The sequence below is a fragment of the Actinomadura fulvescens genome, from assembly GCF_039533225.1.
Classification (GTDB): Bacteria; Actinomycetota; Actinomycetes; order Streptosporangiales; family Streptosporangiaceae; genus Spirillospora; species Spirillospora fulvescens.
The window spans coordinates 1-54,678 of the sequence record NZ_BAAATD010000024.1 but is presented as its reverse complement, the minus strand read 5'-3'; the positions used below and the strand labels follow the sequence as shown (position 1 = coordinate 54,678).

Below are 54,678 nucleotides of genomic sequence, written 5' to 3'. Positions count from 1 at the left end.
GGGCGTGTTGTCCGTGAAGTCCTTCAGCACGAAGATCGCCGCCGGCAGCAGCCCGCCCGTCAGCACGAGGATCACACCGAGATGCGAGTCGATCAGGTTGAGGTTGAACGCCAGCAGGAAGATCGGCACCATCGCCGCCGTGCCGGTGATGATCGACGACAGCAGGAGCAGCACGTACAGCAGCACGTCGCGTCCAGGGACGCGCACCCGGCTGAGCGCGTACGCGGCGAGCGCGGCGCAGGTCACCACCAGCGCCGCCACCCCGGCCGCGAGCAGGACGGAGTTGCGCAGCGAGGCGAGCGCGTACGGGTTGTCCATCAGCACCCGGAAGTTGTGCAGGGTGAAGTCGGGCAGCGACGCCGAGATCTGCGGCTCGGCGTCGAACGGCGCGAACGCCAGCCAGAGCAGCGGCAGCGAGAAGAAGCCCAGCACCGCCGACACGAACGTGGCGAGCCCGATCCTCCCCAGTACTTCGCGTACGGTCACGCCGCCACCTCGCTTCCGGGCTTGCGCCGCTCGCGGAGCGCGCGCAGGTAGAGCAGCGCGATCACGAGGTTGATGAGGATCATCACGAGCGAGATCGCGGCCCCGAAGCCGAGCCGCCCGTCGCCCAGCGCGGTCCGGTAGACGTACACCGACATGATCTCCGACTTCCCGTCCGGCCCGCCCGCGGTGATGAGGAACGGCGTGAAGTCGTTGAACGTCCAGAGACTGACCAGCAGCAGGCTCGTCAGGATGTGGCCGCGGATGCGCGGCAGGACGACGTCGCGCAATGTCTGCAGCGTGGACGCGCCCGCCAGGCGCGCGGTCTCCAGATGCGAGGGTGGAACGTTCCCCAGTGCGGCGCTGTAGAGCATCATCGAGAACGCGGTGCCGCGCCAGATGTTGAACACGATGATGCAGGCCATGGGGTGGTCGAGCAGCCAGGCGGTGCCGGGCGTGCCGAGCAGCGCGTTCAGCGTGCCCGAGTCGCGGTCGAGCAGGGCGATCCAGAGGAATGCGATCACCGAGCCCGGCAGGATCCAGGCGAGCAGGATCACCCCCTCCACCAGCCGCCGCACCGGCCCGGACCGGTCGCGCATCACCCACGCCACAGCGAAGCCGAGCAACGTCTGCCCGACGACGGCCGAGCCCACGACGAACTGCAGCGTCAGCCACAGCGAACGGTGGAACTCCTCGTCGCCCAGCACGTCCGTGTAGTTGCCGGTCCCGACGAACTGCGGATCGCTGGCCGCGATCCCGGTGAGCCGGTAGTCGGTGACGCCCAGGTAGAGCGTCCAGAGGGCCGGGAAGACCAGGAACACCGCGACCAGGACGAGTGCGGGCGCGACGAACGCGGCGCCGCGGCGGGTGCCGAGCCCCGCCGCGTCGTCGCTCATCCTGCGGGACGGGGCCGTCCCCGGCGCGGCGGCCGTGGCGGTCGGCTCAGCCGGTGGAGACGTTGGCGGCGCCACCGACGATTCCCTCCAGCTTCTTGGTGTATTGCGCAGCCGCCTGGTCGGGGGGTGTGCCGGAGACGACGCTCGCCGTGGCCTCCTGCAGCGCGGTCGAGACCTGCGGATAGGCGGCGAGCCCCGGGCGGTACGTAGTGATCGGCAAGACCTTCTCGGCGAGGTAGGACAGGAAGGCGTCGCCCTTGAGGATCTCGGCGTTCACGTCCGTACGCGAGGTAATCTCCGGCGTGCCGGCCGTCCGGGCCTTGTGCATCTCCGGGGAGTTCATGAACGTCAGCAGCTCGAAGGCCTGCTGCGGGTACTTGGTGTTGGGGTTGACCACGGTGACGGCGCCGCCCGACATGCTGACGAACGACTGGCCGCGGATGCCCTTGCCAGGACTGATCGCGGGGAACGTCGCGTACCCCACGGCCTGGTCACGGTCTGCCATCTTGGCGATCCCGGTCTTCGGGTTGATCACATCACGCCAGAAGTAGTCGCCCTCGGCCAGGATACCGATCTTGCCTGCGGCGAACGCGGCGAACGACTTGTCGCGGCCCTTGGCCTCCTGCTGGAGCTTGGGATCGCCCAGCCCCTGCCTGTAGATCTTGGAGTAGAGGCCGAGGGCCTCCTTGACCGCCGTTCCGCCGCCCGCCCACTTGCCATTGGCGTAGACCTCGGCGCCCGCCCCGGCGAGCAGCGGCAGGACGCCCTGCATCGCGGTGGCCTCGCCCATCGCGGTGCCCGCGTTCAGCTGGACGGGCGTGACGCCGGGCAGCCTCTTCAGCGCCTGGCCGGCCGCGAGGATCTCGTCCCAGCTCCTGGGCTGCCAGTTGGCCGGCAGCCCGGCCCGCTCGAACAGGCGCTTGTTGAAGAACAGCACCCGCCCGTCCGTGCTGGCCGGGATGCCGTACCGCTTGCCCTCGAACGTGGCCAGTCCCTGGACCGACCTCGGAATCTGTGCCCAGCCGTCCCAGGTGTCGGCTCGCGGGCCTGCCACCTTCGTGAGCGGCGCGATGTAGCCGGCCTGCGCGAACTCGCCGACCCAGATGCCGTCCATGTCGAAGACGTCGGCGCCCGACCGGGACTTCAGATCGAGCGCGATCTTGGTCTTGTACGGCTCGTCGTCGACGCCGTAGCCGCGGAAGGTCACCTTCGCGTTGACGCCCTTGGCCTTCTGCGCGGCGACGAACCGCGGGATCACCGTCTTGCTGATCCACTCGGCCTCCTCGGTGTTCTTGCCGCCCTCGATGGCGTTGCGGCTGATCACCAGGGTGAAGCTCTTGGCCTTGGCGTTGCGGTCGGGATCGGTCGAGGACGAGCCCCCGCCGCCGCATCCGGCGACGGCCGCGCCCGCCAAGAGGAGCGCGGCCGTCACGCCGATGCGCCGCCGGTAAGGACTCGGGAAGTCCCCGGAAGGGTCGCGGGAATTCGGGGAGAAGAGCCGTCGGGAGCCGGGGAACGCGGGTCGCGAACCGGAGAAGCGTCGTCGGGAGTCGGAGGGGGACCGTCGGGAGCCGGCAGGGTCGAAGACCACGGTGACCTCCTTTTGCGCGTCACCGTTAACGTGAACGAAGAAAGCGATCACGTAAAGACCCGGCCGGGTCACGGCTTGCTCTAGATCACGGATCCATGAGCTCGCCGCTGCGGGCGGCGAAGACCTCCATGGCCTTGCTCGTGACGGGGCCGGGCGCGGCGGGCAGCGCGGTGCCGTCGACGGCGTGGATCGGCTGGACGTCGCGGGTCGTGGACACCAGGAACGCCTCTTCGGCCTGGTAGAGCTCCTCCAGCGGGAGGTCCTCCTCGTCGCCGCCGAACCACTCCAGGACCAGCGCGCGGGTCACCCCGGCCAGGCAGCCCGCCGTCAGCGGCGGCGTGATGAGACGGCCGCCCCTGACCACGAAGATGTTGCTGCCGGTGCCCTCGGACAGGTTGCCCGCGAGGTTGCCGAAGATCGCCTCGCCGCCGCCACGCTCCTTGGCGTAGGCGAGCGCGAGCGCGTTGTCGGCGTACGACGTCGTCTTGAGGCCGTTCAGCGCGCCCCGTTCGTTGCGCGGCCACGGCACCACGGTGACGGCCGTGGTCGCCGGGAACGGCTTCTGCTCGGCGGCGATGATCGAGATCGTGGTGCCCTCGGTGCCCCGGTCGGAGCCGAGCGGGCCCGGGCCGCTGGTGTAGGTGATGCGGATCCGGGCCAGCGGCCACTTGGGCGCCGCGGCGAGGACCTCCAGGGTGCCCTGGGCAAGGGCGTCCTGGTCCGGCTCGGGGAGCCCCAGGCCCGCGGCGGAGCGGGCCAGGCGCTTCAGGTGCCGGGTGAGGGCGAACGGCTCACCGTTCGTCGCCTTGACGGTCTCGAAGATCCCGTCGCCGACGAGCATGCCGTGGTCGAACACCGACACCTTCGCCTGCTCGGGGGCGAGCAGTTCACCGTTGAGCCAGATCTTGCCCTGCCCGGTCGTCACCGGAAGCCACCTCCAATAGCCGAGCCGCCTTGAGCTCGGTCTCCTGCCATTCGCGGAGCGGGTCGGACCCCCAGGTGATGCCGGCGCCGGCGCCGAAGCGCAGCAGGCCGTCCTCAGCCCAGAACGTCCGGATGCCGACGGCGAGCGCGGCGCGCCGGGAGTCCGCGTCCACCCAGCCGATGGCTCCACAGTACGGGCCCCGCGGAACCGGTTCGAGCTCATCCAGCAAGGTCAGCGCGCTGGACTTGGGCGCCCCCGTGACAGAACCCGGCGGAAACGTCGCCGCCAGCAGCTCCGGCCAGCCGTTCGGCTGCGCCAGGCGGGCCCGGACGGTCGAGACGAGATGCACCAGGCCGGGGATCTCCTCGGGCACGCACAACCCCGGCACCGTCACCGATCCGATCTCCGCGACGCGGCCGAGGTCGTTGCGCACGAGGTCCACGATCATCACGTTCTCGGCGCGGTCCTTGGGCAGCAGTTCCGCCGCCGTGCGCGCCGTTCCCTTGATCGGCCCCGACTCGACCACGTCACCGGAGCGCGCGAGATACAGCTCCGGCGAGGCGCTGGCGATCTCCAGCCCGGGCAGCCGCAGGGTCATCGCGTACTCCGCCGGATGCCGCTCGGCCAGGCGCAGCCCGAGGCCCGCGATGTCGGCGCCCTCGGGCATCGTCGCCGACAGGATCCGGCACAGGTTGGCCTGGTAGACGACCCCGTCGGCGATGGCCGCCCGTATCCGTTCCACGCCCCGTACGTACTCGGACCGGCTCAGTGAGCTGCGCCACTCCCCCGGCGGGCCCCACACGCCCGCCGGATGCGGCGCCCGCCGGACCCGATCGAACCGCGCACAAGTGATCTTGCCCTCGTACGTGGCCACGACGGCCCACCAGCCCCGCGAGTCGAGCGCCGCCGGGTCCGTCGTCACGTCGGCCGGCCCGGTGGCCAGCAGCCCCCCGACGTGAGCGAACGAATCCTTCATGCCGACCAGTGTGACGCGAGCGATCCGCCGTCACGCACCCCGGGGCAGGATGCAGCCGAACGAGTCCGCCAGACCGCGCATCCCGGCCTCGGTGGCCGTCAGTGCCCGCCGCGTACTCCCCCGCTCGAACCACCCCAGCTCGATCAGCCTCTCGGTGAGCGCGGCGCCCAGCGCCCCGCTCAGGTGCGGCCTGCGTTCGGTCCAGTCCAGGCACGGCGCCGCGAACCGCCGCCGCCCCTTCCGGAGCGCGGCCAGGTCGATCCCGAGCTCGCCGAGCCGGTCCTCGCCCTTCTCCGTGACCTCGCTCCCATCCGGCTCGATCAGCCCCGTGTCCACCAGGGCCGCGAACAGGGCCACTCCCGCCTCCCCCGCCAGATGGTCGTAGCAGGTACGGGCCGTGTGCAGCCGCCGGGCGTCCCGCGACTGCCTCAGGTTCCGCACCGTCACCGGCGGGCTGACCCGGCTCAGCGCCTCGATGACGTGGGCGATCTCCGGACCGGTCAGGCTGTAGTAGCGGTGCCGCCCCTGCTTGATCACCGTGACCAGCCCGCCGTCCAGCAGCCGCGCCAGATGCGAGCTCGCCGTCTGCGCGCTGATCCCCGCGACCCGGGCCAACTCCCCCGCCGCCAGCGGCCGTCCGTCCAGCAACGCCGTGAGCATCGCGGCCCGTGCCCGGTCGGCCAGCAGCGTCGCCACCACCGAGATGTCGGAGTCATACGCCAGGTCACCCATGTCCCGGAGCATATGCGGCCCAAGCTTCGACGCCCATCGAAGCGACCCCCGCAAACCGGTTTGGGGAAGCCGCGACTTCACGCTAAGGTTTTCCTCGTCGCCGCAAGGGATCCGGATCCCGAGCAGCACAAGCGGAAGTGGCTCAGTTGGTAGAGCATCACCTTGCCAAGGTGAGGGTCGCGGGTTCGAATCCCGTCTTCCGCTCTGAGGGGCCTTGCGGAAGGCCTCCCTCTGGTGGAGTGGCCGAGAGGCGAGGCAACGGCCTGCAAAGCCGTGTACACGGGTTCAAATCCCGTCTCCACCTCAGCCCGTACTTCCTCGGAAGCACGGACCCGGGCGATTAGCTCAGTGGGAGAGCGCTACCTTGACACGGTAGAGGCCACTGGTTCAATCCCAGTATCGCCCACCACAAACCCACAGGTCACAGCCCCATCCCACACCAGGGACCGGGGCTTTGATCGTCTTTGGGAGATATCCGGGAGATCATCGTCTCCCGACCGCTACCGCGTCGGCCATGCCTGGCTGCTTATGCCCCGGGCGAGCCGCGGGGTCGCCATCCCAGGCAGGTCGCCAGAAGCGGCGGGCGAAGTTGCGTAGTACGCCTCCACGTTCCCCGGTGAAGACCCGCTCATACGGGCAGTCGATCACCAGCGGCTCGTACACCTGGGCCAGGAACGGCGGCAACTGAATCCACCGCCGCCCGGTCGGCGTCTTGGGCCGCGGGGCTTCCTCGATCTTGCCCCTGGCCTCGCGGATCGGCCTTCTGACAGGAAACCGTTTGAGATCTTTGTCGTACTGGTTGGGCTTCTGTGAGATCAACTCGGACCAACGAGCGCCGGTGTAGCCGTCCAACAACGTCAGCACAAAGCCCGAGTACCCCATCAGACCCTCCATCCGCAACGCCACCCGCAAGAACTGCAGCGGCGTGGCCACCAACCGCTCAACCACCTGCTCACCCGAGGTCACCTTGATCCCCTGACACGGGCTGAAGGGAACCTTGCGCGCCCGAACCGCGGCATTGAGGATGGTCGAGAACAAAGCGAAGACCGAAGCCACAGTCGACTCCTTGAGCTCCTCGTGCAACTCATTCACCCAACCCTGAATCTCCATGTAGGCATCCAGCAGCGCGACCAAAGGCCAGTCCTCCCACTGTGGAAGAACGTGATTATCCAGCTGAGACCGGTACTTCGCCCGGGTGTTGATCGCCAGCCGGCTGACGCTCATCCATTGCTCGGCGAACTCTCCGAACGGCACTTCCGACACCTGCGGGTCGATCCAGGTGCCTTTTCGGATGAGCGCTTCCTGCTCCTCCCCATACCGCTCAGCAGCCGTCTTGTTCTCAAAGCCCGGAGCCGACGCCAGCAAGATCACGTGGAGGAGCGTCGAGAAGTGACCGGGGCCGCTACAACAGGCCCACGGGCACCAGCTCGGACAATGGCCGCCAGATCGTCCTCACTGAAACGCAGATGCTTGCCAAAGAACGTGCACGGGATCACCCGAGCCGCAGCCTTCTTCCTCAGCCACGACTCCGATACCTTCAGCAAGCGAGCAGCCTCAGCAGGCGTGTAGACGCGCACCGCATCATGCACTGCAGCACACCCTGAACACCTCACCGCCAGACAACACATCCGCTTCCAGCCAGCCGCCTAGGGCGACGTCTGCGGCGTCGGCAGGCATGCCGCATCATCAAGGTCAGCGACCGCGTCCTCACTCAACCGGAGGACCAGTACGAGGCCGAGATCCAGGGCAAGAACTACCTGGGCATACACGAACACGGCGTGCACGCCATCGCCAACGAACGCCCCGAACACGGCACCGGCCTCCACCTCCGACGAGAACCCCTTCGAGATCATCCGTTAGCGAATCGTTAGTGGCTTCGCAACCGCCCGATGTTGTGGTGAGCGTTGGGGCTGATGACGACTGCTGGGAGCGGGCCATTAGCGCCGATCAGGTCGGCTTGGCACTCCGGTCAGGTCTCGCGGTACGCGGCGCGACCGCTCGGCCGCCCAGTTCACGGCGCGCAGTCGTGACCACGCACAAGCAACAGCAGCCGGAACCGGCGGAGACCGTCAGCAGCGAAGCCAATGCCTCAACCGGCCCCACGGCTATTCGTGGGCCCCGCTTCGGGCAGGCAGCTTAAACGGCAGGCTAACCTTCTGTTTACAAGCCGCGACAGACCCGTGCCAGCAGGTCACCTGCTCTCCCATCTCATCCCGGTTCGTACCGGTATCCGCGAGCCAGCGTCCCGGCTCATCCCGCCCAATCCCGCGGGGTACCGGGACGCTCGGGCACACCTCGGGCACACGCGCGACTGACCATCTGACGGCCATCAGACGGCGGACGCCTCCCTTGCCCGCGTTCCTCCTCGCGCTCCCGGTCGGCGGCGAGTATGCCGGCTCCGGTTTCGACGAAGAGCGGATCAGCCTGGACGATCTGGCCGTGCATCTCAACGCCGCGGCAACCTGGCTGCGTCATCTGGCGATCGCCGCCGAACGACCGCATCTGACCGCCACCGGCTCGCGGCAATCACGCCCACGCCGACTTCCCGATAACAGCGGACCCGCCTGCCGGAGACCTACTTCCGCTCATCACCTGGCCGTCATAGCGCGGACGTACCTGTCCGGAGCGCTGACGATCTGTCCCGTGCCCTAAGCCCCTGTCTGAAACGTGGCTTGACCTCGGCGGCGCGGGTCATTCTCTCGCTGACGAAGTGGACCGGACCCTGTCCAAGAGCCCTGTAGGGACGAGGGGTTCATGTGGCTGCCGTGCGGCGTGCATGTCCCAGAGGATGTCGGCCAACTCGGCGGGTTGGCGGCGGCCAGGTCGGGCACGGGTTGGCCCTGGGCCCGGCGTCGTTGGTAATCCGCCTCGAAGGGAGTGCCCAAGATGCGAGCGCCGATATAGAGCATGCCGACGTAGACGCCCTTGTCAGCGACCTCGGCCGCGAGCGACTGAAGATGGTCGCGCTGTGCGGCCAGGACCGTGGGCCAGCCGCTCATGTGCGGCCGCCCCTGGACGGCGGCGGCTCCCTGAGCGCTGAGGATGGCGCCGTCATCGCGTTCCAGCATGGCGGGCAGGAACTGCCGCACCAGAGCCAACAGCGTGCACAGCGTGATCGGCATGCGGTCCTGGAGCAGCTCCGCGGTGAGATCGGCGGCGGGCACAAAGACCAGGTCGGTGGGCGCCGGACTGTAGTAGAGGACGGTGGGGACCCCGACGTGCGCGCGAATCCGCTCGGCGAGCGACGGTACGCCGTCGGCCCGGTCGAGATCGGCGGTGATCACGTGTGCGGTGACGCCCGCGGCGGACAAGTCCCGGGTGAGCAGGTCGAGGGGGCCTTGGCTGCGGGAGCCCAGGACCACCTCGTATCCCTCCCTGCCGTATCGGCGGGCGATGGTCCGCCCAGTACTGGACCGGCTCCGAACACCACGATGGATTTCGTCATGCCGCCCAGCCAACTGCATCGATGATTGGACGATCCATGAGCGAACATCCGAAATGCCTTTGTGGTCGTCTACGGTGACGGTGTGGACGTGCTGACGGACCTGCTGCATCGAGCCCGCGCCCACAATGCCTTGGTCAGACAGCCGATCAAGCGGCCACCGTGGGGAGTGGCGTATGCCACCGCTCACGGTCGCGGCCACGCTCGGCGGACATGGCTGGTTCACACTCGGGGAGCCGGCTCCCGTGCGTCTCGCCGCAGGCGATATCGCCCTGATCACGGCCTCCGGCGGGTACACGATCGCCGACGACCGCACCCCAGTTCGTGATCCGCGACGGACGCAAGCACCATCTCACCGGCCCCCGGCCGATCCCCTAGGCCCCCGCACCTACGGCGACGGGCTGCCGGGGCCACCGTCATGCTCCGTGGCATATGCGAACTGCACGGCGACGCGGCCTCTCGCCTGCTGGACCTGTCCCGCCGCTGGCGATCGTGCCCGCCGGGCCGCGTACCCGGACGGCCCTCGATCTGCTCTCCGCCGAGGCGGCCAGCGACGAGCCGGGCCAGGACGCGGTCCTGGCCCGGGCTGCTGGACCTGGTCCTGGTGATCGGATTGCGGACCTGGTGGCAGACCGGAGGCGACGGCGCCCGCCTGGTACCGGGCGCTGACCGACCCGGCGATCGGTGCGGCGCGCAGCCTGAACCTGCTCTACCGCTACATCACCCAGGGCCGCGTCGAGGCCGACCGGCTGCCGGTCTCATCGAAGAAGCTGACCCGCCTGCTGCTCACCCGGCCCGACGATCTCCATCGCGAGCAACGTGACCTGCTGAACGAACTCATCGCCGCATGTCCCGAGATGATCACGCTGGCCGATCTGATTCGAGCCTTCGCCGGCCTGCTCCAGCCACACCCAGACAACGCCGCGCTCCTGGACGAGTGGCTCGAGACCGCGCGTGCCTGCGACCTGCCCCACCTGCACAGCTTCACCCGAGGCCTGGACCAGGACACCGACGCCGTCCACGCCGCACTCACCCTGCCCTTCCACAACGGCGGCACCGAAGGAGTCAACAACACCCTCACCGGCGGTCACCGCAATGACGTCACCCAGCTGATCCCATTGATCGAGGCGATCCCGCCAGTGCGTGGCAAGGTCGGCCGTCCTCGCCGGCGCCCAGATGTGCTGCTGGCCGACCGCGGCTACGACCACGACAAATACCGGCGCCTGGTGCGGGCCAAGGGCATCACCCCGGTGATCGGCCGCCGCCAGACCCCGCACGGCTCCGGGCTCGGACGGCACCGCTGGGTGGTCGAGCAGACCCTGGCCCCACTGCACTGGTTCTGCCGGCTACGCATCCGCTGGGAGATCCGCGCCGACATCCACCAAGGCTTCCTCGCCCTGGCCGCCGCGCTGATCTGCTGGCGCCGCCTCCAACCCACATTGCGTTAGGAGCTCTTAGTCCAGGACCTCGATGAACCGGTTTGATTCACTGTCGTCGGTCGCGGCGTAGACCTGCTTGGGCAGCAGGGAGCGGTCCTCGGCCAGGACGCGTCCCAGAACGCGGCCGTCCTGGCTGATGCGGGACACGCCGGTCTCAAGCGTGGCGTTGCGGCGGCGTTCCGCGTCGACCTGCGTCATCTGCCAGCGGGACCGAGCCGTCTGGTCAGGTTTGACCAGTGCCGAGGCGGGACGCGCGCCGGTGCCCGGAGCGGTGATCGCCCGGTTGGTGCCCTGCCGGGTGAACCGGAAGCCGTCGCCGTCAGAGGTCACCACCCAGTTCGCCGCCCGCCAGTTCCTGCGAGCTGCGGCTGCCTCACCGACCGGCGAGGCCCATACCGGTGCCCACCGGAACTCCAAGACTCGCAAGGCGCACCGCACGGCGGCCCGGGGTTCGGCAGTCCTAACACACCGGTTGTCGCACGGACACTCAGGCGAACTGTGAGACCAGCAGGATGATGGGCAGCGAGATGACCGAGGCCAGGGTCATCGGGATGGTGTGGGTCTTGACGGTGCCGCGGGTGGACAGGCCGAGAAGCGACTGGAACATCCAGAAGAAGTTGCTGCTCACATGTGGGAGGAACAGAGCGCCCGATCCCGCGGCCAGTGCGACGAGCACCGTCGGGGCGTCGAGGCTTCCGGCGATGGGAGCCAGGATGCCCGCTGCGGTGATGCCGGCGACGGAAATGGAGCCGAGCGCGATGTGGAGAACGGCTGCCACGAGCCAGACCAGCAGCAGTGGTGGAAGAAGCCCGGCGGAGAAGGCGTCGCCCAGGACGTCGGCCATGCCGGATCCCTCGATGACGAAGCCGAGAGAGCCGCTGATGCCGCTGAGTACGAGAATGGGTCCGCACTGGGTCAGCGCGGAGCCGATGGCGTCGCTGACCTCCTGCCGGGTGCGGATCTGGCTGGCCAGGGCGTAGGCCAGGCCGGCGCCGAGGAAGATGGCGACGATCGGATCGGAGAGGAATTTCAGGGCGGCGATGTCCACGGACATGGTCTTGGCCAGGGCGCCGCCCGCGATGAGGAACAGTGCGAGCAGGACCGGCGTGACCGAGAGGAACAACGGAAGCTCACGCGCGCTCGCCAGTACCGAGCCCTTTGCGGGCTGGCCGGTCTCCACCGCCGTGGGCGTGATGGTGACGCCGCCGGTGCCTTTGGGTGCCTTCAGGGGCGGCGGCTCACCGTCGGAGGTGGCGTCGGCTGCTGCAACCGGCTCTTCGTCGGCTTCGAGCTCGTCCAGCTCGGGGTCCCATGGTGTGAATCGCAGGATGGCCGCGAAGGTCAGCATGGTGAGCAGGGCGGTGGGTAGGCCGACGGCGAGGCCGAGGAGGAACATCTGCCCCAGCGGAACGTCCAGGATGCCGGCGATGGCGACCGCGGCGACGCCGGGTGCCACGAAGACCAGGCCCACCTCGATGCCGGCGGTGAGGGCGCCGCCCATCAGGGCGCGGCCCTTGGGTCCCAGCTTCGGCCCGAGTTGCCGGGCCAGTGGCGCGGAGAGAACGAGCAGGACGTCGGAGTAGATCGAGGTGAACAGGGAGCTGAGGGTGGCCGCGAACACGTAGGGGATGCTGCGGTCCCCGAAGATCCGCAACATCGCTTCGACCAGACGCTGCATCGTGTTGGTGACGGTCAGCAGGGCGCCGAGGATGACGCCGAACGTGACCAGGATGCCGATGTCGCCCATGACGTCGGCGAAGCCGTCGGTGACGGCCTCCGTTGTGCCGCCGGCTCCCAGGCGCGTCGTGAGACCGAGGTACAGGGTGCCGAAGAGCAACGCGAAGACCGGTGGGAACTTCAGCCAGGTGATGGCCAGGACGATGCCCACGATGGCGACACCGGTGTTGATGAACAGGAAGGCTTGGTCTGGCATCCGTGGCTCCCTTTGGTGAGTTGCTCACGCCCACCAGCTCAGGCCGATGAGACGCAGACCACATGGTGACGACAGCCACCCGGGCCATGTCCAAGACTCATTTGCAGGCCGATCGATAGCGTTCGCCTATCGAGCAGTCGAAAAGGCTATGGACGATCCGTCGCCGACTGCTCAGAGGTGGTGTGGAGATGGACGTTCGACAGCTGCGCTATTTTCTGGCTGTGGTGGACCACGGCGGCGTGCACCGCGCGGCCGAGCACCTGTTCGTGGCGCAGCCCTCGATCACCCAGTCGATTCGCCGCCTTGAGGCCGAACTCGGCACCAAGCTGTTCGTGAGGCAGTCCCGCGGCCTGATCCTGAGCCCATCGGGTGCCGCCCTGGTCGAACCCGCCCGCGAGGTCGTCCGGTCCCTGGATGTCGCCCAGGAGACGGTCGCCGCCGTCGATGGACTGCGTGGAGGGCGACTGCGGATCGCCTCGATGCCCTCGCAGGTCGTCCGCCCGCTGACCGGCCTGATCGCCGAGTTCTCTCGCCGCTACCCCGAGGTGAACGTCGCCGTCGCGGCGGCTGACCGGCCCGACGACGTCCGCGACACACTGCGGCGAGGCGTCGCCGAGATCGGGGTGGTCGCGACCGCCGGCCACAACGAGGCCTTGGCCGACCTGGACCGGCTGCCTATGCGGTCCCAGTCGTTCGTCTTGGTCGCCCGCGACGACGCCACCCTCCCACCCGGCGACGGCGCACTGACCATCGACGAACTCGCCGGTCTGCGACTGGTGGCCGGTCAGCCGGGCACCGGCATGCGGCGGGTCGCCGACGCCATCACCGCCGCGACCGACTGCCGCATCGTCGTCGAGATCGAGCACCGGGAGGGCCTGCTCCCGCTTGTGCTCAGCGGCGTGGGCGTCGCGGTCGTCGCCGACGCCTGGAGCGGGCTTGCGAACGCCGTGGGGTTGCGGGCCCGCCGCCTGGACATCAAGGAACGGCTCGACGTCGCGCTGGTCTGGCAGCGGCACCGCCTCAGTCCCGCGGCGGCCGCGTTCGTGGCCCTCGTCGAAGAGCCGCCCGCAGCCTGCGACAGAGATCGATAGTCTCCGGCTATCGATCGGGCTGTTAACGAGTCTTGGACATGAAGGCCGACGCGACGCTCCACTGGTCCCATGACCACACGCCACCGCATCGCGCTCATTCCCGGAGACGGCATCGGCACCGAAGTGCTGCCTCCCGCCTGTGCCGTCCTGGACGCCGTCGGCCGCCGCCACGGGCTCGACTTCACCTACGACACCTTCGACTGGTCCTGCCAGCGCTACGTCACCGAAGGCGCGATGATGCCCGAGGGCGGCCTCGACCGCATCCGCCATCACGATGCCGTGCTCCTGGGTGCCGTCGGATGGCCGACCGTTCCCGACCACGTGTCGCTGTGGGGTCTGCTGATTCCGATCCGTCGGCAGTTCCAGCAGTACGTGAACCTGCGTCCGATCAAAGTCCTCGACGGCGTGCCGAGTCCCGTCGCCAGGGCGACCCCGGACGTCGACTTCGTCGTGGTGCGAGAGAACGTCGAGGGCGAGTACTCCGAGATCGGCGGCCGTCTGAACCGCGGGTTCCCCACCGAAATGGCCGTCCAGGAAGCGATCTTCACCCGGCAGGGCACCGAACGGATCCTGGACTACGCGTTCGCAATCGCCCGCACCAGGCGGGGCGAGCTGGTCTCCGCGACCAAGTCCAACGGCATCGTGCACACCATGCCGTTCTGGGACGAGCTGGTGAGGGAGGCCGGTGCCCGATTCCCCGAGGTGTCCTGGCGCCAGGAGCACATCGACGCCCTCGTCGCCAAGGTCGTACTGGACCCCTCACGCTTCGACGTCATAGTCGCCTCCAACCTCTTCGGCGACATCCTCAGTGATCTCGCCGCAGCCGTGGCGGGCAGCATCGGTATCGCCCCGGCCGCCAACCTCAACCCCGAGCGAGACCATCCCTCGATGTTCGAACCGGTCCATGGCTCCGCCCCCGACATCGCCGGCCAAGGCAGCGCCAACCCCCTGGGCGCCATCTGGTGTGCCTCGATGATGCTCGACCATCTGGGACATCCAGAAGCAGCCACCGAGGTCTTCGACGCGTTCGCCTCCACGCTGGCCACCGCCGACGCCCGCACCGCAGACCTGGGCGGCACCGCCACCACCAAGGAGTTCACCGACCTGGTCCTCCAGGCCCTCACACGTCACTGAACAACGGTCTCCGGGCGCAGACTGTCGCTGTTTCTGCATTGGGTGGTCATGGTGCGTTAGTTGGTCATGGTGCGTCGGCGTCCGCCGCAGCCGGTGCAGCCGGGTGGTCGGCGGCCGGGGTGAATCGCTGGGTGAGCGGGACGAAGTAGAGCTCGATGACGCGCTGGCGTTCTGCGTTGTCCTCGATGGGCAGCACGGTCTCGGGTGTGAGGACCAGAGACAGCACGATCCGGACGAGGATTTCGGCGAAGCTGTCGATGTCGGGCTCGGGGATGGCGATGCGGCCCGCAGCGATCTCGGCCCGGACGAGTCCGGCGATCCATTCGCGGGCTTCGGCGACGGGACCGGCGGCCTGGGTGGTCAGGTAGGGCAGGATCAGTTCGGGTTCGGTCTTCAGCAGCCGGTTGAGCAGGCGGTGCTGGCGTAGGAAGGTCACGCAGAACAGCAGGCCCTCGGTGAGCTTGGCCGCTGAGGTGGGCTGGGCGGTGACGACGGTTTCGGCCTTGCTGAGAAAGCGTCGCAACTCCCGCATGAGCAGGGCGCTGAGCAACGCGTCCTTCTTGGGGAAATGCCGGTAGATCGTCACACGGGACAGACCGACGCGGCGGGCGACGTCATCGACGGTGAAGCGCCGCACGCCGAAGTCTTCGGCCTGCTGCAACGCGGCGTCCAGGACGCGTTCAGCGGTGTGGTCGTCCACCGGCGCACTGTTCCTGGCCCGGTCTAGCAGACCTTCGAACAAACCCATAGCGCCAGCGTAACGATTCCAGGTTGGGTTTTGTACATGGTTTACATCTTGACGCAAGTTGTAACGCTTGTTTAGCTTTCGGATCATTGCGGTCGCTGTGGCCGCGATGCCACCCGACAGCTTGGAGAGCGGTCATGGGCCCACCGCCGGAGCCGGCCACCGAGGCAGCAGAGCACGTACACGATCCGGGGCAGGTCAGGCCGGACACCGAAGTGGCGATCATCGGGGCGGGACTGAGCGGTCTGGGGATGGCCATCGCACTGCAGCGCGCCGGTTTCGAGGACTTCCTCATTCTGGAACGAGCGGACGACCTGGGCGGTACGTGGCGCGACAACACCTACCCAGGTGTCGGGGTGGACGTCCCGGCGCAGGCCTACCAGTTCAGCTACGCCCTCAATCCGCACTGGAGCCGGGTGTTCGCGCCCGGTGCAGAGGTCAAGCAGTACCTGGACCACCTCGCCGAGGAGTACGGCCTGCGCCAGCGTGTGCGCCTGCACAGTGAGGTCGTCGAGCGGGTCTGGGATCAGCACGCGCAGCTGTGGCGACTGAAGATCGCGGGGCCGGGTGAGGTGCGTGCCCGGTTCGTGGTCAGCGCCATCGGGCCTTTCGTGGATCCCAAACCGGTCGACATCGCGGGGGCCGACCGGTTCATGGGTGCGGTTCTGCATTCCTCACGGTGGGACGACGACTGCGATCTGACCGGCAAGCGGGTCGCGGTGATCGGCACGGGCGCCAGCGCCGTGCAACTGGTTCCGGAGATCGCCGCCACAGCGTCCAGGCTGGATGTTTACCAGCGCACGCCGATCTGGGTGGCGCCCAAGCCTGACATGGCGGTTCCCCGGGTCGTCATGTGGTTGTTCCGGCGGGCCCCGAGACTGCAGGAGGCGGTCCGCCGCCTGGCGACCCGTGCGGTGGAACTGCTGCTCATCGACGTCGTCGTCCAGCACCGGCGGATCCCCTGGCTCGCGCGGACCGGGGCGGCGCTGTTGCGGTCACTCTGGTACCGGCTACAGGTCCGCGATCCCGAGGTGCGGCGGCGGCTCATCCCCGGCTACGGGCTGGGCTGCAAGCGGCCCTCGGTGTCCAACTCCTACCTGCCGACCTTCAACCAGCCGCACGTTTCGCTGATCACCGAGTCCATCGAGGCCATCACCGAGCACGGTGTCCGGACCGTGGACGGGCGTGAACGGCAGGTGGACGCCATCGTGCTGGCGACCGGGTTCCGGCTGGCGAGCGATCCGGAGAACTTCCGGCGCACGCCGGTCCGGGGCCGCGACGGCTTCGATCTCGCCACCGCCTACACCCAGTACCGGCTGGCCTCTTACGAGGGCGTCAGCATGCCGGGGCTGCCCAACCACTTCATGATGTTCGGCCCGTACGGCTGGGTCGGCGGTACCTGGCACCAGCTGGTGGAGACCACCTCCGCGCACATCGTGCGGGTCCTCGCCGAAGCCCGCCGCCGCGGCGCTGCCGTGGTGGAGGTCAAGTCCGAGCCGACCGCGCGGTGGACCGGACAGATGCGCCGGCGCCTGTCCCGTTCACTGTGGGCCAGCGGGAACTGCGCCACCGCCAGCAGCTACTACTTCGACCATCACGGCGACACCCCGTACCTGCGGCCGACGAGTTCGGCACAGGCCCGCAGGGCCAGCCGCGGCTTTCCTCTGGACGACTACACCTACCTGCCTGCAAGCCCTATCACCCAGATCCCCGTCCGTAGGGACGCTGAGACAACCGAGAGGATGCCATGACCACCACAGGAAATCTCGCTCCCCGTCCGGTGCCGCGGCGCACCGTCCACGTCCGTCGGGTCCGCTTCTCGCACCCCGACGGCGCGCTGCGCCGGCACTACGTCGACGGTGACCTGGTGATGAGTCACGTGCTCGCGGTCCTGTCAGCGACGTTCCCGCCAGGAGAGGACTTCTTCGTCCGAGCGGTACGCCACTACCGCGACCAGATCACCGACCTCGAACTGACCGCCCAGGTCCGCGGCTTCATCGGCCAGGAGGTCGTACACGGCCGCGAGCACGACCACCTCAACCAGGCCCTGCGCCAGATGGGCTATCCCACCCAGCTGATCCACCGGTTCATCGACAAGGTCCTGATCCTGTTCGACCGGGCCCTGCCGGCGCGCGTGCGGCTGGGCTTCACCGCTGGCCTGGAGCACTACACCGCCACCATCGCCGAACACCTGCTCACCGACCCCCGGGCGCAAGCCCTGCTCGGCGACACCGAGGTTCGCTCCATCCTGCTCTGGCACGCCCTGGAGGAGTCCGAGCACAAAGCCGTCGCCTTCGATGTCTACCGCGCGGTCGGCGGCACCGAGCGCATGCGCATCTGGACCATGCGAGTGATCAGCACCCTGCTCATCGCCCACGTCGTCGCGGCCACGGCCTTGTCCATGCTCACCGACCGCGCCACCTACAACCCGATCCGCCTGGTCCACAGCCTCGCCCGCCTGCGCCACTCACCGTTCCTGACCCGCGAGGTCATCCGCGCCCTACGCGCCTACAACAGACGCCGTTTCCACCCCGACGACATCGACAGCACGCAACTGCTGGAGCACTGGCGGGCCGAATTGTTCGGCCCCCAAGGAACCCTCACCGGCAAGCTGAAGTAGCCCGTCCCGTGCGCATACCGCACGCCTCCCAGCCGCTCGGAGGCCACCCCTTACCCACCCCTCCGATCGTCGGGCATCAACGGGTGGACGGCGCGGGGCCGTGCTGGCTCGTGAACGGGCAGCCCGACGCAGGGGCTCCCGGGCAGTGCCTGGTACTGCGCGCTCCGGCGTCCCCGAGCCGAAGAAGGCTGGAGCGAGGGACGGTCAGGACGCGGAATCCGCCGACCGTCCCGCGATCTGAGTGATCTGTTCGCTTGTGCGGGCCTGGATCTGGGCTTGCATGGCGCGGGCGAGCAGGGAGGTGACGGCTTTCTCACTGAGCGGACGCAGCCGCTGGATGAACTCGGCGACCTGGGGAAGATCTTGGCGTTCGCGGTAGTGGGCAGGGTCTTCGAGGTTCCCGGAATCGACGGTCAACTGGACGAAGCGTTCAGCGATGGCTTGGCAGTCGGCGTCGGTCTGCTCGGCGACGTCGAAGACGGTCTCCAGCGAGATGCCGGCGGCGACGAGTTCGGCGCCGACTTCGAGCAGACTCGGGCTGGGCACCAGGAAACGGTCGCCGTCAGGACGGATGAAGCCGAGCCGTCCGGCGCGGGCCAAGGCGTCCTGCAGATAGTCGGGCGGCACTTCCTCAAGAGGCCGGCCCGGAAGGAACATCGCGGCCAACTCAACCAGCCCGATCCGCTCGGGACACTCATCAGACCAGGGATCAGTAAGGGCCTTCTCCACGCCGAGGATGTCGGCCAGGTCATGGCCCTTCTCCCAGGCCGACAACAACTCGGCGATGGTGGCGATGGTGTGGCCGCGCTCCTGGAGTTGAGCGATGAGCCGCAAACGGGCCAGGTGGCTGTCGTTGTATACCGCGATCCTCCCCCGGCGTTGCGGCGGATGCAGCACTCCGCGTTCCTGCAAGGCCCTGACCAGCCGGGTGGTGGTGCCTGCCGCGCGCGCCAGGTCGTCGATGCGGTACGTCGCCATGGCCAGTCTTTTATCACCCAACGTCATTGACAATCACTCCATGATGCCGTCAAGATACGGCTCAAAGGAGACAGTGCCATAGATTTGCGGCAGAGATGGACGGGCCTGCTACGAGGGCGGATCCGTCCATCCCGCGCGGAAGCGACACGTGGCCGACCCCGCCCGGCCGCTCCGTGCGCACCTGCACGGCTGACCCGGTGAAGGCCGAACGCGGCCGTCCGGTCGGCGCGCACCGTCGGCAATCCATCCCGACACGCCGCATGACCCTCCCGGCTCGCTACCGGTCCCAAAGGAGAGACCTCGGCGTGGACGCCCACCCCCGTCTGGTCCCACTACCGTTGCCCGACGTGCGCGAGGACTTCCTTGCACTACGTCCGCTCACGCCTGGCATCGCCGCCGAGGTGGTGCAGGCCATCGAACGAGAACTACCCGACTACGCCCGGCCGCAGGATGAGCGCCGCACCAACGCTCTGGCCACAGCCGTCGACTGGACGATCGGCCACTTCATCGACCTGGCCATCAACCCCGCCCTGCCATCGGACGCAATCTTGCGGTTCTACCGCGACGTCGGGGTAAGCGAGGCCCGTGAGGGCCGCAGTCTCGACACCTGGCATGCCGCGATGCGCATCGGCGCAGGCGCCGCGCTGCAACGCCTGCTCGAAGCATCGGAGAAACTCAAACAGGGGCTCACCGCTTCCGTCATCGCACGGATCACCCAGGCGATGTTCGGCTACATCGACCAGCTCGCCGCAGCGGCCACCGCCGGCCACTCCGACCCCAGAGCACGTGCCTACGGAGACCTCCAAGCCGCCCGCCACCAGCTCATCGACCTGCTCACCAGCAAAGAGCCATCCAGCCCCGCCGCGATACAAGAGGCGGCGGCCGCGGCGTCGTGGACGGTTCCGCGCAGCGCCGCCGCAGTCGCCCTTCTCGGCCGGTCATCCGAAGCCCGCCGCCCCGTCCTGGCAAGCGACATCCTCACCGCGTTCCATCTTCCGGCCCCGTTCCTCATCGTTCCCGACCCCGGCAGCCCCGCTCGGCGCCGCCAACTGGAAGCGGGCTTGCGTCAATGGCACGCCGCCATAGGCCCCACCGTCCCGATCTCAGAAATTGCCGCATCCCTCACCTGGGCCCGCCAAACCCTCGACTTGCTCGCCCAGGGCCTGCTCACCAGCAACACCTCCATCGCAACCGAAGACCACATCCCACTCATCCTCATCGGCACCAACCGCGACCTCGTCATACGAGCTGCCAGTCGCCGGCTCGCGCCGCTCATGGACCTGCGACCGCAGCAGAGATACCGACTCGCCGAAACGCTCCTTGCCTCCCTCGAATGCGACTTCAACACCACCGAAGTCGCCCGCCGTCTCCAAATCCACGCCCAAACCGTCCGCTACCGTCAGCGCCAACTGCAAGAACTGCTCGGCGATCTCCGCCACGACCCAGGCCGACGCCTCGAACTCCACCTCCTGGTCACCGCCTGGCTCACCACCACCCCCAGCCCGCCCTCCACCTGAATTCCTGCGCCATCGCCGTTCTTCCTCAAGGCGCGAGCGCCTCGACCGGCAGCGCCGCCCCAGCCCGCCTCGCCGACCCCTCCGTAGCCCGGACCGCTCTCACCGCCGACGCATCCGGTGGATCGTCACAGGGCCACGTTCGAGCCGCGAGACGGCCGCTGCCCGAACGACGCCGAGGCGAAGAGGCCAACGAACCGTGGCCAAGCTCACCGAGGGCCTGGCGTTCTGCGTGGTCTACCTGCGCGAACACCGTCTGCTCAACCGGCTGCGGCGCACCGAGCCCGAGCTCATCCTGCCGTACCTGACCGCCCAGGCCGCCGGGCCGGTCGCCGAGGCCCGCGAATGGATCGCCGGCCTCGTCCGCGCCGGGATCGACGCCGGGCGCATCACCCTTCCCGAGCTCGACATCGACAGCTTCGCCGAGCTCCTGGTCCGGCTGGTGCTGTCGCTCGTCCTCTCCTCAGACCGTCCTGCCCATCGAGGACGAGGAGCAGCAGCAGCGGGTGATCGAGCTCTACTTCCTCCCTCTCGCGCGCCACTTCGAGACGTCCGCCCACGACCAGCCACCGACGGCGGCCGCACTGCCTTCGGAATCGCCGTAACGCGGTCGCCTCCACCTGAGCGGTGCGTGCCGGCGCGTCAGCTACGAGAGGAATCCGCTGGGTCGCCCGGAGCCGTTCGGGCCAGCCACGCGCGCACAGCCAGGTGCAGGGCCAGGCGCCGGGAGGGGTCGTGCAGCTCGTCGCCGAACAGGACCTGAAGCTGTTTGAGCCGGTAGCGGATGGTCTGGGCGTGGACGTGCAACGCGGCGGCGACGGCGGTCGAGGTGAAGCCGTGTTCCAGGCAGCTTTCGAGCGTCTTGGCCAGCCGCCGGATCTGCCACGCGGACATGCCCGCGTTCAGCAGCGGCGCGAGGATGTGATCGAGCAGCGTGTCGGTGAGTTCCGGGTCCAGGCGCAGAAGGATGAGCGGCAGGTGCTCGACCGCCACGATCGGTCCACCGCCGGGCGGGAGCTCTGAGCGGGGCAGGGCCAGGGCGAGGCGGGCCACGCGAAGCGAGTGCGCGAGGCCGGAGACCGGGACCGTCGGGCCGATCGCGGCGATCCGGTTTCTCAGGCTCGCCTGAATCAACCGGCCGCGGCCGGGCCCCTCCGGGTCCGGCACGATGAGGCAGGGCTCGTCCAGATGCAGGCCGACCAGCACATCGGGCGGCGGCATGAGTCCCGATCGGGTGCCGGCCGCTGCCGGAGCCAGGGCGACCGCCGCCGCCGTGCGCGGCAGCGGCCAGTCGGCCTGAGCGGCGAGCCGGCCGATGCGGCCCGGATGCGGAACGGGTGTGATCAACTGGTCGATCAGCTGGGCGCGTCGCAGCCGCAGATCGCCCACGGCGCGCGCCTGGGCGTCCGCGTGGCCCAGCAGCACCGCCTCGGCGACGCGGTTCAGATAGCCGAGCACGTCCTCGACCACCCGGCCGACGACGACACCGGGCACGCCGGACACGTCCGGATGGCGCTCGGCGGCCTCGGTGAGCTGATGGATCGCCACCCCGGCCCCGATCCTGAACGCGGTCTGGGACACCTCGACACTCAGGCCCTCTTCGGCCTCGATGACACCGACGTCGCGGAAGAACTCCAGCAGTTCCTCCTCCGGTGAACCCCGGCCGAGAAGGAGATCGAGGAAGCCCCGAATGGACCGTTCGACGGTCCGGGAAAGGAAGTCGGCATGCTCGGGATCCTGAAGGCGGGTGTACTCGGGCAACTCGGCCTCGATAGCGGCGACCGCCTTTGCCACCGTCTCCGGAACGACGTCACAGACGATCGCTTCGAGACCTGCCGCTTCGGCGGACGAGAGCTCTGTGATCACCAGGCTGCCCATTGACGCAGACTAAACGTCACGCCCGGCACCGACTATGAATCCGACTCTATTGTCAATTTCCGGATAATGGTGTACGCCTCGTCGTGCGCGACGGATTCGGACCGGTAACGGTCGGCGATGGTTTGTCCGCATCGCCGGAGCAACCGCGCGGACAGTTCACCATCATGAGCCGGATCAAGGTCGGTCAGGTCCGTCAGAGCTTGCACGGACCGGAAGTGGCGGCCGGCCTGCTGTGCCGTCAGAGTGCATCGGCCGGCGACGGCGTGCACCGGGACGGCCAGCCTTCTGGCGTGGCGTGCGAACGCGACCGGAAGCTTTCCGGACAGGGTCTGCTGATCGAGGCTGCCTTCGCCGGTTATCGCAAGGTCGCTGCGCGCGAGCAGCCCCTCCGCGCCGAGCAGGGCCAGGAAGTGGTCGGCGCCGGACCGCAGCCGGGCGCCCAGTGACAGCCCGGCGAACCCCAGACCGCCGGCCGCGCCCGCCCCCGCGGTGTCGGCGGCCCGCCTTGCCCCGCTGACACCGGCGTGCTCAAGGACGTGGATGAACTGGCCGAGTGATCGCTCCAGGTGGGCTACCTCGGCGGCGCCGGCCCCCTTCTGCGGGCCGTAGACGGCTGCGGTTCCGTGCGGTCCGAGCAGGGGGTTGTCGACGTCCACCGCGAGAACCAGGTCGATCCCGGACAGGATCTGGATCGCGGCCGTGAGGTCGGCCGCGGTCAGTTCGGCGAGCCCGCCTCCCCCGGGTTTCACGGCCGTCCCGTCAGCCCGGGTGAGCCGGGCGCCGAGTGCTTGGAGCATCCCGGCGCCGCCGTCGGTCGTGGCGACGCCGCCGACGGCGAGCACGATGGTGTCAGGCCGATCGATGAGCGCGATCCGGATGGCCTCCCCTACGCCAAGGGTCGTGGCCCGCAACGGGATGCGGGCGCCCGCCGGGGATGTGGCGAGTCCGCAGATGGCCGCCGCCTCGATCAGGACCGTTCCGCCGCGGGAGGCCAGAGGAGCGGTCCGGGTACGGCCGTCCGGACCGGTGACCGTGATGTGCTTGATGGCGAAGCCGGCGGCGCGCGCGGCGGCGGCGCTGCCCTCTCCGCCATCGGCGAGTGGGAGCCGGTGGACGCGGGCGTCGGGGAGCCTGGACGACACGCCTTCCGCGAGTGCGTCCGCGACCTTGTCGGCGGACAGGCATCCCTTGAACTTGTCCGGAGCGATGAGTATCGAGCTCAATGCGGTCTCTCCTTGGCCGAGCCGAACCCTGACGACGCGAGCACGACACCGGTCGCAAGCAGGGCGCGGACGGGTCCCAGTGAAGCGGGCCACGGGCCGAAGGGTCCATCACGAATAGCCGATAACGCTCATAAGCTTCCCTTATCAGAGTTCGCGCTGGACGCCGAGAGCGCGGGATCGGGCAAGGCGGAACAGGCGAGGATCAGATCATGGACATCCGGCAACTGGAGTACTTCCTCGCGATCGTCGATCATGGCGGCTTCAACCGGGCGGCCTCGGCGATGTACATCTCCCAGCCCGCGCTGTCGCAGGCCGTGCAGGGTTTGGAGCGTGACCTCGGAAGCGCGCTCTTTCACCGGATGGGCCGCCGGGCGGTGCTCACCGAGGCCGGCACGGCGCTGATCGAACCGGCACGCGCGGCGGTCCGCAGCCTTCAGACGGCCCGCGCCAGTGTCGACGCCGTGAGGGAACTACGGTGCGGACGGCTAGACGTGGCCTCGATGCCGTCCCAGGCGGTGGAGCCGCTGACCACGATGATCAGTGCGTTCGGCGCCCGCTTTCCCGGGGTGTCGGTCGCGATCAAGGCCGCGTTCATCACCCGCGACGTGGTCGACATGGTGCGCACCGGCGCGGCCGAGCTCGGGCTGCTCGCGACCTCAGGGCCGCTGCCGGAACGGGAGGTGGCGTGCCATCTCGTCGGCAGGCAGCGTTTCGTGCTGGTCGCGGCGGCCGATGGGCCGTTCACCGGACGGCGATCGGTGAGCCGCGAGGAACTGGCCAGACACCGGCTGATCGTCGGGCAGCGCGGCACCGGCATGCGCGCCTATGTCGACGAGCTGCGCGAGCGCGGCATCGCCTTCACCATCGCCGCCGAGACCGAGCACCGGGTCTCGCTCATCCCCCTGGTGCTGTCAGGTGTCGGAGTCGCCGTGGTGACCGATGCCTGGCGCACCGTCGCCGAGCACGCGGGAGCGCACGTGGTGGACATCGAGCCCGAAAGTGCCCTCGACATCGCCCTGGTCAGTCGCCGCGATGAACTGTCACCGGCCGCCAAGGAATTCCTCGCCTGCGCGCTCGATGACACAACTAGATAGGGGCGCTTATAAGCTTGATGCCCTATGGATCGTCAAGCGGCCGCATGGGATGTTCGAGGGTTGCGGATGTGCTGGTAGCTCTCGCGGTTGATGTAACGCTTGAGTCCCGTGAGTCAAGTCCTCATGCTGTGAGGCGTTGTGCGGCTTGGTGGATGGTTGGGTCGTAGGGTGTGCCGTTGTGCCAGCAGGCCCAGATGACGCGGAGCCAGGCGCGGGCGACGATGCGGGTGGCGTGGGGGCTGCGTTTGCCGCGTGCGCGGGCGTTTGTGTAGAGCTGGGCGGCCCAGGGTGATTGCATGCGTGCGTTGTGGGCAAAGGCGGTGATGGCTTTGCGTGCTCGGGTGTTGGCGGCCCATCGGAAGTAGACGCCGCTGGTCTTGTCGGAGGCTTTGGTGACGGGGGTGACGCCGCATTCGGCGGCGGCTTGTTCGATGGTGTCGACGCGGTCGAGGATCGGGTCGATCTCGGCGAGCAGTTGGGCCAGGTTGATGGTGCCGACTCCTGGTAGTGCGGCCAGCAGTTGGGCGCGTGGGTGTTCGGCGACGCGTTGCTTGATCAGGGCCTCCAGGCCGGCGATGGTGGCCTGGATACTGCGGCCGAGTTTCTTGACGTCGATGTGCAGCATCGCGCCCGGATGGTCGTGTTCGTAGCGGCGGATCGGCTCACCGGTGACGCGGTCGATGTGCGAGAGCCGGTTGAGGCGGCACCGCGTCAGCACCGCGTGCACGGTCGAGGCCGCCAACCCCAAGCGGCCGGCGATCTGCACCGGCCCCAGCCGCTGCTTGCACCGCAGATGCACGATCTTGCGTACCGTCGGCTGCGGAGTGCGGGCCGGGCTGCGGTGCGGCCGCGACGATTCGCTGGCCATCCCCGCCGCGCCCAACTGCCGGTATCGCTCGGCCCAGCGTTTGGCGGTCGGCCAGGACACCTCGTACCGCTCGGCCGCTCTGGCGATCGGCCAGCGCTCATCGACGATCAGACGCGCCAGCCGAAGACGCCCGCGAGGGGTCAGCGCAGCGTTAGCGTGGGACACGAAGGCCTCCTGTTGGCGGAGCGGTTCCTAGACAGCTCCACTCCACAACCGGAGGCCTTCACCATCACACAGACACGCACGCTCACACCGTGTCGTCACACAACCTCAACCAACCTGCCTGGGCAGTACACCTAGGTGGGTTGGTGTTGCCTGGTGAGGGCGAGCAGGGTCGTTGCCGTGAGGGTGGCGACGGCGGCGCCGATGATCATGACTGTGGATGGGGATGTGGCGTCCACGATGATCCCGCCGGTGAGGGCGCCGATGGCGAATGTTGCTTGGAACGACGAGGTGAACAGGACGGTGGCGGCTTCTTGTGTTTGCGGGGCCGACCTTGAGAACCAGGATTGTGAGCTGGCCGGAATCGCCCCGTAGGCGAGTCCCCACACGATGAGCAGCCCGAGTGCGCCGATCGTTGAGGTTCCGATGATGGGCAGCAGCAGGGTCGCGGCCGCGAGCATCGCGGCCGCGGTGATGAACGTTCCGGGCAGGCTCAGCGGGATCGTCTTGCCCGCGATGAAGTTGCCGGCGATGCCCGCGGCGCCGTAGGTGAGCAGGAACGCGCTGATCAGCCCGGGGTCCAGATGGGTGTCCTGCTTCAGGAAGGGGGTCACGTAGGTGTAGGTCCCGAAGTGGGCGATCACGATGAGAGAGGTCGCGATCAGCGCGATCCGGATGTTGGTGTTGCGGAGCAGGCCGCGCAGTACGCGCAGGTATGTGACCTGCTGGGCGGGCAGCCTGGGCAGCGTCGCGAGCAGGGCGGCCAGCACACCCAGGGTGAGGACGCCCATGACGATGAAGGGTGCCCGCCATCCGGCCAGGTCTCCGATGAGGGTGCCGGCTGGGACGCCGAGCACGGAGCCCATCGGGACGGCGGCGAAGATGACGGCGGTCGCCGTGCTGACCTGTCCTGGCTTGACCAGGCGCCCGGCCAGGCCGGCTCCGATGGACCAGAACCCGCCGATGGTGATCCCGACCAGAACACGGGCGATCAGCATGACCGAGTAGGTGGGCGCGAGGGCGGAAAGGAAGTCGGCCAGCGCCAGCAGCACCATGAGGGCGGCCAGCATCAGCCGGCGGTCCAGCCGCCGGGTGGCGACGGTCACCGCGGGCGCGGCGATCGCGGCGACGATGCCGGGCATGGTCATCATCCAGCCCGCCGTGCCCTCGGAGATGTTGAACCCGGAGGCGATGGGGTTGAGCAGGCCGATCGGCAGGATCTCTGTGGTGACGATCGAGAAGATGCCCATCATCACCGAGATGACAGCCAGCCAGTCTGTCAGTGGAGCGCGTTCGGCTGGTGGGTTGGCGGTGCCGGTTGCAGGCAGGGTTGTTGTGGTCGACAAGGCGGATCCCCCGAGTGGTTGCTCCAGCGTTAGCTGTCGTGGATGCGGCGTCTGTAGCCGCGGGTCTTGGCCCGGTTACCGCACAGTTGGGGTGAGCACCACCGGCCCCGGCCGGGCTTGGACTGGTCGTAGAAGACCCATTGGCAGTCGGGGGCCGGGCAGGTTTTGAGCCGAGGCCAGGTGCCGTTGGCGGTGATGGTGACCGCCGTCGCGGCGATCTGGGCGAGCGCGCTCGTGGCCGGGTCGGCGTCGAGCACGAGCCCCGCGCCATCGCGGGTGACCTGGACATCGAAGTCGAAGCCGAGCCGGGCGGCCTCCGGGACGTCGTGGTGTGCCGGGTCGAGCGCGGCGCGTAGCGCCTGCCGGAGATCACGGGCCCGGTGCAGGTGCGCATCGTCCGCGTGCCTGCCGAGAGCGAGAAGCCCATGGTCGAGCAGCCAGCGCTCCAGCTCTTCGGCTGTGGCGAGGCGGTCGCGTGGCCGGAGCCGCGTTCCGTGGGCCGTGAAGGCCCGGCGGTCGTCGGTGTTGACGAACTGGAAGATCAGCGCCACATCGGGCGGTAGATCTGTGACCTCTTCCGGTATGGCGGGCGGGATCACGGCCACCTCCTCGTGCACGACACTTGCTAATCAGTTTACTAGTGTCTGCGCCAAAGGGGAACCAGGGAGTACATCAGAAGGGCGTCGCCCGCTCGCCGGCGGCGTTGGAGGGATGGTGAATCACTCGGTGCGATCGCTCGAGGTCTGGGAGCCGAGCTGCAGCATGTCCGTCGTTTCCTGATGCAGACGGCGGCCTGCGTGTGGCGCCGCAACGTCGTTCTACCTCTCACACCCGTGCCTGGCCGGCGCGAACTTGCAAGCACGCTCGGCGTGGTGGCAGCCACCCATCCCACTCAGCACGCACGACCTGGAACACGGCACCTTCACCGCCAGCGTGCTCGCCGGCCGGCACGACAGCAACCTGCCCGGACTGGCCCCCGGCTGCCGCCTGGTCACCCTGTACCACCACACCATCCGGCACGCCGCCCCCGACCCGCACTCGGCCGCCCGCGCCATCGAAGAACTGGCCGAGACCGGCGCCGACATCATCCAGTACACCCTGGCCCATCACACCGCCTCCGCCGACACCGACCCGATGATCAAACGCGCCATCGCCTACGCGATCGAGGCAGGCGTGCTGATCACCGCCCCGGCCGGCAACGACCACAACCGCTGCGCCGTCGCCCCGGCGTCCTGCCCGGCGTGCTGGCCGTCGGCGCACACCGCGCCAACGGCGCCATGTTCCACTTCAGCAACCACGGCCCGGCCTACACCGGCCACGGCATCGTCGCCCGCGGCGAAGCCGTGCTCGGCGCTACCCCGGGAACGCCGGCGTCAAAGCCCGCAAGGGCACCTGCACCGCCGTCGCGCTTGCCGCCGCTGGTGTCCTGATTACGCTGCTCGGCCACGGCCGGACCGTGGTATCGATCGTCGGGTTCTTCTGGTTCGTCGTCTCCGCGTTCCTACTCAAGAGCCTGGCCGGGAACACCGCCCGCCAAGGCGCCCTGCTCCAGGAGATGTTCGACACCGCCCTGTTCCACATGCCCTGGCGCGCTACCGTCGCCGGTGACCCGATCCCCGACCCAGACGTCCGCCGCCTCGCACGCCAACTCCCCCGAGGTGGCAAGAAGGACAAGCGGATCACCGACGGCTGGTATGACCCCACCCACGACGTCCACCATCCCTACGATGTCTTCATCGCCCAGGAACAGAATCTCGCCGAGCCTGCCTTTGCAGCACCCCATCACCACCACGCTTCGATCTTCCTGCTCGTAGTCTTCGCAGCGATCCCATGGCGAGGCAAGGTCCCACCATGCCTTCGGCGCCAGCCGCGAAAGCCTGCACATCGCAGGGGTGTTCCGTGGACGAACTCGCGGGCTCTTGTTGGTGGTCTGTATGGGGTCACAGGCAACCAACACGACGGCGCGGCAACGGAATGTGGGCTTGGTGTGAGGTGGTTCGGCTTGCTTTGAGACATGACTTTGGTCGATGTCGAAGGCGAAGGTGTCATGTCCGAGCACAGCGCCAAGCACCGGGCCGACTGGTCGGCGGCGGCGGAGTTCTCTTCATTCGAGGTCGTCGCCAGCGTCTTCTCGGTGCTGACCAGTGAGCCCGCTCCGCTAGCGCTTCCGAGCACGGACCTGAAGCTGCCTGGGACACAGCTGGGGACTGTAGAAATCTCGGCTCTGTCCCGTAATCGGTGGTAGCCGTTCGTGATCGCCTGCCAGGCTGAGGTGTGCGGGAGATCGATGATCTGATGAGCGTGGTGTTCTCGGGGTTGTCTGCCCTGGTCATCGAGGATGTGGAGGACGAGAACGACCTCATTCGGGTCATGGCCCGTACCCGGAATGAGCCGGTGCCGTGCCCAGTGTGCGGGACGCTGACCGGCAGGGTGCATGGCTTGTGCGGCCGAACGGTCACCGACGTCCCGGTTGACGGGCGACAGGTTGTGGTGTCGGTGCGGGTACGGCGTCTGGCCTGCTCGGTGCGGGGATGCCCTCGGCAGACGTTCCGTGAGCAGGTGCCCGGGCTGCTGGAGCGCTACCAGCGTCGAACGAGCAGGCTCGCTGGTCAGTTGGGCGCGGTGGTCAAAGAGCTGGCGGGCCGGGCGGGTGCTCGGCTGTCGGCGGTCCTGGCCGTCGCGGTGTCGAGGTCAACAGCACTGCGGCTGCTCATGCGGCTGCCGCTGCCACCGCTGCGGATCCCCAGGGTGCTGGGGGTCGATGACTTCGCTTTGAAACGCCGCCACCGGTACGCCACCATCCTTACCGACGCCGAGACCGGCGAGCGGATCGATGTGCTGCCCGGCCGTGGCGCCGATGCGTTGGAGACCTGGCTGCGCACGCACCCTGGGGTTGAGGTCGTCTGCCGCGACGGATCAGGCGCCTACGGCGAGGCGATACGGCGTGCTCTACCCGATGCGGTGCAGGTGAGCGACCGGTGGCATCTGTGGAAGGTGCGCCGTGAGGCGCTGATTGATCGAGTGGGGGTGAGAGACCTTCGCCGCCGTCCTGTCGCAGCAGGGCGGTTGTAGCTGGGGGCAGCCTGATCCGGGAGGTGCCGGTGAGGGTGGCAAGCGGCCCCGACAACGCCGGGACGTGTCAGTACTGCCAGATGGTGCGGGTCCGGCAAGCGAGACGGAGAGGTATACGAGAGGAACCGGTGTCTGAAGTCTCCTAAGGTGCCACCAGCTCGAATCTGGCGGATCTGGGCTGGTTGCGGTGCGTGCTCGCCTCTCTGATAGGGCGAGCAACTCCTGGGTCGTGCGTGTCCAGACGGCCCAGGAGGTCACGGTGAAGTGCTGCGGGGTAGCCGTGGCGATGCCGCGGGGATATAGCCGGGTGCCTACTCCGACGAACGGTCAATCAGTGAACACGGGAACCTGCCCGGTCCCGCCCGTCGTCCGAAACGCCAGTTCGGACGAAAGGGCTGGGCGCACCGTCTGCCGATCGAGCCGTGGGAGGGGCGGAGCCGTCGTAGTACTCCGAGCCGGGGAAAGCCCGACACATGGGGAAGGGCGGCAGCGAGATCGCAAGGGAAGGGACTGCAATGTCCGGAGAATCCGGGGTGGATGTCCCGGTCGCGTGGCCCTCGGTGCAGGTTGCCGAGGTACGGGTACGGAAGATGCAGACCAAACTGCACCGTTGGGCGGTCGCCGATCACGGCTTCCGGTTCGACGATGTCTTCAACTTCGTCTGCGACCCGGCCACCTTGGTGATGGCCTTCGAACGGGTCGCGGGCAACAAAGGAGCCCGGACGGCGGGCGTGGACGGCATCCGTGCCGCCGACGTTGAGGCGTCCGGAGCGGCAGCGCACCTGAACCTCATCCGTTCAGCACTCAGGGCTGGGGCGTTTGAGCCTGTGCCAGTGCGGGAGCGGATGATTCCCAAGTCCGGCGGGAAGCTGCGCCGGCTGGGGATCCCGACCGTGACTGACCGGGTGGTGCAGGCGGCGTTGAAGCTGGTCCTGGAGCCGATCTTCGAGGCGGACTTTCGTCCGTGCTCGTATGGTTTCCGGCCGAACCGGCGCGCGCACGACGCGATCGCCGAGATTCACCTGTTCGGCTCCCAGGGGTATCGCTGGGTGCTGGACGCCGACATCGAGGCGTGCTTTGACCGCATCGACCACGCGGCCCTGATGGACCGCGTTCGGATGCGGGTGAAGGACAAGCGGGTGTTGGCGTTGGTGAAGGCGTTCCTGAAAGCCGGGATCATGACCGAGCTCGGCGAACGGAACGAGACCAGCTCCGGAACACCGCAAGGTGGCGTGCTCTCGCCCCTGCTGGCCAACATCGCGTTGTCGGTGCTCGACGACTTTGCCGCCGAGCATTGGGAGACAGCGATGGCGACCCGGCGGGACCGCGAACGACGACGACAGCACGGACTGGGGACCTGGCGGCTGGTCCGCTATGCGGACGATTTCGTCATCATGGTCCACGGCACCCGGAAACACGTCGAACAGCTTCGCGGGCAGGTGAGTGAGGTCCTGGCACCGATGGGCCTGGTCCTGTCACCGGCCAAGACCAGAATCGTCCACCTTGCGGACGGGTTCGACTTCCTCGGCTTTCGCATCGTGTGGAGGCGTAAACGAGGAACGGACAAGTGGCATGTCTATACCTTCATCGCCGACAAGCCGGTCGCGTCGTTGAAGCGGAAGATCAAGGCACTGACCCAGAGGTTGTCGCATCTCGATTACAAGGTCGCGCTGATCCAGATCAACCGGGTCTTGCGTGGCTGGGCCAACTACTTCAAACACGCGGTCGCCAAGCACACCCTGCAACGCCTGCACACCTTCGTCTGGTGGCGGGTGATCCGCTGGGTGATGCACCGGCATCGCATGACGTGGACGGCCATCCGGCGACGGTTCCGGGACCCGCATGGGCACTGGGAACCCGTCGACCTGGACGGGATCACCCTGTTCGACCTCGGCCGAGTACCGATCACCCGGTATCGCTACCGAGGCAACAGCATCCCCAGCCCTTGGCCAGAGGCTCTGAACGAGCCGATCCCAACGGCATGACCTCGTGGAGAGCCCGGTGCGGAGTAATTCGCACGCCGGGTTCGGCGGGCGGGTCGGGGAAACCCACCGGGAGCAATCCCGGCAGGGCGCCCCGGCCCGACCCAACAACCTGTGCGACAAGACCCTGGCTGAGGTTCGTTCCCACAGCGCCTGCTGGGCCACCGTCAACCCGCCCCGCCCGGCCGGTGTCCGCGAACAGACCACCCGCGAGCGCTGGCAGCAGATCCACGACCTGCTGAACAAAGGCGTCGGCCTGCTGGAATGCGCCCGCCGCCTGAACCTGTCCCTCAACACCGTCAAGCGCTACGCCCGCACCCGCGAGCCCGAGGCCTTGCGTCGCGCTCCGCGCTACCGGCCCACCCTCGTTGATCCGTACCGCGATCACCTGCGCCAGCGGCGCGCCACCGACCCAGCAGTCCCAGTCCTGCAGTTGTTCCGTGAGATCAAAGAGCTCGGCTACACCGGCAGCCTCAACCTGCTCTATCGCTACATCACCCAAGGTCGAGCCGAAGGAGACCGGCCCGTCATCACCCCGCGGCGCCTGGCCCGCCTCCTGCTTACCCGCCCCGACCGGCTGCGTGAGGCCGACGCCCAGCTGTTGCCAGAGCTCACGGCCGCCTGCCCCGAGCTGGCCGAACTCGCCCGCCTGGTCCGCAGCTTCGCCGACCTCCTCACCCCCGCCGAAGCCAACGACGCCAAACTCACCGCCTGGATCACCGCCACCCGAGCCGCTGACCTGCCTCACCTGCACGGCTTCGCCAACGGCCTCGAACTCGACCGCAACGCCGTCAACGCCGGCCTCACCCTCCCGCACCACAACGGCCGAACCGAAGGCGTCAACACCCGCACAAAGAGGCTCATGCGACAAATGCACGGACGAGCCGGGTTCGACCTCCTACGCCACCGCATCCTGCTGCACTGAGGGTCACTCAACGCCACCACCGAATACGGGACAGAGCCTTGGTCCTCCTGGATGGCGGCGCGTGTTGCGTTTCCCGGGGCTGGGTGTGACGAAGGTCGCGTGCGTGGTCAGTGCCGGGCCGGTCATCGCGGAAACGGGTGTGCATAGCGGAGCGTAGTCAGTGATCATGGGCTGGTGCCTGATTTGCTGTGGGAGGACGTTCAGCGGTTGTTCGAGCCGGACGGCTCGTTGCTGGATGCGTATGTCTTCGATACGACCGTTGCCGACTGGCAGAACTTCGTTGATCTTGTCCGTTCTGCTGGCTGGTGGTTCGCCTATTCCGAGGACGGTCAGGTGGGGCGGTTGCCTGATCGCGTGGAGGGCGTGTTGGCTCGAAGCGGTGAGCTGGCGTTGCTTCTGCAGGTGAGGCCGGTCCCGGAGGTGCTGGTCAACGTCCACTTCTTCGTGGAAGAGGAGATCGAGGCCGATTTCGATCCCCGGGAGCTTCGGGGCCAGGAGCAGCTCGATGCTGTGTGCGTGTTCCTTCGGGCTGTCGGGCGGCGGTTGGGCAAACCGGTGGTCCTCACTCCCGAGAACGGCCCTGCCTATCCGTTGATCGGATACGACCTTGCCGCTGATCAGGTCCTGTTGCTCGGGTCCTGAGGTGATCGGATAGCTGGTGAGGGACATCAGCTGGATGGGCCTGCCCCGGTCGTTCGCGTTGGGAGTCGGCGTACTCGTGAGTCGCGGTCGCTGTGGTGGCGGAGTCGGAGGATCTCTTCGTGCTGAGCAGCGAGGCGGGAGAGGGCTTCGTTGCGGAAGGCGGTGAGTTCTTCGATGGTCTGGTCTCGGCTGGTGAGGCGCTCCTCCAGCGCGGTGATCTCGGTTTTGAGCCGGCTGATCTGGGCGTCGCGCGGGTCGGGAGTGTCGCCTGCTTCACGGATGGCGGCAAGGCGGCTTTCGAACTCTTCGCGCAGGTGGGCGTAGGGCCGGTTGCCGTAGAAGGCGGTCCGGTCGATGCCGGATTCGCTGGCCAGGGTCTTGATGTCGCATTTTCCGCCGGGCGGCAGCTCGCCGCGCAGGATCCGATCGATGGCGGCGCGGATCTTTGTCTCGTTGTGGTGGCGTTGTTGGGGGCTGAGTCTCACGTGCTTGCTTCGGTTGCGGTGTCGATCGCGGTGATGACGCGGGTGGCGCGGTCGTAGTCGGCTTGGAGGCGGGTTCGTTCGGTTCGCCGGGTGGGGCCGAGCTCACCGAGGAAGGTCTTGGTCTTGTCTGCGTGGTCGGCCCAGACGGACCGGTGGCCGGGGTGGTGGGTGGCTTGCGGGCAGCGGGCGGAGTCACACATGCCAATGAGAGGCTTGTCGGCGGTAGGGGTGCCGGCCAGCCGCAGGCAGAGGGCTCGGGACGGGTCGGTGAACCAGCAGTAGTTCGCCAGTCCGAGATGCAGCACCTTGGCGCGTTTGGTGAGAAGGCTGAGGATCTCTCGGTCGTTGCGCTGGACCTTCGCCGCAGGGGCGTCGGCGGGGTCGAGTTTGGCGTCGATGTGGGCGAAGGACTCCGTCAGCTCGCGGGCGCCGGGCCCGGCGGGCATGATGCCCTGCTGGTAGTTGCGGAACTCCTCCCAGACCAGATCGAGGTTGCGTTCGCTCTCGTGCTTGTTGGCCTCGGCGAGGAGTTCGGCCTGGGCGCCGCCGGGGCGAGAGGCGTAGCCCTCGGTGGTGGCGACGGCCACGTGCTTGAGATGGATCTTGGTGGCGAGGACCCCGCCGGGCCGGTAGGCCAGCTCGATCGCCAGGGTGCGCCGCAGCGCTCGCAGGTTCACCGGGTCGTTCGGGATCGGCGCGAGGCCCAGGCGCTGGCCGGCTGGCCGTTCACCCAGTTCCGGAACCAGGTGTAGCGAACGTCGAAGGCGAACCGGCCCAGCAGCGCAGCCCCGTCGACCGGTTTGTGGTGGAGTTGTTCGAGGAGACCGGCTGCGGTGTAGGCGGGCTGGATGACGACCCACTCGTCGTCAACGCCACCGAGCGCCTGGCCTTTGATGACCTTGCTGGCGATCCGGTAGCGGACCAGGCCCGGCCCGTGGGTGTCGGGTGGTCGGCGACAGCCGACTTGCAGTTCCATCAGTTCGCTGGAACGCATCCCGGAGACCGCGGCGAGGGTGGTGATCGCGGCGGTCCGGACGATTCCGATGACGGCGGTGGCCTGCAGCCGGTCCAGCGGAAGGGTCCAAGGAATCTGGCCGGAGCCGTCAGCGAGTGTGATCGGTGCGGCGTTGCGGGCGAACTGCTTAGCGGCGCCGACGCGGCCCAGCGTGATCTCGACTGCGTCGCGCAGGTCGGGGAGCCATCGGGTGTAGAACTGGGTGACTCCGACGGCTCCCTGAACGAGCCGGACGGCATCTTCGGCACGATCGAGTCGGTGACAGGTCACCCCGCGACGACCTTGCCGCAATTCGTGGAAAGGAACCGCCACCTGTTCACCGGCTGATTCCGTCCGAAGTTCGGCGGCGCCCGAAAGGCCCTGCTCACACGATGTGCGGGTTGCCCGGCAGCCATGGCTTGATATCCATGACCAGAAAGTACTCGCACGGATCGGTCGACACGTTGGCGAAAGCGTGCGGGCGGTCTCCGGGATAGGAGATCGCCTCGCCGTCTGCGAGTTCATGGCCCGTCCCCCCCACGGTGACGGTCAGGGTGCCCCGCTCGACGGTCACCCACTCCCGGGAGCCCGGCGCGTGCGGGGAGAACTCGGCCACCCGCGTCCCCGGTGGGGCCGTGACCCGGACGACCTGAAGGCCGTGATCCTCCAGCGGGGGCGAGAGCAGCCGCCACTCCCAGCCGTCCTCGTCTCGTGACGTCCGCACGTCCTCGCGGCGCAGTACGGCGACCGGGTCGGCCTCGCGCTGGCCGAGCAGCCGTCCGATCGGCGCGCCGAGACCGCTGGCGATCCGGTCGAGCACCAGGATCGAGGGCAGCTTCGCGCCCCGTTCCACGTCGGACAGCATGCTGCGGCTCACCCCGCTGCGGGCCGCCAGATCGTCCAGGGACAGGCCGGCGGCCTGCCGCGCGCCGCGGATGCGCGGGCCGAGCGCGTCGACCTGGAGCCCGGTCGAGAAGACGTCCATGATTGACAGCCTCCACTATAGAGGACTTAAATCCGCTATAGCGGATCCGTTCGGGGTCGGCCTGGCGCAGAGGGAGACCGGAGTGGAACACGATAGCGACCACCGGGCGCACGGCGAGGACCCCGCCCGTAGCGAGGCACGTGATGGGATGCGCATCGACCGGCAGGTGCCGATCCGGATGGACGACGGTGCGGTGCTCCGCGCGGACGTCTACCGGCCGGACGGCGAGGGCCGCCACCCGGTGGTCCTCAGCCATGGCCCCTACGCCAAGGGCTCGCCGTTCCAGGACGCCTATCCGGTCCAGTGGGACGCCATGGTCACCGAGTTCCCGGAGATCACCCGGGACTCGTCGGGCCGGTACCAGGCCTGGGAGGTCGTCGACCCGGAACGGTGGGTACCCGACGGGTACGCGGTCGTGCGGGTGGACTCGCGGGGAAGCGGCTGGTCGCCCGGGTTCCTGGACGTGCTGTCGCCGCGCGAGACCCGCGACCTGTACGACTGCGTCGAATGGGCCGCCGCACAGCCTTGGAGCACGGGCCGGGTCGGGCTCTGCGGCATCTCCTACTACGCCATCAACGCCTGGCTGGTGGCAGGCCTCCAGCCGCCGCACCTGACCGCGATGATCCCTTGGGAGGGCGTCGCCGACTTCTACCGGGACGCCGGCTACCACGGGGGCATCCCCTCGGAATTCAGCCGGTTCTGGTACCCCGGCGAGGTGCTCCCCGTTCAGTACGGAAACGGAGAACGGTCTTTCACCGACCCGAACACCGGGGACTCTGCCGCCGGCCCCGTCACCCTGACCGAAGAGGAGCTCGCCGCCGCGCGCACCGACGTCATCGCGGAGATGCAGAGGCGTCCCCTGGACGACACCTGGTATCGCGAACGGTCCGCGGACTGGTCCAAGATCACCGTTCCGTTCCTCTCCGCGGCGAACTGGGGCGGCCAGGGACTGCATTCACGGGGCAACTTCGAGGGATTCACCCAGGCCGCCTCCGAGCAGAAATGGCTGGAGGTGCACGGCCTTGAGCACTGGACGATGTTCTACAACGACTACGGGCTGTCGCTGCAGAAGCGCTTCTTCGGGCATTTCCTCAAAGGCGAGGACACCGGCTGGGAGGCCGAGCCGAGGGTCCGCATGCAGGTCAGGCATGCGGACGGCATCGTCACCGAACGCTTCGAGAACGAGTGGCCGCTGGCTCGAACGAAGTGGACGCCGTTCCACCTCGACACCCGTGGCAGCGGCCTCGTGGAAGGCGGGGCGAAGGTCGCGGAGCGAGCCGAGGAGGACGGCCCGGCCTCCGGCGAGCACGGTGTGAGCTACGAGGCGACCGGCGGTGACGTCACCTTCTGGACGCCACCGCTCGATCGCGAGGTCGAGATCACCGGGCCGATCGCCGCGAAGTTGTTCGTCAGCTCCTCGACCAGCGACGCCGACTTGTTCACCATCGTCCGGGTGTTCCGGCCGGACGGATCCGAGGTCGTGTTCCGCGGCGCCCTCGATGCGAACACCCCCATCGGGCAGGGATGGCTGCGCGCGTCGCACCGGGAACTGGACGAGGAGCGCAGCCTTCCCCACCGCCCGTACCACCGGCACCGCCGGGTCCTCCCGCTCAACCCCGGCGAGGTGTACGAGCTGGACATCGAGATCTGGCCGACCTGCGTCGTGGTGCCACCCGGCCACCGGATCGCGCTCACCGTGCGGAGCACCGACTACGAGTACGGCGGCGAGCCCCACCCGCTCAACGAACGCCTCCCGTACCCGACGGACGGCTGCGGTCCCTGCACCCACGTCAACAACACAGAGACAGGTTCGGCGCTCGTCACCGTCCATTCCGGCGGACGGTATGACTCTCACCTGCTCCTGCCCGTGATCCCGCGCTCCGAGTCCGGATGACCCGACGAGAAGAGTGAGGAGTCAGTGCGGCCGGCCCGGGCGGCCATGCCGACGACGAGTTCCGCCGTGGCGTCCAGGATCCCGGCATCGCGGAGACACCGGCCTGGTCGACCAGCTCGGCGACCACGCCCAAGCCATCGCCACCGCCGACCCTGCTCGCAAGGCCGATCTGTACACCAAACTCGGCCTGCGCCTGACCTGCCACCCCGGAAAACAAACAGTGCGGGCCGAGGCTCACCTCGATACCCGCACCGCGTGGGAAATGGTTTGTGGTCCGTGGGGGATTTGAACCAATCTCCCACGGTGGTCATCCCACTCGGGCACGTCTCCATCGACGCCGACGCCCTTGTCGAGAGGCCGGAGGGCTGAGCGGCCATGGTGAACGCCAAGCCTTCCTCCGCAGAGCGAGTTATCCGGTGGGCCTCCACAGCCAGCGTCATCGCGCTGGCCGGCATCGCCGCAGTGATCAGCTATAAGCGCATGTACCAGCTGGTCTCCCCAGCCATTAGATCAAGGTTGTTGCAGTCCGGCAGGCCGGACACTAGGCCGTTCCCGGGATTTCCATGGGGGAACGGCCTCGTGCGGTGAGCGTTTGCCAGGGGGCCACGGGCAGGGCAGGGGCGGAGCTGGCAAAGGTGATGCGATCATTGCCGCGTGATCATTGACGATGCGGCCACCTGCGCGCAGTCTCTGCCCCTTGGGAATCTGGACGCTTTGCGTGCGCTTGCCGAGGGACACCACGGGCGGACCGTGCGCTCGCTCGGCATGTCCCAGGCCGCCGGGCATCTGGTCAAGTCGTACGCGATCGAGGCTCCCGGCCGGGTCGTGACCAGCCAGGAAGGGCAGGCGGCGCTGCGAATCGCGTGCGACTACCTGGCATCGGCATACCTGCGGGGTTCGTTGGGATTGTCGGTGCTGCTGGTGCACGCCGGTGGCGACGGCGACTACGTGCTCGTGCACACCTGGACCGAGGGCTACATGTCCGATCTCGCGATCTTCACCGGGCCGGCCGGTGACGTCGGCGGGTTGAGGCCCGGCCGGTCGGGCCTGGCCCCCTGCGTCTGGGAGGCCGCGGTGTTGGCCCACGAGCGGGACGCCTTCAGCCGGCACGTGCTGGACGGAGACGGCTCGCTCGAAGAACGGCTGGCGGTTTGGCGCGATGACCTATTGGAAGGCCAAGTGCGATGACGGGCCTTCCGACCCGGGTACGGCATGCACGCCCTGCCGATCTACCGCACGTCGCCCTTCTGGCAGCCGAGCATGCCGCCTACGAGAAGGCACCGCCACCGCCCGCGGATCTTGCCCAGCGGTTGAAGAAACTGCTGTTCGGGCCGACGGCTGCGCGCTTGCGCTGCTTCGTCGCCGAGTCGGCGGACGGCGAGATCGTCGGATACGCCTCATGCGCATCCGAGCTGGCCACGTGGAGCGGTGCTGAATATCTCCACATGGACTGCCTGTTCCTGCGTGACGGCTACCGTGGACTACGGCTGGGCCCGATGCTCGTAGAGGCGGTGCTGGCGGAGGCACGCGCGCTGGGCCTCGACCAAGTGCAGTGGCAGACTCCTGCATGGAACGAAGGCGCCATCAGGTTCTACGATCGCCTCGGCGCCCAGGGGCAGGAAAAGCGCCGCTACTCGCTGTCGGTCAACTGAGATGTACTGGCTGCCCCAGTGAGCAGATGCTGCTCGACGAGATGGTCGCCGCCCTGCCGCGAGAGCCCGCTACGGTTTCTGGCCTACGGCCTGGCCTGGCAGGGATGACCGCGCCGAGCAGGTGCGAGCTCAGCGACGCGTTCTCCATCCCACTCGGCCGCCCATCAGCGCCATCGCACGCCCCGCCATGGCGCACCGGTCCAGGCCCGCCACTTGATCTATCGAAGAGCTGCCGCTTGGCCACTTCGTGGGATGCTCCTGTGGTGCCGCGCTACGACCCGTTTGTTTGCGATGTTGAGCCGTCACGAAGACCAGCCGGGTGGGCTGGTCGGACGGGAAACTCCAGCGGTGGGCCTGAACTCCCTTGCCAGAGCGAGTCGCCCTCATCGAGCTGTACCGTTGGCCAGTCTCGGAACTGGACGCCGTGAACAGGTCCTTCTCCGCACCAAAAGGTGGCGTGCCAGCTTCCATGGTTCCCTGGCCAACCGGGCATTTCCTGCGTGGTGCTAGTCGTCGATAACCGCGATCGCTTCAACCTCGATGAGGTATTCGGGATCGGACAGTGTCTGGATGCCGATCAGTGCATCGGCCGGCTTATGGTCTCCGAACAGCACCACCCTCGCCTTCTCGATCACCGGCAGGTACTCCCGCCTGTGTCCGACCACGTAGATGATGAGCTTGGTGACCTGTTCGGGCCGGGCGCCCGCCGCGGCCAGCGCCCGGCCAACGTTGGCGAACACCTGGTGCGCCTGGGCCGCCAAGTCACCCCGGCCGACCAGATCGCCATTCCGATCCTCAGGTTCCTGCCCTGCGACGAACACCAGGCGGGTTCCGGTCGCGATGACGACCTGAGTGTAGGTGGCCGGGGCGCTGACGCTGCCCTGCCATCCACCTTTAGGCGGCACCCCCCTGACCGGCCCCCAGACCGGCACCGCTGAGCCATCGACGGTGGACGGTCGGGGGACGGGGTTGGTGGCGGGGTCAGCACATGTGGGTGGTGACCGTGCTGCGCTCTTGGGGCATGCGGACATGCCCGCCAGCGGTGAAGGTGAAGTACCCGTTGATGGCGAAGGTGTAGTCGCCGGCGCCCTGGCAGTTGAAGGCGAACCGGTCGACCAGGCGCAGGTAGCCATCGGCGTCGCTGGTGCTGTCGTAGCTGCCGGCCTTGATGACCTCGTTGTTCTTGCGAATCTCGAAGTCGCCCTTGGCTCTGCATCGGGTGCGGTCCCACAGGACCGCTCCGCCCCAGCACTCGACGTCGAGGCGGGCGTGTGAGCCTTCGCTTTGCAGGCACATGTTCCACACCGCGCTCCTGCCCTCGGTGCCCCGGCTGTCCTGGCTGCCGGTGCACGTCTCGGACCGCCGCGTCTGAGCTGGGGTGGTGGTCTGGGAGGCGGTCTGGGCGTGGGCGGGTACGGCCGGCACGAGCAGGGCCGCGGCGGCGCCGATCAGCAGAAGACGACGAGACACCAGGCATCAGCTCCCTTGGGGGTGACACGGCGGCACACACCACCGCAACAACGCAAAGTATCTATTCGACGACTCTGAGTAATCAATTGTCTTGCCGGCCACCTTCGGCTGCTGCAAACCGCCGGGCCGGGTCGCGGTGGACGCCAACCCCGAGCCGCACAGTGCACGGAATCTGTGCCATTACCGGCCAGTAACCGGCGACCGGCCTCGATGAGCCCCGGGGGCGGGGGTTTTCACCGACCAATGCACCTTATACGCTGAGTATATGTCCAACTACACTAAGTGGAAGGTGGGGGTGGTCCTCACCACCCTGCTCGCCGGGCCGGTCCTGGCGCACACCGCCGCATCTGCCGCCGCGGCGGGACCGGCGTCTCCGTGCCCGCGGGTTCAAGGCCTGTTCGCCAACCCCGACGATCCGCACAGCTTCTACCACTGCGACCACGGCATCGCCTACCTGAAGCGCTGTCCCGCAAACCTGCACTTCAACCCGATCCTGCTGGTGTGCGACTGGCCCGAGAACGCCGGCAACCCCGCCGCCTGAGCCCCGCCACAACCCGGGTCAGCGCGGATCGTTCAGGCCCATCCGCCAGCCCGCGCCGTTGCCGTAGTGCCACAGCCACACCTGTTGTCGGGCGCGCTGCATCGGCCGCCCCGGCGCCGGCCCCATCACCCGGAGCAGGTCCACGCCGCCGAGCTTGGCGCCGAGGAGCCCGCCGAGGTGCCGCCGCCGTTGCCGCCCTTGCCGCCGTCGCCGACCGGAAGTCGTGGATGCCTGAGTGAGTGCGGTAACAGAAGTGGTACCGGCGGTGAGAGGAGCTTCGCGCGCTGCACCGGACCGCCCATGGCAGGGGTAGGAACCGGGCCATGATGCGTACCCTGTCCCGCCTGCTTGCCTTGGCCACACTGGTCGGCGCTACCGTCGCCGCCGCCACGATCCCCGCGCACGCGCACGCCGCCGCGGCGGGTCCCGCCCAGCCGGCCCCGCCCGGAGGAGAGCTCTGCACCCTCATCAGCAACATCGCCTTCGATCTGTGCAGCTCGTTCGCTCCCCCCTCGGAACCTTCTGGGAACTCCTGAACCCCTGGATGAGCGGATCGAAGACAGCCCGCCACTGAAGCCCGTCGACCGACCAGGCGAGCGAGTCGGCGCTGTGCAGTCCGGGCGCGGCGGCGGCCAGGGCCAGGCCGTCACCACACCGGACGCGCCGCGCACCCTGCCGGCCCGGTACCCGATCCGGCCGTGAGCAGCGATGAGGCGTGCGGAATCCCGGGACTGCGCAGTCCCGGGATTCCGTGATCCCGGGATCATGTCCCGGTCGTCGCACGGCCTTGGAGAGGCTGTGAGAACTCCAGAATCGGTGCCGAGATAAACGGCATGGCCTGGGCGTTCGCGTTGGAGTCGATAGAGGGGAAGGCTCCAGTTGAAGATGGAATGCAGGAACATGGGGCTGTAGAGGACGACGAGCGTCACCAGGAAGGCCAGGTCCAACCCCTCGCCGAACGCCAGGTAGAGGACCAGGACGACGGCGCTCATCACCGGGACGAGCAGGTGGTAGCCCAAGCCGAACCTCAGATAGCGCCCCAGCAGCACGTAGGAGCGGCGGTTCATCTCGCCACCGCTGTCGCGCCAACGGGCACAAGACGCGACAGTGACGGCATTCTGCCCTCTCTGCGGCGCGGGGTGCACAGCCGTCGGTCTTGACGACCGGCTCGGCGCATCCTGCACGGAGCTTGCGGGATAGTGGCGTGATGACCGACCGCATCGAGGTGGACCCGAGCGACGGCCCCTGGCTGAACTCGGTCCTGCAACGGGTGTTCGCGGCGCGCCGCGATGGCGACCAGGACGAGGCCAGGCGGCTGCTGGACTACGCCCGCGCCGAAGGTGGCGCGGAGCTGGGCAGGGTGGCCGAGCTGCTCGCTGCGGCCGATACCGCGCGAGCCAAGGCGATCGCGCGTGGCCGCGAGATGGAGCCGTTCGGGATCAGCCTGGCTCCCAAGGGCACACTGCTGTGCGACTTTTGCGCAGCGCCGGATCCGGTCGTCTACTACCCGGTCACCGAGTTCGAGATTGCCGCGCCGGGCGGGAGTTGGCTGTCGGGTGACCGGTTCTGCGCCTGTGCCGCGTGCCGCCGGTTCGTCGACGGCTCGGACAGCCCTTCGGACAACGCCGCGCTGGCGTGCTGGCGGCTGTGGCCTGGCTCGTCAGGCATCCGGCCCCCGATCATGGTGTACCGAACCGGTCGTGACCGACGACGATACGCCAGCCATGACGGCAGGTCCGGTACATGAGCCCGGCGACGCTGTGCTGACCGCTCAAGGGAGGATGAGGCTGGGCGGGTGGCGAGGCGGCCGGGCCTGCGTGATTCGTCCCAGGCGCCGGCCGGGGGCTGACTAGGCTGGGGATCCCTTCGAAACCGGCCCAAATTGGGGAGCGCGCATGGACAGCGAGGACCAGACCGCGAACTGCCGCGAGTCCCTCGGCGACGGCCTGGCCGAGCCGTTCGGCGGCGTGTGATGGCCACATACCTCCTGCGCGTCACCGCCGCGATCAAGCTCGGTGATGGCGACGACAACCGCCAGGTGGCCGAGCCAGGTGGCCGAGCAGCTCGTCACCGCGCTGCCCGCCGCCGACTTCGGTGTCACCGCGCACCTGTTGGACGACCGGCCCGGCTTCTACGTCCTTGATCTGCCCATCGAAGGCGGCGACGACCCGACTAAGCCCGGCATCCGTGACCGCGAGAGAGACGCTCTGAAGCTCCGCGCCGCCGAGGCCGCGCGCGAGGGAACCGGCCGCCACGTCGTGGTGGTGCCTGCGCTGTACGGGCAGAACCTGGACGAACTCGTCGCCACCGCGACGGCGCACTACAACTCGGGGCTCGGCTGGACGCTACGCGACACGAAGGTGGCGCGCGACTGGGCCCGCTACGACGAACTGCGCGCCGCGATCGGACACCTGGGCGCCGGGCAGTTCACAACGCTCGGCACGACTCCGCCCCCAGAACCCGACGATCCGCGGCCCTGGCCCGACCGTGACGAGGTCCTGACCGACATTCCCGAGCCGCAGCGGACCGCCATCCTCAAGATGCATCAGCTCTGGGACGACCTGTCCAGCGCGTGCAAGGCGGTTCTGCGCGACGCGCCGGAGGCTGAACCTGATCGGCTTGAGGCGACCGAGGACTTCGCGCCGGCACTGGTCGAGCTGGACGCCGCACTCCAGGACGGCGCGAGGGAGGTGGTGTACGAGGCCGCCGTCCGGCTGCAGGCCAGCATCGACGCCGACCTCATGGATGCCTTGGCCGCCGGTCAGCTGCGCAAGCCCGAGCTGGCGCTGTTCGGCGGCGTGATGATGATGCGCGGCACGCTGCACTCGATGATGGAGATGCAGGCCGAACTCGACGCCGCCACCGAAAAGACCGAGGCCGCCCTCACCGCAGCGCAGGACCCCGGCGCTCAGCCGAGCGAGCCGCCCTCACCGCAGGGCGACCCGGGGATCAACGACGACGGCACGTTGCAGCCCGGCCCCGACCCTCGCGCCGACGCCCGCATCGACCAGCTGGCGTGGGAAGCCGCGGTGAAGGTGTCGAACAACGACAAGCTCGATCTCGCCACCGACACCGAACTGCCGCTGGCGGCCGCGATCTGGCGGGCGTCCGGCCGCCCGGTCGACTGGGAGGCCTTCCAGCACGGCCCGGATGCCGGGAACCATCCGGTGTACCTGCTGGCCAGCCGCCGCATGGAGATTGTCGCCGCTCGCGCGGGCCGCGGTGAGCCGCTGTGCCCCGAGCTGGCCGAGCTGAAAGCCCGCAACGCCCGGCAGCGCCCGAACGGGTAGAACGCCGTCGGGACCTGAGGAGCTCGGAGCCTTGGTGGTGGCAGCACGACTCCCCGGCGTTGCTGTTCCGGCTGGCGTGCGAGTACCTGATCTCGGCGAAGGTGATCCGGCCAGGTCCGGTGTCGGTGGTGAGGCGGGTCGCGCACGCCCGTGAGGTGGCGCGGCGGGAGACCTTCGACCGGCTGGCCCGCGAGTTCACCGATGAGCGCCGCGCCGGGCCGGACGGGCTGCTGGTGGTGGACGCGGCGATCGGGGGATGCCCCGGCTGCGGTGGTTGGGCAAGGGCCCGGTGGAGGCCTCGCCGACGGCGGTGAAGGCCGAGATCGCCAAGCTGGAGTTCCTGCGCGGGATGGACGCGCATCGGCTGGATCTGTCGGTGTTGCGGGCGGAGCGGCGCCGGTTCCTGGCCACGGTGGGGCACCGTTTGACGGCGCAGGCGTGCAGCGGCGCGACCCCGAGCGCCGGCCCGTGGGGTTGCGGTTAGGGCTGTGCTGCCGGTCCGGGTGCGGGCTGGAGGGGCGCAAGGGCGTGGAACAGGTGTGCGGTGGCGGCGGGCAGGTCGAGGTAGCCGTTCAGGCAGCGTTCGGGCCGGCCGTGGGCCTGGTCGCGGGTGCAGGGGCGGGCGGTGGCCAGTAGCGCGTCGCCGATGGCGAGCGGGTCGGGGTGCTGGCCGAAGTGGTGTTGCAGGCTGATCAGTAGTGCGGCGATGCCGGTGGTCAGGGCGACGGCGGTGCAGGTGCCCTTGCGGGGTTTGATGCCGCCGTCGCCGGGGGTGGCGCCGAGCACCGCTTCGCCGAGGGTGACCAAGCCGTGGCCGGTGTAGGCGGGGCCGTGGTTGCTGAAGTAGAACATGGCGCCGTCGGCGCGGTGCGCGCCGACGGCGAGCACGCCGGGCAGCAGGGCGGGGGCGATGGCGCAGGCGCCGTAGTCGTTGCCGGCGGGTGCGGTGATGAGCACGCCTGCTTGCAGGGCGTGGGTGATGGCGCGTTTGAGCAGGGGGTGGGCGTCGTCGGAGGCGGTGTGGTGGGCCGGCGTGTACTGGATGACGGCGGCGCCGGCCTCGACCAGTTCTTCGATGGCGTGGGCGGCCGACAGGGGGTCGGGCGGGTTGTCTTCGTCGGCCGGGTCGGTGACGAACACTGCGCGGCAGTGGGGGGCCAGGCCGGGCAGGACGCTGCCGTGTCGGCCGGTCAGCACGCTGGCGGTGAAGGTGCCGTGCTGGGCTGCCTGGTCGTCGGCTGGGGTGGGGGGCAGCCACCACGGATCGCGTGTCTGTACGTGTGCGGTGTCCAGGCAGGGGTGGGTGAGGTCGGGTGGGCCGTCGACGACGCCGATGATGACGTCGGGGTGGCCGAGGGTGTGCTGCCATAGGGCGTCGATGCCGGGTACCGCCTGGCCGGGGTAGCGGGCGTGGGGTATCGCGGCGGGGCCGGGGCCGGCCGGGTCCTCCTGATGCCGGGCGGCGGCCTCCTCCTCCGGCGGCGTGGTCGGGGTGGTGTGGGGCATGGGGCGGGCGCTCCTGGGGCCTGGGAATGCCGGGGCCGGGGTTACCGGGCCGACAGTTTGGCCTGCTCGTAGGTGGGCGGGTTGTAGGCGGCGGGATCGTTGATGTTGGCGTTGAACAGCAGCCGGTCGCGTGCGCGGCTCAGGTGGGTGGGGGTGCGCGGCTGCAGGCTGATGGTGGTGTGCGGGGCGATCATCAGGTCGCGGCGTACGGGCGGCGGCTGGGGCGGCAGCAGGGACATGAGCGCGTTTCTCCTTCCCTTCGGGGTCAGGCTTCGGGCCAGGAGCGGACGGGGCCGAGCGTGACCGGCAGCACGTCCTTGACGTCGATGGTGAAGCGGTAGACGCGCTTGGCCCGCCTGCTGTTGTCGGGGTCGAAGAAGCGCAGTTTGACGTCCCAGCAGTCGCTGTCGGGCCGGCCGTAGGGGCTCTTCTCGGTTTCGATGTCCCCCAGGGCCATGCCCTTGCCGAGGGCCTCGGCCAGGGTCTGGCGGGCCTGCACGGCGTTGGTGGCGGCGAAGTTCAGGGCCCGGTCGCGGCTGGTGGCGCCGAAGTTGCGCAGGTCGTAGTAGATGCGCTGGAGGAAGTCGGCGACCGCGGCCTCCAGGCGGTCCTGATCGGGCGCGGCGCCGGCCTTGTTGTGGGCGGGCACGTCGCATTCGGCGACGGCGTGCGCGAGGCTGGCGACCGACCAGCCGTACAGGCCGCGGGTCAGGTTGATCTCGATCACCGGGACGTGCTGGCCGTTGAACAGCTTGGCGGTGCGGCCCGGTAGGGTGCCGGGCACTGAGATGCGGTCGACGAAGTCGGTGTCGTCGTCGGCCTTGAGCTGGCGGTCCAGGAACGCCGTCAGCCGCTCGTACACCCCGGGCCCGTACCCGCCGACCGGCTCGATCGCATAGATCGGGGTCAGGTCCAGGTTCAGCGTCCAGATCAGCGGCGTAGCCTCCGAGGGGTGCTCGCGCAGGTAGTCCACCATCTGCCGCGCATCGTAGGGATTGCCCGGCAGCGCCACGCCGTCCACCTCCACCGGGGGCATGAGCTGCTTGAAGGTGTCGCGGCGGGCCTCGGTGCCGAAGTCATACCCGAGCGTGCCCAGCGCGTACACCAACCGCCGCGCCGCGGCAGGCTGCGGCCCGGCCGACGGGCTCACCCCACCCTCCCGCCAGCCGGCCGCGGCAGCTGGCACGGGGGCCGACGGAACGAGGGCTGGCGGAGCCGGAGCGGGCGGGGTGGCTGCTGCCGCGGCGGGCTCGGTGCCGCAGCCGCACCCGGCCTCACCCGCCGCGGGCACCAGTCCAGGCTCCAGCGCGGCCTGCCGGCCGGCATCCGCCACCGGGGAGACCGGGGCAGCGGTCGTCGAGGTGATGGAGGCGGAAGAGGACGTGCTGGTCACAGCTGTCACCGCTTTCGTGATGTTGAGGGTTCCGGTCAGATACCGCGCGCAGACCGTGTCCTGGCCCGTGTCCCGGCCGGTGTCCTGGCTCTGGTTGGGGCCGTCGTCGGTGTGGCCGGTGTGTCGGCTGGTGGAGGGGTCGCAGGGGTCGGCGGTGGCGCGAAGCAGGTCGCCGATCGCCAGCAGGTCGGGCTTGCGCCCGTGGCGCAGGTGCAGGCTGGCCAGCAGCGCGGCGACGCCGGTCACGATCGGAGCGGCCAGGCTGGTGCCGCTCATCGTCGTGGCGGCGCCGCCCGGCACCGCGACCGGGATGTCGTGGCCGGGGGCGAGCAGGCCCTGATGCCGGCTGCCTGGTCCGAAGTTGCTCATCGACAGCGGCCGTCCGGCGTCGTCGCAGGCGCCGACCGCCAGCACGCCGGGCAGCGAGGCGGGCACATGATCGCACCGGCAGCCGTCGTTGCCGGCGGCGGCCACCACCAGCACCCCGGCCTCACGGCAGCGGCGGACCGCACGCGCCAGCGCGTCCTCGGCCTCGTCCGGGCCGGCGAGCTGCCCGCCGCTGATGTTGATCACCTGGGCGCCGGCGTCCAAGGCCAGGTCGATGGCGCGGGCCAGATCCAGTTGGGCGGCGCGCCGCCCGCTGGTGAAGACCGGCACGCTGATCGCCCGGCACCCCGGCGCCACCCCCGCCACACCAGCCACGCCCGATCGGGCTGCGCCGTGCCGGGCGAACAGCACACTGGCCACCGCGGTGCCGTGCGCGGCCGCCCGATCAACCGCCGAACCGCCCGGCCACACCTCGCGCAGCTGGGTGAGCCTGGCCCCGGCGAAGACCGGATGCGCCTCATCCACCAGCCCGTCCACCACGGCCACCGCGATCCGGTCATCGCCCGTGGTCAGCCGCCACAACCGGGCCATGCCCGCGATCGCCGCGACCTCGCCCATCACACGCCTTCCCGCAGGTAGCTGGAGCGTCTTGCCTCGGCTTGCCGAGGGAGGTGAGCGCCCGCCAGGCGCAGGCGCTCACCCCCGGGGATCGGCTACTCGTCGCCGTCGTCCGCGAACGGGGCCCAGCGGTAGCCATCCGCGCACTGCTCGACGCCAGCGGCGTCGGCGACGGCAGCGCCGGTGATGACACGCTCGACCGGAGCGGCCAGCACCGGCATGGTGATCGCGTTGTCTGTCATGGTGTGAACCTCCTACTGGCGGCGCCTCCACCGCCTCATGGGGAGAGGCCCGTAGCCAAGCCGCGGCCAGCGGAACTGCCCGCCTCCGCGCCTGCCCTCGACCTCACACGTCGCTGACTGACAGTAGTCATGCAAGTTCGGACCGTGATATCCCGTGAAGGTGAGGTCGCCGTGGCCTTGAGCAACTCGCCATGGCCGCGCCGGACTGACGCCAACGACCGGCCGGTGCTCCATGTGGCCGAGCCCGGGCTGCGCCAAGGTGGACCTGGCGCAGCCCGGGAGGCGGTCGCAGGGCGATCAGGCAAGGGGTGCTTGCCGCCCCTGCGGTGTTGGCAGTCTCCCACCCGGGCCCGGGAACCCGGCTGCGCCGACCCGGGACGAGAAATAGCCTTGCAGGTCAACGAAACTCACGAGAACGTCAGCCGTTCCTGGCCAAGATCACCATTCGGCGGCGTCCGGCACGCGTGGGCGGCGTGGTGGAGCGCCTGTGCTGGCGTCTGCCGCTGATGACTGCTGGACTCCCTGGTACCTCTAGAGGATTCCCATGACGTTCAGCCCGAGCAGCCCCTTCCATTGCTTGTTGTCGAGGTTGCCGGTGACGTTGTCGGGATCTTGGTAGGTAGCGTCTGCGTCGATGTCCAGCAGATGGCTGGCGGTGAAGGCGGTCGTGCCGCACAGGGTGTTGAGCTTGGCCGCGCCGCGCTGGTCATGGTGACCGCCCCTGCGAAGCCGAAGCGGTGATGCTTGGCGTCGACGGTTTTGTCGTTGAACGGGACGCGGTCGAAGGTGCCCAGCTTGAGTGGGTCTTGGTTGTTCAGTGTCGCCGTCACCGAGCCGGTGGACAGATCGATCTGCCAGTCGTTGAGGGTGATGTTCTTTTTGGCCTTGGTGTTCGCCGCGGTGATGCAGGTGCCGGCGGAGGTGATGCGTCCCGCCGCAGACCACGGAAAGAAGAGCAACGGGGCGGCACGTCACTGTGCACCTGGCCACGCCCACGACATGCTGCGCCGGCCAGGGCCAAATCCGGACATGCCGACCGCGTGGCCCGGGGCCGGGCGCAGCCGTACGCTGAGCGAACACCACCCAAGAGTGATCGCGTGATTGCGGACCGACACTCAGGTCGAGACCGGGGGCTACGGGGGAGGCAGTCATGCCGATGCTGGTGATCGAAGGCACCTATCGGGTGATCGGAGCCCGGCCCGACGGCGACTCGGTGCGCTTCACCCCTGCCGACCCCGCCCAATGGGACCTGGTTCCGGGTCCGCACCGGGTGCGGCGCAACAGCAGCGGCGGCGCCCAGCTGCGGTTTCGATTGCGGTCGTGCGGTGCCTTGGTATGAAGTGGCTGGTGTGAAGCTGACGGCCTACGCGTAGGTGTACTCGCCGCAAACGCATCCGCACGTTGCCCGGCATCGCCCGCCCGATCGGCCGGTCCAGACGCTGGCCGAGTTGATCGCCGAGCACGGTGGATCTTCACCACCCCGCTGCCCACCCGCGAGACCGCATGGATGGCCCGGGTGGCCGAGGCGACCGGCGACACCGCGCTGACCGCCATCATCGCTCGCGGCTATGTGGAAGGGAACCTTCGAGCATTTGGCCCACCTGGCTCACGCGACGACGCGGGTCGTGTACGGCGCCCGGGTCGGCATCGAGCCGACCGACCCATTCTGAGTTGCTGCCTACACCCGACCCGAACTTCAGCTGCTGACTGCACCGACGCCCGGATGAGGAGGGGTGGTCTTCGCGGCGTTGGCCAGCGATGGTCCCTCGCTGCTCGTCCGGTTCACCAACGCTGCTGCGCATCGGGAAGCCCCATGCTGGGCCGCGGCGACGCGATGAGGCGTTGATCTCCTCAGGCGCCCGAAGCGACCGCACGCGAGCACACGACCGGCGGCATCGCGTGTCAGCGTGTCGTGCTCCACGACGCCAGAGTCGGTCAGAGCCCGATGGACTTGGTCAGGGCCACCGGGAGACTGAGGACGCTGTTGAGCAGTTGCCCGGTGTCGGCGTGGGCCGGCGCGGCGAGAGCGGTCAGGGTCACTGCGGTGGCGGCCAGCGCCACCAGCAGGGTACGCGTGGTGTGCATCAACGGCTCCGATCACTGAGAGTTCTGTGCGTTCACTGAATTGCCTTCTGGGGTCTGTACGAAACTTGCGCGCGCCGCTGACCTGCGGAAATTGCCCTCCGGCGCCTTCACCAGCCTGACCGCCCGCTGTGTCTTCTGATGATCTCCCAGGTCGGGTGTCGCGGCTGCGATCAGGGGTGACCGGCCGGCAGGACAGCGTTGCCTCGCGCGGCGTTCGACCCGGGGCGACGCCGACGTCAGCGGGCGGCGGGCAGTGCCAGCGGATCGGTGTGCCTGCGGCCTTCCGGCGCCGCGACACCCCGATCACCGTTAGTGATCTCTGCTGGGCTCGTTGTTAGTGTGATCTTCTTGTTTCCGCGCTCTGCCGGGCCGCTCTGGAAGGTCACCGCGCATGGTCACGTCCCTACGACTCACCTCGCGTACGCCGCCGCGCCGCACCCGCGGGATCATGCCCACGCCCGTGACCCCCACAGCCGCCTGCGCGTTGGTCCGCCACCGCCGCCCCGTCACCCGGCCACGCCTGACCGCCACCCTGATCGCGGCCAGCATCGGCCTGGCGCTGCCGGCCGGTCCGGCCACCGCCGCCCGTGCCGACGGCCTCGGTACCGTCGCCGGCAATCTCGTCCAACTACCCACCGGCGTACCTCGCCTCTTCTCCCCCACCGGCATCGGTGAACTCCCCGTCGCTGATGGCATCGACGACACTGGTAAGGCCGCCAGCCGCCTCCTCGAGCGCGAGCTCCGTTAGCCGCTGCGCGCGACCGGCCCCGTTGGTCAGGCTCGCCCGCCCACCTTGACCGTGACCACGCATAAGCGGCAGGCACGTCAAGGGCTAGTGCCGGCGGCGGGTGGCTATGCCGGTGAGAACTTCGCACCGGCAAAGCCAGGCGGGCTTCCAGGTGCCACGCAACGGTGCTCGCAGCGATAGCACTCCGAAGCCGGTAGCGCCACCAAGAGTGCGCACTGCCGCCGTTCTGGAGCGCGATGCCACGACCTCCGCTGATCACCGTCAGTGATTTAGTTGATGCCGGTCGTTAGATTGGTTGATCATCATTGTCTGTCTCCTGAGGTCCGCCCGCACCTGGAGAACCACGCCATGCCCACCACCGCGCCTACGCCCGTGACTCGCACAGCCGCTGACGCCGCCGTGCGCCACCGTCGACTCGCCGCCCGAACGCGCCTGGCCACCACCCTGATCGCGGCCGCCGTCGGCCTGGCGCTGCCGGCCGCTCCGGCCAGGGCCGCCCGCGCCGACGGCCCCGGCACCGTCGCCGGCAACCTCGTCCAAGTACCCACCCGGCTACCTGCGAACGTCTGCGGTAACACCATCGACGTCGTCAGCGCGCTCAATTTCGCGGCCGGCGCCGTCTGCGCCACCGCTGACGACCTCGACGACACCGGTGAGGCCGCCAGCCGCTACCTCGAACGCGAGCTCGGCTAGATCTCGCATACGACCGGCTCCGTTGATCGGACTCGACCGCCCACCCGCGACCGTGGCCACGCGCAAAGGGCAGGCGCAACTCGGCTTCGAGACCCAACACGCTGATCACCATCAGTGATCTTGCGGGCGCCGATCGTTAGATTGGTTGATCATCATCGTCCGATCTCCTCACGGTCCGCCCGCGGCCGCTGCCGGAAGGTCACCGCGTCATGGTCAAGTCCGTGTTCACCGCCGTGCTCACCATGGCGGCGTTCGCCGTCACCGCCGCGGCCGCGGGCAGCGCGCGCGCCGACAACGACCCCGAATCCACGCCCACCGCCGAATGCGGCCACACCGTGCTGCTGTCGCCCGGCGCCGAAGTGCACGGCAGCACGTGCGGCGCCGCCGTCATGCTCGGCCAGAAACTGGTCAAGACCGACACCGACAAGTCCTCCACCCTCGGCGGCATCCTCAGCACCCTGCGCTTTTGACCATCCGGCGCAACCGGCCTTTTGCGGCCTCCTGTACCCGAATCTGGGGAAAGCCCATGCCCGCCGCCACACTCGCCCGGCAGATCACCATCGTGACAATCGCTACCGCAGCCGCCGTGGCCGCTGCGAGCATGGCTACTGCGCCAACCCCTGCCGTCGCCGGAACCGATGTCTACAAGGTCGCCCGCAAAGCCGTCGCCGTGCCTACCAACGTGGTCAAGGACGTCTGCACACGCAGCCCTCTCGTCATGCTCCCACAAAGGCTGGCTGACCCCATCCTCCTCAAGGCGAACACCTGCAGGGAGACCGCAGATGACGTTGGGGAAAGCGCGGAGGCGGCCGTCGGCCTCCTGAAATGACCGCATTGACCGCGACCCGCCCACGGGCCGGCCTGCACATTGGCCGCGACGCGACACCACGATCATGTCGCCTTGGACGCGCCTGGAAAGCAGCATCCGCACCTTGCGTCTGTTACCGCCGGAGAGTCATGCCTACCGCCCTCGTCCGCCTGGCCGCCGCCCTGATCGCGGTCGCCGTCGGCCTGGCCCTGCTGGCCGCACTGACCACCGCCGCCCACGCCGACGACGACAGCCTCGGCGCGGTCGCCGGCAACGCCATCCAAACAGTCACCCACGTGCCTGTGAACGTCTGTGGCAACAACATCGCCTCAGACATCCCCGACGTGGTCGACCTGCTCTCCTTCGATGCCGTGAACGCCAACGGGCTCTGCAAGGAGACCGCTGACGACGTTGAGGAGACCGGCGAGGCCGCCAGCGGGTTCGTCGAACACAACCTCAAATAGCCGTACCGCATGCCGGCTACCTGCGCCTGAGGCGGCCGTCGTGCAGATGGCCCGGCGTCTCGCCCGGCCTCGCCGCGCGGCGTGCTGGTGAGCGGCGGTTCGGGATGTCGGTGACGCTGAAATGTGGGCTGGGGTCCGGCGATGCCTGCTATTTGAGGGTGTGCTCGACGTAGTCGGCGGCGGAATCGCTGGTCTCCTCGAGCTGGTCTGTGGTGTCGGTGCACGCGCTGGTGTCCAGCGCCAGCACCTTCACGACATCGGCGACAGCGCAGACGTTGGCCACCACGTTGGCGGGCACCGCGATGGCGTTGCCGGCGACAGCGCCGGGACTGTTGTCGGAGTTTGCGCGGCTGTCGGGGTCGGCGCGGGCGACGGCCGGGGCGGCCGCAAGAGCCACGGCTGCGGCGGCGACCACGGTGGTCAGGCGAGCAAGTGTGGTGGTGCGCATGGTACGTCCAGTGCTGTTGGGCATTAGTGGTGGCCGGTGAGGGCGGATGGTGAGGCCGCGTGCGGTTCGTCTGCTGTCGAGATCCGTTGATTCCGCTTCGCCAGGGCCGGTGTGCCGCGGGGTCATAGCGGCCGGAAACCCTCGAATGTCGGGGAAACTGAGCAACCGCGCAGCACAGCCGAACCTGCCGGTGTCGACCTGTGCGCGCCCTGCCCGACCTAGGGCCTGTTTCGAAGTCTGGTTCGGGGTGGTCCGGCGTGTCTTGATCGTTAACGTGTGAGGCCTCCGGTAGGTGGTTTAACGACCAAGAAAAACCCGATACCGGAGGCCTCGTGGCCACCCTA

General features: G+C 68.7%; 58 protein-coding genes, 3 tRNA genes and 6 pseudogenes (1 of these 67 only partly in view). 33 read left to right on the top strand and 34 right to left on the bottom strand.

Annotation, left to right across the window (positions count from 1 at the left end; all coding sequences use genetic code 11):
• From ABD333_RS45595 to ABD333_RS45570, 6 genes are all read right to left on the bottom strand, one after another.
• Positions 1-486, bottom strand: the 5' portion of a protein-coding gene (locus ABD333_RS45595) for a carbohydrate ABC transporter permease (protein WP_344549168.1). 336 nt of this gene lie to the left of the window's left edge; the window shows 486 of its 822 coding nt (coding positions 1-486); it begins with the start codon at positions 484-486; its stop codon lies beyond the left edge, outside the window.
• A complete protein-coding gene (locus tag ABD333_RS45590; RefSeq protein WP_344549167.1) occupies positions 483-1,379 on the bottom strand; it encodes a carbohydrate ABC transporter permease in 897 nt (298 codons plus the stop codon). Before ABD333_RS45590 ends, ABD333_RS45595 begins: the two co-directional genes overlap by 4 nt.
• A 46-nt stretch (positions 1,380-1,425) precedes the next feature.
• Positions 1,426-2,970 carry an extracellular solute-binding protein gene (locus tag ABD333_RS45585; protein WP_344549166.1) on the bottom strand — a complete coding sequence of 515 codons (1,545 nt, stop codon included), beginning with the start codon at positions 2,968-2,970 and terminating at the stop codon, positions 1,426-1,428.
• A gap of 85 nt (positions 2,971-3,055) precedes the next feature.
• Positions 3,056-3,895, bottom strand: a complete 840-nt coding sequence (locus tag ABD333_RS45580; protein WP_344549165.1) for an aminotransferase class IV — start codon at positions 3,893-3,895, stop codon at positions 3,056-3,058.
• Positions 3,858-4,871, bottom strand: coding sequence for a chorismate-binding protein (locus ABD333_RS45575; protein ID WP_344549164.1), 1,014 nt, complete (start codon positions 4,869-4,871; stop codon positions 3,858-3,860). The genes ABD333_RS45580 and ABD333_RS45575 overlap by 38 nt, the downstream gene beginning before the upstream one ends.
• A 30-nt stretch (positions 4,872-4,901) precedes the next feature.
• Positions 4,902-5,603, bottom strand: a complete 702-nt coding sequence (locus tag ABD333_RS45570; protein WP_344549163.1) for an ArsR/SmtB family transcription factor — start codon at positions 5,601-5,603, stop codon at positions 4,902-4,904.
• Positions 5,604-5,734: 131 nt separating this feature from the next.
• On the opposite strand from ABD333_RS45570, the gene ABD333_RS45565 reads away from it, so the two are divergent.
• The 3 genes from ABD333_RS45565 (at position 5,735) to ABD333_RS45555 (ending at position 6,012) form a co-directional block, all read left to right on the top strand.
• Positions 5,735-5,807, top strand: a tRNA-Gly gene (locus tag ABD333_RS45565).
• A 29-nt stretch (positions 5,808-5,836) separates the two neighbouring features.
• Positions 5,837-5,907: transfer RNA gene (locus tag ABD333_RS45560), tRNA-Cys, on the top strand.
• Positions 5,908-5,937: 30 nt separating this feature from the next.
• A tRNA-Val gene (locus ABD333_RS45555) sits at positions 5,938-6,012 on the top strand.
• A 74-nt stretch (positions 6,013-6,086) separates the two neighbouring features.
• Here the strand turns inward: ABD333_RS45555 and ABD333_RS45550 are convergent.
• From ABD333_RS45550 to ABD333_RS45540, 3 genes are read right to left on the bottom strand one after another with little or no spacing between them, the layout of a single operon-like run.
• Positions 6,087-6,974 (bottom strand): hypothetical protein, encoded by an 888-nt coding sequence (locus ABD333_RS45550; RefSeq protein WP_344549162.1) that lies wholly within the window; start codon positions 6,972-6,974, stop codon positions 6,087-6,089.
• Positions 6,971-7,231, bottom strand: a complete 261-nt coding sequence (locus tag ABD333_RS45545) for a helix-turn-helix domain-containing protein (protein ID WP_344549161.1) — start codon at positions 7,229-7,231, stop codon at positions 6,971-6,973. The genes ABD333_RS45550 and ABD333_RS45545 overlap by 4 nt, the downstream gene beginning before the upstream one ends.
• An 18-nt stretch (positions 7,232-7,249) precedes the next feature.
• The gene (locus ABD333_RS45540; protein ID WP_344549160.1) at positions 7,250-7,456 is read right to left on the bottom strand and encodes a hypothetical protein; all 207 of its coding nucleotides are present in this window, start codon (positions 7,454-7,456) and stop codon (positions 7,250-7,252) included.
• A gap of 496 nt (positions 7,457-7,952) precedes the next feature.
• Here ABD333_RS45540 and ABD333_RS45535 point away from each other — a divergent pair, with 496 nt between their 5' ends.
• A complete protein-coding gene (locus ABD333_RS45535) occupies positions 7,953-8,255 on the top strand; it encodes a hypothetical protein (RefSeq protein WP_344549159.1) in 303 nt (100 codons plus the stop codon).
• On the opposite strand, the gene ABD333_RS45530 is transcribed toward ABD333_RS45535, so the two are convergent.
• Positions 8,252-9,157, bottom strand: a complete 906-nt coding sequence (locus tag ABD333_RS45530; protein ID WP_344549158.1) for an SDR family NAD(P)-dependent oxidoreductase — start codon at positions 9,155-9,157, stop codon at positions 8,252-8,254. The two genes, ABD333_RS45535 and ABD333_RS45530, sit on opposite strands and share 4 nt — an antisense overlap.
• Before the next feature lie 16 nt (positions 9,158-9,173).
• Between ABD333_RS45530 and ABD333_RS47790 the strand changes: the two genes are divergently transcribed.
• The 3 genes and pseudogenes from ABD333_RS47790 to ABD333_RS47780 all read left to right on the top strand — a co-directional run.
• The gene (locus tag ABD333_RS47790; protein ID WP_425546970.1) at positions 9,174-9,653 is read left to right on the top strand and encodes a cupin domain-containing protein; all 480 of its coding nucleotides are present in this window, start codon (positions 9,174-9,176) and stop codon (positions 9,651-9,653) included.
• Between the two features lie 57 nt (positions 9,654-9,710).
• Positions 9,711-10,112 (top strand): annotated as a pseudogene (locus ABD333_RS47785) (transposase); the annotation flags it as partial.
• A gap of 6 nt (positions 10,113-10,118) precedes the next feature.
• Positions 10,119-10,493 (top strand): annotated as a pseudogene (locus tag ABD333_RS47780) (transposase); the annotation flags it as partial.
• 6 nt (positions 10,494-10,499) lie between these two features.
• Here the strand turns inward: ABD333_RS47780 and ABD333_RS45520 are convergent.
• Together ABD333_RS45520 and ABD333_RS45515 are read right to left on the bottom strand one after the other, a co-directional pair.
• Positions 10,500-10,817, bottom strand: coding sequence for a hypothetical protein (locus ABD333_RS45520; protein ID WP_344549157.1), 318 nt, complete (start codon positions 10,815-10,817; stop codon positions 10,500-10,502).
• Between the two features lie 154 nt (positions 10,818-10,971).
• Positions 10,972-12,417 (bottom strand): GntP family permease, encoded by a 1,446-nt coding sequence (locus ABD333_RS45515; protein ID WP_344549156.1) that lies wholly within the window; start codon positions 12,415-12,417, stop codon positions 10,972-10,974.
• Between the two features lie 188 nt (positions 12,418-12,605).
• On the opposite strand from ABD333_RS45515, the gene ABD333_RS45510 reads away from it, so the two are divergent.
• Positions 12,606-13,508, top strand: a complete 903-nt coding sequence (locus ABD333_RS45510; RefSeq protein WP_344549155.1) for a LysR family transcriptional regulator — start codon at positions 12,606-12,608, stop codon at positions 13,506-13,508.
• Positions 13,509-13,577: 69 nt separating this feature from the next.
• Positions 13,578-14,642, top strand: a complete 1,065-nt coding sequence (locus ABD333_RS45505; RefSeq protein ID WP_344549154.1) for a tartrate dehydrogenase — start codon at positions 13,578-13,580, stop codon at positions 14,640-14,642.
• Between the two features lie 64 nt (positions 14,643-14,706).
• Here the strand turns inward: ABD333_RS45505 and ABD333_RS45500 are convergent, their stop codons facing one another.
• Positions 14,707-15,390 (bottom strand): TetR/AcrR family transcriptional regulator, encoded by a 684-nt coding sequence (locus ABD333_RS45500; protein WP_344549153.1) that lies wholly within the window; start codon positions 15,388-15,390, stop codon positions 14,707-14,709.
• A 134-nt stretch (positions 15,391-15,524) separates the two neighbouring features.
• On the opposite strand from ABD333_RS45500, the gene ABD333_RS45495 reads away from it, so the two are divergent.
• A complete protein-coding gene (locus ABD333_RS45495; RefSeq protein ID WP_344549152.1) occupies positions 15,525-17,138 on the top strand; it encodes a flavin-containing monooxygenase in 1,614 nt (537 codons plus the stop codon).
• The gene (locus ABD333_RS45490; RefSeq protein WP_344549151.1) at positions 17,135-18,007 is read left to right on the top strand and encodes a metal-dependent hydrolase; all 873 of its coding nucleotides are present in this window, start codon (positions 17,135-17,137) and stop codon (positions 18,005-18,007) included. The genes ABD333_RS45495 and ABD333_RS45490 overlap by 4 nt, the downstream gene beginning before the upstream one ends.
• 204 nt (positions 18,008-18,211) lie before the next feature.
• Here ABD333_RS45490 and ABD333_RS45485 read toward each other — a convergent pair whose 3' ends face one another.
• A complete protein-coding gene (locus ABD333_RS45485) occupies positions 18,212-18,985 on the bottom strand; it encodes a MerR family transcriptional regulator (protein ID WP_344549150.1) in 774 nt (257 codons plus the stop codon).
• Between the two features lie 347 nt (positions 18,986-19,332).
• Between ABD333_RS45485 and ABD333_RS45480 the strand changes: the two genes are divergently transcribed.
• The gene (locus ABD333_RS45480; RefSeq protein ID WP_344549149.1) at positions 19,333-20,502 is read left to right on the top strand and encodes a PucR-like N-terminal domain-containing protein; all 1,170 of its coding nucleotides are present in this window, start codon (positions 19,333-19,335) and stop codon (positions 20,500-20,502) included.
• Positions 20,503-21,141: 639 nt separating this feature from the next.
• On the opposite strand, the gene ABD333_RS45475 is transcribed toward ABD333_RS45480, so the two are convergent.
• A complete protein-coding gene (locus tag ABD333_RS45475; protein ID WP_344549148.1) occupies positions 21,142-22,377 on the bottom strand; it encodes a PucR-like N-terminal domain-containing protein in 1,236 nt (411 codons plus the stop codon).
• A 32-nt stretch (positions 22,378-22,409) separates the two neighbouring features.
• Positions 22,410-23,600, bottom strand: a complete 1,191-nt coding sequence (locus tag ABD333_RS45470) for a glycerate kinase (protein ID WP_344549147.1) — start codon at positions 23,598-23,600, stop codon at positions 22,410-22,412.
• Between the two features lie 209 nt (positions 23,601-23,809).
• Here ABD333_RS45470 and ABD333_RS45465 point away from each other — a divergent pair, with 209 nt between their 5' ends.
• Complete coding sequence (locus ABD333_RS45465) at positions 23,810-24,694, top strand: LysR family transcriptional regulator (RefSeq protein WP_344549146.1); 885 nt, start codon at positions 23,810-23,812, stop codon at positions 24,692-24,694.
• Between the two features lie 121 nt (positions 24,695-24,815).
• Here the strand turns inward: ABD333_RS45465 and ABD333_RS45460 are convergent.
• The 4 genes and pseudogenes from ABD333_RS45460 to ABD333_RS45445 all read right to left on the bottom strand — a co-directional run.
• A pseudogene (locus tag ABD333_RS45460) lies at positions 24,816-25,208 on the bottom strand (transposase); the annotation flags it as partial.
• 81 nt (positions 25,209-25,289) lie between these two features.
• Positions 25,290-25,727, bottom strand: a pseudogene (locus ABD333_RS45455) (helix-turn-helix domain-containing protein); the annotation flags it as partial.
• 131 nt (positions 25,728-25,858) lie between these two features.
• Entirely contained in the window at positions 25,859-26,977 is a 1,119-nt protein-coding gene (locus ABD333_RS45450) for an MFS transporter (RefSeq protein WP_344549145.1), read from the bottom strand.
• A gap of 122 nt (positions 26,978-27,099) precedes the next feature.
• The gene (locus tag ABD333_RS45445) at positions 27,100-27,669 is read right to left on the bottom strand and encodes a CGNR zinc finger domain-containing protein (protein WP_344549144.1); all 570 of its coding nucleotides are present in this window, start codon (positions 27,667-27,669) and stop codon (positions 27,100-27,102) included.
• 642 nt (positions 27,670-28,311) lie between these two features.
• Here ABD333_RS45445 and ABD333_RS45440 point away from each other — a divergent pair.
• From ABD333_RS45440 to ABD333_RS45415, 6 genes and pseudogenes are all read left to right on the top strand, one after another.
• Positions 28,312-28,500 (top strand): hypothetical protein, encoded by a 189-nt coding sequence (locus ABD333_RS45440; protein WP_344549143.1) that lies wholly within the window; start codon positions 28,312-28,314, stop codon positions 28,498-28,500.
• Positions 28,497-29,081, top strand: coding sequence for an S-4TM family putative pore-forming effector (locus tag ABD333_RS47775; protein ID WP_425546971.1), 585 nt, complete (start codon positions 28,497-28,499; stop codon positions 29,079-29,081). Before ABD333_RS45440 ends, ABD333_RS47775 begins: the two co-directional genes overlap by 4 nt.
• 284 nt (positions 29,082-29,365) lie before the next feature.
• Positions 29,366-30,094 (top strand): annotated as a pseudogene (locus ABD333_RS45430) (ISL3 family transposase); the annotation flags it as partial.
• 638 nt (positions 30,095-30,732) lie between these two features.
• Positions 30,733-32,127: a group II intron reverse transcriptase/maturase gene (gene ltrA, locus ABD333_RS45425; protein ID WP_344549141.1), complete on the top strand. Its 1,395-nt coding sequence runs from the start codon at positions 30,733-30,735 to the stop codon at positions 32,125-32,127.
• A gap of 106 nt (positions 32,128-32,233) precedes the next feature.
• Positions 32,234-33,049, top strand: a pseudogene (locus ABD333_RS45420) (transposase); the annotation flags it as partial.
• 174 nt (positions 33,050-33,223) lie between these two features.
• Complete coding sequence (locus ABD333_RS45415) at positions 33,224-33,691, top strand: hypothetical protein (RefSeq protein WP_344549140.1); 468 nt, start codon at positions 33,224-33,226, stop codon at positions 33,689-33,691.
• A gap of 26 nt (positions 33,692-33,717) precedes the next feature.
• Here the strand turns inward: ABD333_RS45415 and ABD333_RS45410 are convergent, their stop codons facing one another.
• From ABD333_RS45410 to ABD333_RS45395, 4 genes are all read right to left on the bottom strand, one after another.
• Positions 33,718-34,176, bottom strand: a complete 459-nt coding sequence (locus ABD333_RS45410; RefSeq protein ID WP_344549139.1) for a hypothetical protein — start codon at positions 34,174-34,176, stop codon at positions 33,718-33,720.
• Entirely contained in the window at positions 34,173-34,853 is a 681-nt protein-coding gene (locus ABD333_RS45405) for a hypothetical protein (RefSeq protein WP_344549138.1), read from the bottom strand. The genes ABD333_RS45410 and ABD333_RS45405 overlap by 4 nt, the downstream gene beginning before the upstream one ends.
• Positions 34,850-35,461, bottom strand: a complete 612-nt coding sequence (locus ABD333_RS45400) for a hypothetical protein (RefSeq protein ID WP_344549137.1) — start codon at positions 35,459-35,461, stop codon at positions 34,850-34,852. Before ABD333_RS45400 ends, ABD333_RS45405 begins: the two co-directional genes overlap by 4 nt.
• A gap of 94 nt (positions 35,462-35,555) precedes the next feature.
• Entirely contained in the window at positions 35,556-36,155 is a 600-nt protein-coding gene (locus ABD333_RS45395) for a helix-turn-helix domain-containing protein (RefSeq protein ID WP_344549136.1), read from the bottom strand.
• Positions 36,156-36,237: 82 nt separating this feature from the next.
• On the opposite strand from ABD333_RS45395, the gene ABD333_RS45390 reads away from it, so the two are divergent.
• The 3 genes from ABD333_RS45390 to ABD333_RS45380 all read left to right on the top strand — a co-directional run bounded on the left by ABD333_RS45390 (position 36,238) and on the right by ABD333_RS45380 (position 39,701).
• Positions 36,238-38,049, top strand: a complete 1,812-nt coding sequence (locus ABD333_RS45390) for a CocE/NonD family hydrolase (RefSeq protein WP_344549135.1) — start codon at positions 36,238-36,240, stop codon at positions 38,047-38,049.
• A gap of 654 nt (positions 38,050-38,703) precedes the next feature.
• Positions 38,704-39,237: a hypothetical protein gene (locus ABD333_RS45385; protein ID WP_344549134.1), complete on the top strand. Its 534-nt coding sequence runs from the start codon at positions 38,704-38,706 to the stop codon at positions 39,235-39,237.
• Positions 39,234-39,701, top strand: a complete 468-nt coding sequence (locus tag ABD333_RS45380; protein ID WP_344549133.1) for a GNAT family N-acetyltransferase — start codon at positions 39,234-39,236, stop codon at positions 39,699-39,701. Before ABD333_RS45385 ends, ABD333_RS45380 begins: the two co-directional genes overlap by 4 nt.
• A gap of 506 nt (positions 39,702-40,207) precedes the next feature.
• Here ABD333_RS45380 and ABD333_RS45375 read toward each other — a convergent pair.
• A complete protein-coding gene (locus tag ABD333_RS45375) occupies positions 40,208-40,633 on the bottom strand; it encodes a RidA family protein (RefSeq protein WP_344549132.1) in 426 nt (141 codons plus the stop codon).
• 49 nt (positions 40,634-40,682) lie between these two features.
• Positions 40,683-41,171, bottom strand: a complete 489-nt coding sequence (locus tag ABD333_RS45370) for a hypothetical protein (protein WP_344549131.1) — start codon at positions 41,169-41,171, stop codon at positions 40,683-40,685.
• Between the two features lie 265 nt (positions 41,172-41,436).
• Here ABD333_RS45370 and ABD333_RS45365 point away from each other — a divergent pair, with 265 nt between their 5' ends.
• Positions 41,437-41,712, top strand: a complete 276-nt coding sequence (locus ABD333_RS45365) for a carbohydrate-binding module family 14 protein (RefSeq protein WP_344549130.1) — start codon at positions 41,437-41,439, stop codon at positions 41,710-41,712.
• 18 nt (positions 41,713-41,730) lie between these two features.
• Here the strand turns inward: ABD333_RS45365 and ABD333_RS45360 are convergent, their stop codons facing one another.
• On the bottom strand, positions 41,731-41,856 hold the full coding sequence (locus tag ABD333_RS45360) for a hypothetical protein (protein ID WP_344549129.1): 126 nt from the start codon (positions 41,854-41,856) through the stop codon (positions 41,731-41,733).
• A gap of 179 nt (positions 41,857-42,035) precedes the next feature.
• Between ABD333_RS45360 and ABD333_RS45355 the strand changes: the two genes are divergently transcribed.
• From ABD333_RS45355 to ABD333_RS45340, 4 genes are all read left to right on the top strand, one after another.
• The gene (locus ABD333_RS45355) at positions 42,036-42,248 is read left to right on the top strand and encodes a hypothetical protein (RefSeq protein WP_344549128.1); all 213 of its coding nucleotides are present in this window, start codon (positions 42,036-42,038) and stop codon (positions 42,246-42,248) included.
• Between the two features lie 671 nt (positions 42,249-42,919).
• Positions 42,920-43,459, top strand: coding sequence for a hypothetical protein (locus ABD333_RS45350; protein ID WP_344549127.1), 540 nt, complete (start codon positions 42,920-42,922; stop codon positions 43,457-43,459).
• A gap of 271 nt (positions 43,460-43,730) precedes the next feature.
• The gene (locus ABD333_RS45345) at positions 43,731-45,002 is read left to right on the top strand and encodes a hypothetical protein (RefSeq protein ID WP_344549126.1); all 1,272 of its coding nucleotides are present in this window, start codon (positions 43,731-43,733) and stop codon (positions 45,000-45,002) included.
• Positions 45,003-45,258: 256 nt separating this feature from the next.
• On the top strand, positions 45,259-45,486 hold the full coding sequence (locus ABD333_RS45340) for a hypothetical protein (RefSeq protein WP_344549125.1): 228 nt from the start codon (positions 45,259-45,261) through the stop codon (positions 45,484-45,486).
• Here ABD333_RS45340 and ABD333_RS45335 read toward each other — a convergent pair.
• From ABD333_RS45335 to ABD333_RS45315, 5 genes are all read right to left on the bottom strand, one after another.
• A complete protein-coding gene (locus ABD333_RS45335) occupies positions 45,483-46,508 on the bottom strand; it encodes a S8 family serine peptidase (RefSeq protein ID WP_344549124.1) in 1,026 nt (341 codons plus the stop codon). The two genes, ABD333_RS45340 and ABD333_RS45335, sit on opposite strands and share 4 nt — an antisense overlap.
• Before the next feature lie 41 nt (positions 46,509-46,549).
• On the bottom strand, positions 46,550-46,747 hold the full coding sequence (locus ABD333_RS45330) for a hypothetical protein (protein ID WP_344549123.1): 198 nt from the start codon (positions 46,745-46,747) through the stop codon (positions 46,550-46,552).
• A gap of 26 nt (positions 46,748-46,773) precedes the next feature.
• Positions 46,774-48,846 carry a PatA/PatG family cyanobactin maturation protease gene (locus ABD333_RS45325; RefSeq protein ID WP_344549122.1) on the bottom strand — a complete coding sequence of 691 codons (2,073 nt, stop codon included), beginning with the start codon at positions 48,844-48,846 and terminating at the stop codon, positions 46,774-46,776.
• 95 nt (positions 48,847-48,941) lie between these two features.
• A complete protein-coding gene (locus tag ABD333_RS45320; RefSeq protein WP_344549121.1) occupies positions 48,942-49,088 on the bottom strand; it encodes a hypothetical protein in 147 nt (48 codons plus the stop codon).
• A 551-nt stretch (positions 49,089-49,639) separates the two neighbouring features.
• Positions 49,640-50,047, bottom strand: coding sequence for a hypothetical protein (locus ABD333_RS45315; RefSeq protein ID WP_344549120.1), 408 nt, complete (start codon positions 50,045-50,047; stop codon positions 49,640-49,642).
• A 191-nt stretch (positions 50,048-50,238) separates the two neighbouring features.
• On the opposite strand from ABD333_RS45315, the gene ABD333_RS45310 reads away from it, so the two are divergent.
• Positions 50,239-50,427 carry a hypothetical protein gene (locus ABD333_RS45310; protein WP_344549119.1) on the top strand — a complete coding sequence of 63 codons (189 nt, stop codon included), beginning with the start codon at positions 50,239-50,241 and terminating at the stop codon, positions 50,425-50,427.
• Between the two features lie 596 nt (positions 50,428-51,023).
• On the opposite strand, the gene ABD333_RS45305 is transcribed toward ABD333_RS45310, so the two are convergent.
• Complete coding sequence (locus tag ABD333_RS45305) at positions 51,024-51,173, bottom strand: hypothetical protein (RefSeq protein WP_344549118.1); 150 nt, start codon at positions 51,171-51,173, stop codon at positions 51,024-51,026.
• A 391-nt stretch (positions 51,174-51,564) separates the two neighbouring features.
• Between ABD333_RS45305 and ABD333_RS45300 the strand changes: the two genes are divergently transcribed.
• From ABD333_RS45300 to ABD333_RS45280, 5 genes are all read left to right on the top strand, one after another.
• Positions 51,565-51,921, top strand: coding sequence for a hypothetical protein (locus ABD333_RS45300; RefSeq protein WP_344549117.1), 357 nt, complete (start codon positions 51,565-51,567; stop codon positions 51,919-51,921).
• Positions 51,922-52,293: 372 nt separating this feature from the next.
• Positions 52,294-52,614 (top strand): chaplin, encoded by a 321-nt coding sequence (locus tag ABD333_RS45295; protein ID WP_344549116.1) that lies wholly within the window; start codon positions 52,294-52,296, stop codon positions 52,612-52,614.
• A 209-nt stretch (positions 52,615-52,823) separates the two neighbouring features.
• Positions 52,824-53,084: a hypothetical protein gene (locus tag ABD333_RS45290; protein WP_344549115.1), complete on the top strand. Its 261-nt coding sequence runs from the start codon at positions 52,824-52,826 to the stop codon at positions 53,082-53,084.
• Positions 53,085-53,140: 56 nt separating this feature from the next.
• Positions 53,141-53,443, top strand: a complete 303-nt coding sequence (locus ABD333_RS45285) for a hypothetical protein (protein ID WP_344549114.1) — start codon at positions 53,141-53,143, stop codon at positions 53,441-53,443.
• Between the two features lie 128 nt (positions 53,444-53,571).
• Complete coding sequence (locus tag ABD333_RS45280; protein WP_344549113.1) at positions 53,572-53,886, top strand: chaplin family protein; 315 nt, start codon at positions 53,572-53,574, stop codon at positions 53,884-53,886.
• Between the two features lie 148 nt (positions 53,887-54,034).
• Here the strand turns inward: ABD333_RS45280 and ABD333_RS45275 are convergent, their stop codons facing one another.
• Positions 54,035-54,334 (bottom strand): chaplin family protein, encoded by a 300-nt coding sequence (locus ABD333_RS45275; RefSeq protein WP_344549112.1) that lies wholly within the window; start codon positions 54,332-54,334, stop codon positions 54,035-54,037.
• Positions 54,335-54,678 lie beyond the last annotated feature (344 nt).

Bases quoted from the DNA above. Each gene is read 5' to 3' on its own strand.
- ABD333_RS45515 (WP_344549156.1), bottom strand. From the start codon at position 12,417: ATGCCAGACCAAGCCTTCCTGTTCATCAACACCGGTGTCGCCATCGTG.
- ABD333_RS45500 (WP_344549153.1), bottom strand. From the start codon at position 15,390: ATGGGTTTGTTCGAAGGTCTGCTAGACCGGGCCAGGAACAGTGCGCCG.
- ABD333_RS45340 (WP_344549125.1), top strand. From the start codon at position 45,259: ATGCCCCGGCTGCGGTGGTTGGGCAAGGGCCCGGTGGAGGCCTCGCCG.
- ABD333_RS45355 (WP_344549128.1), top strand. From the start codon at position 42,036: ATGATGCGTACCCTGTCCCGCCTGCTTGCCTTGGCCACACTGGTCGGC.
- ABD333_RS45325 (WP_344549122.1), bottom strand. From the start codon at position 48,846: ATGGGCGAGGTCGCGGCGATCGCGGGCATGGCCCGGTTGTGGCGGCTG.
- ABD333_RS45505 (WP_344549154.1), top strand. From the start codon at position 13,578: ATGACCACACGCCACCGCATCGCGCTCATTCCCGGAGACGGCATCGGC.
- ABD333_RS45305 (WP_344549118.1), bottom strand. From the start codon at position 51,173: ATGCACACCACGCGTACCCTGCTGGTGGCGCTGGCCGCCACCGCAGTG.
- ABD333_RS45570 (WP_344549163.1), bottom strand. From the start codon at position 5,603: ATGGGTGACCTGGCGTATGACTCCGACATCTCGGTGGTGGCGACGCTG.
- ABD333_RS45395 (WP_344549136.1), bottom strand. From the start codon at position 36,155: ATGGACGTCTTCTCGACCGGGCTCCAGGTCGACGCGCTCGGCCCGCGC.
- ABD333_RS45345 (WP_344549126.1), top strand. From the start codon at position 43,731: ATGGCGACGACAACCGCCAGGTGGCCGAGCCAGGTGGCCGAGCAGCTC.
- ABD333_RS45330 (WP_344549123.1), bottom strand. From the start codon at position 46,747: ATGTCCCTGCTGCCGCCCCAGCCGCCGCCCGTACGCCGCGACCTGATG.
- ABD333_RS45280 (WP_344549113.1), top strand. From the start codon at position 53,572: ATGCCTACCGCCCTCGTCCGCCTGGCCGCCGCCCTGATCGCGGTCGCC.
- ABD333_RS45485 (WP_344549150.1), bottom strand. From the start codon at position 18,985: ATGGCGACGTACCGCATCGACGACCTGGCGCGCGCGGCAGGCACCACC.
- ABD333_RS45285 (WP_344549114.1), top strand. From the start codon at position 53,141: ATGCCCGCCGCCACACTCGCCCGGCAGATCACCATCGTGACAATCGCT.
- ABD333_RS45540 (WP_344549160.1), bottom strand. From the start codon at position 7,456: ATGATCTCGAAGGGGTTCTCGTCGGAGGTGGAGGCCGGTGCCGTGTTC.
- ABD333_RS45575 (WP_344549164.1), bottom strand. From the start codon at position 4,871: ATGAAGGATTCGTTCGCTCACGTCGGGGGGCTGCTGGCCACCGGGCCG.
- ABD333_RS47790 (WP_425546970.1), top strand. From the start codon at position 9,174: ATGCCTTGGTCAGACAGCCGATCAAGCGGCCACCGTGGGGAGTGGCGT.
- ABD333_RS45365 (WP_344549130.1), top strand. From the start codon at position 41,437: ATGTCCAACTACACTAAGTGGAAGGTGGGGGTGGTCCTCACCACCCTG.
- ABD333_RS45490 (WP_344549151.1), top strand. From the start codon at position 17,135: ATGACCACCACAGGAAATCTCGCTCCCCGTCCGGTGCCGCGGCGCACC.
- ABD333_RS45300 (WP_344549117.1), top strand. From the start codon at position 51,565: ATGGTCACGTCCCTACGACTCACCTCGCGTACGCCGCCGCGCCGCACC.
- ABD333_RS45465 (WP_344549146.1), top strand. From the start codon at position 23,810: ATGGACATCCGGCAACTGGAGTACTTCCTCGCGATCGTCGATCATGGC.
- ABD333_RS45350 (WP_344549127.1), top strand. From the start codon at position 42,920: ATGACCGACCGCATCGAGGTGGACCCGAGCGACGGCCCCTGGCTGAAC.
- ABD333_RS45510 (WP_344549155.1), top strand. From the start codon at position 12,606: ATGGACGTTCGACAGCTGCGCTATTTTCTGGCTGTGGTGGACCACGGC.
- ABD333_RS45310 (WP_344549119.1), top strand. From the start codon at position 50,239: ATGCCGATGCTGGTGATCGAAGGCACCTATCGGGTGATCGGAGCCCGG.
- ABD333_RS45530 (WP_344549158.1), bottom strand. From the start codon at position 9,157: ATGCAGCAGGTCCGTCAGCACGTCCACACCGTCACCGTAGACGACCAC.
- ABD333_RS45335 (WP_344549124.1), bottom strand. From the start codon at position 46,508: ATGCCCCACACCACCCCGACCACGCCGCCGGAGGAGGAGGCCGCCGCC.
- ABD333_RS45450 (WP_344549145.1), bottom strand. From the start codon at position 26,977: ATGATGGGCATCTTCTCGATCGTCACCACAGAGATCCTGCCGATCGGC.
- ABD333_RS45545 (WP_344549161.1), bottom strand. From the start codon at position 7,231: ATGTGTTGTCTGGCGGTGAGGTGTTCAGGGTGTGCTGCAGTGCATGAT.
- ABD333_RS45590 (WP_344549167.1), bottom strand. From the start codon at position 1,379: ATGAGCGACGACGCGGCGGGGCTCGGCACCCGCCGCGGCGCCGCGTTC.
- ABD333_RS45275 (WP_344549112.1), bottom strand. From the start codon at position 54,334: ATGCGCACCACCACACTTGCTCGCCTGACCACCGTGGTCGCCGCCGCA.
- ABD333_RS45290 (WP_344549115.1), top strand. From the start codon at position 52,824: ATGGTCAAGTCCGTGTTCACCGCCGTGCTCACCATGGCGGCGTTCGCC.
- ABD333_RS45495 (WP_344549152.1), top strand. From the start codon at position 15,525: ATGGGCCCACCGCCGGAGCCGGCCACCGAGGCAGCAGAGCACGTACAC.
- ltrA (WP_344549141.1), top strand. From the start codon at position 30,733: ATGCAGACCAAACTGCACCGTTGGGCGGTCGCCGATCACGGCTTCCGG.
- ABD333_RS45380 (WP_344549133.1), top strand. From the start codon at position 39,234: ATGACGGGCCTTCCGACCCGGGTACGGCATGCACGCCCTGCCGATCTA.
- ABD333_RS45475 (WP_344549148.1), bottom strand. From the start codon at position 22,377: ATGGGCAGCCTGGTGATCACAGAGCTCTCGTCCGCCGAAGCGGCAGGT.
- ABD333_RS45320 (WP_344549121.1), bottom strand. From the start codon at position 49,088: ATGACAGACAACGCGATCACCATGCCGGTGCTGGCCGCTCCGGTCGAG.